The organism is Limnohabitans sp. INBF003 (assembly GCF_055396645.1).
Window position 1 is genome coordinate 2430831 of record NZ_AP029222.1, and the last position, 55663, is coordinate 2486493.

53 protein-coding genes and 1 tRNA gene (2 of these 54 only partly in view) are annotated in these 55663 nt (G+C 60.6%); 19 read left to right on the forward strand and 35 right to left on the reverse strand.

Annotation, left to right across the window (positions count from 1 at the left end; all coding sequences use genetic code 11):
- Nucleotides 1-1203 carry the 3' portion of an alkaline phosphatase family protein gene (locus tag ACZ5VE_RS11095; protein WP_464455226.1) on the forward strand. 495 nt of this gene lie to the left of the window's left edge, so 1203 of the gene's 1698 nt are visible here — the last part of the coding sequence; its start codon lies off the left edge, out of view; the stop codon is at nucleotides 1201-1203.
- Between the two features lie 82 nt (nucleotides 1204-1285).
- Here ACZ5VE_RS11095 and ACZ5VE_RS11100 read toward each other — a convergent pair whose 3' ends face one another.
- From ACZ5VE_RS11100 to ACZ5VE_RS11110, 3 genes are all read right to left on the reverse strand, one after another.
- Nucleotides 1286-1876 (reverse strand): DUF3501 family protein, encoded by a 591-nt coding sequence (locus ACZ5VE_RS11100; protein WP_464455227.1) that lies wholly within the window; start codon nucleotides 1874-1876, stop codon nucleotides 1286-1288.
- A gap of 11 nt (nucleotides 1877-1887) precedes the next feature.
- Nucleotides 1888-3237, reverse strand: a complete 1350-nt coding sequence (locus ACZ5VE_RS11105; RefSeq protein ID WP_464455228.1) for a (Fe-S)-binding protein — start codon at nucleotides 3235-3237, stop codon at nucleotides 1888-1890.
- Nucleotides 3238-3345: 108 nt separating this feature from the next.
- Nucleotides 3346-3768 (reverse strand): rubrerythrin family protein, encoded by a 423-nt coding sequence (locus ACZ5VE_RS11110; protein WP_464455229.1) that lies wholly within the window; start codon nucleotides 3766-3768, stop codon nucleotides 3346-3348.
- 315 nt (nucleotides 3769-4083) lie between these two features.
- Here ACZ5VE_RS11110 and ACZ5VE_RS11115 point away from each other — a divergent pair, with 315 nt between their 5' ends.
- Both ACZ5VE_RS11115 and galU read left to right on the forward strand, forming a co-directional pair.
- On the forward strand, nucleotides 4084-7083 hold the full coding sequence (locus tag ACZ5VE_RS11115) for a valine--tRNA ligase (RefSeq protein ID WP_464455230.1): 3000 nt from the start codon (nucleotides 4084-4086) through the stop codon (nucleotides 7081-7083).
- A gap of 25 nt (nucleotides 7084-7108) precedes the next feature.
- Entirely contained in the window at nucleotides 7109-7993 is an 885-nt protein-coding gene (gene galU, locus ACZ5VE_RS11120) for a UTP--glucose-1-phosphate uridylyltransferase GalU (RefSeq protein ID WP_464455231.1), read from the forward strand.
- A 197-nt stretch (nucleotides 7994-8190) separates the two neighbouring features.
- On the opposite strand, the gene ACZ5VE_RS11125 is transcribed toward galU, so the two are convergent.
- From ACZ5VE_RS11125 to upp, 4 genes are read right to left on the reverse strand one after another with little or no spacing between them, the layout of a single operon-like run.
- The gene (locus ACZ5VE_RS11125) at nucleotides 8191-8418 is read right to left on the reverse strand and encodes a sulfurtransferase TusA family protein (RefSeq protein ID WP_464455232.1); all 228 of its coding nucleotides are present in this window, start codon (nucleotides 8416-8418) and stop codon (nucleotides 8191-8193) included.
- A complete protein-coding gene (locus ACZ5VE_RS11130; RefSeq protein WP_464455233.1) occupies nucleotides 8418-8975 on the reverse strand; it encodes an NUDIX hydrolase in 558 nt (185 codons plus the stop codon). Before ACZ5VE_RS11130 ends, ACZ5VE_RS11125 begins: the two co-directional genes overlap by 1 nt.
- A 14-nt stretch (nucleotides 8976-8989) precedes the next feature.
- Nucleotides 8990-9892 carry a cysteine synthase CysM gene (gene cysM, locus ACZ5VE_RS11135; protein ID WP_464457486.1) on the reverse strand — a complete coding sequence of 301 codons (903 nt, stop codon included), beginning with the start codon at nucleotides 9890-9892 and terminating at the stop codon, nucleotides 8990-8992.
- Nucleotides 9893-9945: 53 nt separating this feature from the next.
- Complete coding sequence (gene upp, locus ACZ5VE_RS11140) at nucleotides 9946-10590, reverse strand: uracil phosphoribosyltransferase (RefSeq protein WP_464457487.1); 645 nt, start codon at nucleotides 10588-10590, stop codon at nucleotides 9946-9948.
- Between the two features lie 191 nt (nucleotides 10591-10781).
- On the opposite strand from upp, the gene ACZ5VE_RS11145 reads away from it, so the two are divergent.
- Both ACZ5VE_RS11145 and ACZ5VE_RS11150 read left to right on the forward strand, forming a co-directional pair.
- Nucleotides 10782-12068, forward strand: coding sequence for a solute carrier family 23 protein (locus ACZ5VE_RS11145; RefSeq protein ID WP_464455234.1), 1287 nt, complete (start codon nucleotides 10782-10784; stop codon nucleotides 12066-12068).
- 54 nt (nucleotides 12069-12122) lie between these two features.
- Nucleotides 12123-12207, forward strand: a tRNA-Leu gene (locus tag ACZ5VE_RS11150).
- 54 nt (nucleotides 12208-12261) lie between these two features.
- Here ACZ5VE_RS11150 and ACZ5VE_RS11155 read toward each other — a convergent pair.
- Nucleotides 12262-12663, reverse strand: coding sequence for an RNA-binding S4 domain-containing protein (locus ACZ5VE_RS11155; protein ID WP_464455235.1), 402 nt, complete (start codon nucleotides 12661-12663; stop codon nucleotides 12262-12264).
- The gene (locus tag ACZ5VE_RS11160; RefSeq protein WP_464455236.1) at nucleotides 12660-13622 is read right to left on the reverse strand and encodes an SDR family oxidoreductase; all 963 of its coding nucleotides are present in this window, start codon (nucleotides 13620-13622) and stop codon (nucleotides 12660-12662) included. The genes ACZ5VE_RS11155 and ACZ5VE_RS11160 overlap by 4 nt, the downstream gene beginning before the upstream one ends.
- A 47-nt stretch (nucleotides 13623-13669) precedes the next feature.
- On the opposite strand from ACZ5VE_RS11160, the gene ACZ5VE_RS11165 reads away from it, so the two are divergent.
- Nucleotides 13670-14710, forward strand: a complete 1041-nt coding sequence (locus tag ACZ5VE_RS11165) for a CDP-6-deoxy-delta-3,4-glucoseen reductase (protein WP_464455237.1) — start codon at nucleotides 13670-13672, stop codon at nucleotides 14708-14710.
- Between the two features lie 379 nt (nucleotides 14711-15089).
- Here the strand turns inward: ACZ5VE_RS11165 and ACZ5VE_RS11170 are convergent, their stop codons facing one another.
- Nucleotides 15090-16154: an IS110 family RNA-guided transposase gene (locus ACZ5VE_RS11170; protein ID WP_464457420.1), complete on the reverse strand. Its 1065-nt coding sequence runs from the start codon at nucleotides 16152-16154 to the stop codon at nucleotides 15090-15092.
- Nucleotides 16155-16398: 244 nt separating this feature from the next.
- Here ACZ5VE_RS11170 and ACZ5VE_RS11175 point away from each other — a divergent pair, with 244 nt between their 5' ends.
- Nucleotides 16399-17364: a Bug family tripartite tricarboxylate transporter substrate binding protein gene (locus ACZ5VE_RS11175; RefSeq protein WP_464455238.1), complete on the forward strand. Its 966-nt coding sequence runs from the start codon at nucleotides 16399-16401 to the stop codon at nucleotides 17362-17364.
- 87 nt (nucleotides 17365-17451) lie between these two features.
- Here ACZ5VE_RS11175 and ACZ5VE_RS11180 read toward each other — a convergent pair whose 3' ends face one another.
- The 7 genes from ACZ5VE_RS11180 to ACZ5VE_RS11210 all read right to left on the reverse strand — a co-directional run bounded on the left by ACZ5VE_RS11180 (nucleotide 17452) and on the right by ACZ5VE_RS11210 (nucleotide 25540).
- Nucleotides 17452-18168: an ABC transporter ATP-binding protein gene (locus ACZ5VE_RS11180; protein WP_464455239.1), complete on the reverse strand. Its 717-nt coding sequence runs from the start codon at nucleotides 18166-18168 to the stop codon at nucleotides 17452-17454.
- Nucleotide 18169: 1 nt separating this feature from the next.
- Nucleotides 18170-18955, reverse strand: coding sequence for an ABC transporter ATP-binding protein (locus ACZ5VE_RS11185; RefSeq protein WP_233253773.1), 786 nt, complete (start codon nucleotides 18953-18955; stop codon nucleotides 18170-18172).
- 11 nt (nucleotides 18956-18966) lie between these two features.
- On the reverse strand, nucleotides 18967-20043 hold the full coding sequence (locus tag ACZ5VE_RS11190) for a branched-chain amino acid ABC transporter permease (RefSeq protein ID WP_464455240.1): 1077 nt from the start codon (nucleotides 20041-20043) through the stop codon (nucleotides 18967-18969).
- Between the two features lie 11 nt (nucleotides 20044-20054).
- Nucleotides 20055-20984 carry a branched-chain amino acid ABC transporter permease gene (locus ACZ5VE_RS11195; protein ID WP_464455241.1) on the reverse strand — a complete coding sequence of 310 codons (930 nt, stop codon included), beginning with the start codon at nucleotides 20982-20984 and terminating at the stop codon, nucleotides 20055-20057.
- Nucleotides 20985-21171: 187 nt separating this feature from the next.
- Nucleotides 21172-22467, reverse strand: a complete 1296-nt coding sequence (locus tag ACZ5VE_RS11200) for a replication-associated recombination protein A (RefSeq protein WP_464455242.1) — start codon at nucleotides 22465-22467, stop codon at nucleotides 21172-21174.
- Complete coding sequence (lolA, locus tag ACZ5VE_RS11205) at nucleotides 22464-23105, reverse strand: outer membrane lipoprotein periplasmic chaperone LolA (RefSeq protein ID WP_464457488.1); 642 nt, start codon at nucleotides 23103-23105, stop codon at nucleotides 22464-22466. Before lolA ends, ACZ5VE_RS11200 begins: the two co-directional genes overlap by 4 nt.
- A gap of 35 nt (nucleotides 23106-23140) precedes the next feature.
- Nucleotides 23141-25540: a DNA translocase FtsK gene (locus ACZ5VE_RS11210; protein WP_464455243.1), complete on the reverse strand. Its 2400-nt coding sequence runs from the start codon at nucleotides 25538-25540 to the stop codon at nucleotides 23141-23143.
- Between the two features lie 163 nt (nucleotides 25541-25703).
- Between ACZ5VE_RS11210 and trxB the strand changes: the two genes are divergently transcribed.
- From trxB to rpmG, 3 genes are all read left to right on the forward strand, one after another.
- Nucleotides 25704-26663, forward strand: a complete 960-nt coding sequence (trxB, locus tag ACZ5VE_RS11215; RefSeq protein WP_464455244.1) for a thioredoxin-disulfide reductase — start codon at nucleotides 25704-25706, stop codon at nucleotides 26661-26663.
- Nucleotides 26664-26844: 181 nt separating this feature from the next.
- Nucleotides 26845-27078, forward strand: coding sequence for a 50S ribosomal protein L28 (rpmB, locus tag ACZ5VE_RS11220; RefSeq protein WP_019430503.1), 234 nt, complete (start codon nucleotides 26845-26847; stop codon nucleotides 27076-27078).
- 26 nt (nucleotides 27079-27104) lie between these two features.
- Nucleotides 27105-27275, forward strand: coding sequence for a 50S ribosomal protein L33 (rpmG, locus tag ACZ5VE_RS11225; RefSeq protein ID WP_006298735.1), 171 nt, complete (start codon nucleotides 27105-27107; stop codon nucleotides 27273-27275).
- A 310-nt stretch (nucleotides 27276-27585) separates the two neighbouring features.
- Here rpmG and ACZ5VE_RS11230 read toward each other — a convergent pair whose 3' ends face one another.
- Together ACZ5VE_RS11230 and ACZ5VE_RS11235 are read right to left on the reverse strand one after the other, a co-directional pair.
- On the reverse strand, nucleotides 27586-28797 hold the full coding sequence (locus ACZ5VE_RS11230; RefSeq protein ID WP_464455245.1) for a DesA family fatty acid desaturase: 1212 nt from the start codon (nucleotides 28795-28797) through the stop codon (nucleotides 27586-27588).
- Nucleotides 28798-28909: 112 nt separating this feature from the next.
- Nucleotides 28910-30208: an RsmB/NOP family class I SAM-dependent RNA methyltransferase gene (locus tag ACZ5VE_RS11235; RefSeq protein WP_464455246.1), complete on the reverse strand. Its 1299-nt coding sequence runs from the start codon at nucleotides 30206-30208 to the stop codon at nucleotides 28910-28912.
- A 57-nt stretch (nucleotides 30209-30265) separates the two neighbouring features.
- Between ACZ5VE_RS11235 and ACZ5VE_RS11240 the strand changes: the two genes are divergently transcribed.
- Nucleotides 30266-30502, forward strand: a complete 237-nt coding sequence (locus ACZ5VE_RS11240; protein ID WP_464455247.1) for a DUF1653 domain-containing protein — start codon at nucleotides 30266-30268, stop codon at nucleotides 30500-30502.
- Here the strand turns inward: ACZ5VE_RS11240 and purN are convergent.
- Nucleotides 30499-31074: a phosphoribosylglycinamide formyltransferase gene (gene purN, locus ACZ5VE_RS11245; protein WP_464455248.1), complete on the reverse strand. Its 576-nt coding sequence runs from the start codon at nucleotides 31072-31074 to the stop codon at nucleotides 30499-30501. The two genes, ACZ5VE_RS11240 and purN, sit on opposite strands and share 4 nt — an antisense overlap.
- Before the next feature lie 198 nt (nucleotides 31075-31272).
- On the opposite strand from purN, the gene ACZ5VE_RS11250 reads away from it, so the two are divergent.
- Complete coding sequence (locus ACZ5VE_RS11250) at nucleotides 31273-32454, forward strand: acyl-CoA dehydrogenase family protein (RefSeq protein WP_464455249.1); 1182 nt, start codon at nucleotides 31273-31275, stop codon at nucleotides 32452-32454.
- Nucleotides 32455-32471: 17 nt separating this feature from the next.
- Nucleotides 32472-33587: an acyl-CoA dehydrogenase family protein gene (locus ACZ5VE_RS11255; protein ID WP_464455250.1), complete on the forward strand. Its 1116-nt coding sequence runs from the start codon at nucleotides 32472-32474 to the stop codon at nucleotides 33585-33587.
- A gap of 201 nt (nucleotides 33588-33788) precedes the next feature.
- On the opposite strand, the gene ACZ5VE_RS11260 is transcribed toward ACZ5VE_RS11255, so the two are convergent.
- Nucleotides 33789-34703, reverse strand: a complete 915-nt coding sequence (locus tag ACZ5VE_RS11260; protein ID WP_464455251.1) for a DNA ligase — start codon at nucleotides 34701-34703, stop codon at nucleotides 33789-33791.
- Nucleotides 34704-34813: 110 nt separating this feature from the next.
- The gene (locus ACZ5VE_RS11265; RefSeq protein WP_464455252.1) at nucleotides 34814-35371 is read right to left on the reverse strand and encodes an HNH endonuclease; all 558 of its coding nucleotides are present in this window, start codon (nucleotides 35369-35371) and stop codon (nucleotides 34814-34816) included.
- Between the two features lie 176 nt (nucleotides 35372-35547).
- Here ACZ5VE_RS11265 and ACZ5VE_RS11270 point away from each other — a divergent pair, with 176 nt between their 5' ends.
- From ACZ5VE_RS11270 to lspA, 3 genes are all read left to right on the forward strand, one after another.
- A complete protein-coding gene (locus tag ACZ5VE_RS11270; protein ID WP_464455253.1) occupies nucleotides 35548-36585 on the forward strand; it encodes a bifunctional riboflavin kinase/FAD synthetase in 1038 nt (345 codons plus the stop codon).
- A 133-nt stretch (nucleotides 36586-36718) separates the two neighbouring features.
- Nucleotides 36719-39610 (forward strand): isoleucine--tRNA ligase, encoded by a 2892-nt coding sequence (ileS, locus tag ACZ5VE_RS11275; RefSeq protein WP_464455254.1) that lies wholly within the window; start codon nucleotides 36719-36721, stop codon nucleotides 39608-39610.
- A 31-nt stretch (nucleotides 39611-39641) separates the two neighbouring features.
- Nucleotides 39642-40157, forward strand: a complete 516-nt coding sequence (lspA, locus tag ACZ5VE_RS11280; RefSeq protein WP_464455255.1) for a signal peptidase II — start codon at nucleotides 39642-39644, stop codon at nucleotides 40155-40157.
- Between the two features lie 148 nt (nucleotides 40158-40305).
- Here lspA and ACZ5VE_RS11285 read toward each other — a convergent pair whose 3' ends face one another.
- Nucleotides 40306-41289 (reverse strand): quinone oxidoreductase family protein, encoded by a 984-nt coding sequence (locus ACZ5VE_RS11285; protein ID WP_464455256.1) that lies wholly within the window; start codon nucleotides 41287-41289, stop codon nucleotides 40306-40308.
- A 121-nt stretch (nucleotides 41290-41410) separates the two neighbouring features.
- Here ACZ5VE_RS11285 and ACZ5VE_RS11290 point away from each other — a divergent pair, with 121 nt between their 5' ends.
- Entirely contained in the window at nucleotides 41411-42310 is a 900-nt protein-coding gene (locus ACZ5VE_RS11290; RefSeq protein ID WP_464455257.1) for a DMT family transporter, read from the forward strand.
- 167 nt (nucleotides 42311-42477) lie between these two features.
- Here the strand turns inward: ACZ5VE_RS11290 and ACZ5VE_RS11295 are convergent, their stop codons facing one another.
- The 12 genes from ACZ5VE_RS11295 to ACZ5VE_RS11350 form a co-directional block, all read right to left on the reverse strand.
- Complete coding sequence (locus ACZ5VE_RS11295; RefSeq protein WP_464455258.1) at nucleotides 42478-43278, reverse strand: SDR family oxidoreductase; 801 nt, start codon at nucleotides 43276-43278, stop codon at nucleotides 42478-42480.
- A gap of 18 nt (nucleotides 43279-43296) precedes the next feature.
- The gene (locus ACZ5VE_RS11300) at nucleotides 43297-44172 is read right to left on the reverse strand and encodes a DMT family transporter (RefSeq protein ID WP_464455259.1); all 876 of its coding nucleotides are present in this window, start codon (nucleotides 44170-44172) and stop codon (nucleotides 43297-43299) included.
- Between the two features lie 27 nt (nucleotides 44173-44199).
- On the reverse strand, nucleotides 44200-44991 hold the full coding sequence (locus ACZ5VE_RS11305; RefSeq protein ID WP_464455260.1) for an alpha/beta hydrolase: 792 nt from the start codon (nucleotides 44989-44991) through the stop codon (nucleotides 44200-44202).
- Nucleotides 44991-46613, reverse strand: a complete 1623-nt coding sequence (locus tag ACZ5VE_RS11310; RefSeq protein ID WP_464455261.1) for a gamma-glutamyltransferase family protein — start codon at nucleotides 46611-46613, stop codon at nucleotides 44991-44993. The genes ACZ5VE_RS11305 and ACZ5VE_RS11310 overlap by 1 nt, the downstream gene beginning before the upstream one ends.
- A 1-nt stretch (nucleotide 46614) precedes the next feature.
- A complete protein-coding gene (locus tag ACZ5VE_RS11315) occupies nucleotides 46615-47589 on the reverse strand; it encodes a Bug family tripartite tricarboxylate transporter substrate binding protein (RefSeq protein WP_464455262.1) in 975 nt (324 codons plus the stop codon).
- Nucleotides 47590-47746: 157 nt separating this feature from the next.
- Complete coding sequence (locus ACZ5VE_RS11320) at nucleotides 47747-49258, reverse strand: tripartite tricarboxylate transporter permease (protein ID WP_464455263.1); 1512 nt, start codon at nucleotides 49256-49258, stop codon at nucleotides 47747-47749.
- A 12-nt stretch (nucleotides 49259-49270) separates the two neighbouring features.
- Nucleotides 49271-49759 carry a tripartite tricarboxylate transporter TctB family protein gene (locus ACZ5VE_RS11325; RefSeq protein WP_464455264.1) on the reverse strand — a complete coding sequence of 163 codons (489 nt, stop codon included), beginning with the start codon at nucleotides 49757-49759 and terminating at the stop codon, nucleotides 49271-49273.
- Between the two features lie 147 nt (nucleotides 49760-49906).
- Nucleotides 49907-50677 (reverse strand): class I SAM-dependent methyltransferase, encoded by a 771-nt coding sequence (locus ACZ5VE_RS11330; RefSeq protein WP_464455265.1) that lies wholly within the window; start codon nucleotides 50675-50677, stop codon nucleotides 49907-49909.
- Entirely contained in the window at nucleotides 50674-51228 is a 555-nt protein-coding gene (locus ACZ5VE_RS11335; RefSeq protein ID WP_464455266.1) for a DNA-deoxyinosine glycosylase, read from the reverse strand. The genes ACZ5VE_RS11330 and ACZ5VE_RS11335 overlap by 4 nt, the downstream gene beginning before the upstream one ends.
- Nucleotides 51225-52049, reverse strand: a complete 825-nt coding sequence (locus tag ACZ5VE_RS11340) for a TatD family hydrolase (RefSeq protein WP_464455267.1) — start codon at nucleotides 52047-52049, stop codon at nucleotides 51225-51227. The genes ACZ5VE_RS11335 and ACZ5VE_RS11340 overlap by 4 nt, the downstream gene beginning before the upstream one ends.
- An 8-nt stretch (nucleotides 52050-52057) precedes the next feature.
- Complete coding sequence (gene lolD / locus ACZ5VE_RS11345; protein ID WP_464457489.1) at nucleotides 52058-52747, reverse strand: lipoprotein-releasing ABC transporter ATP-binding protein LolD; 690 nt, start codon at nucleotides 52745-52747, stop codon at nucleotides 52058-52060.
- A 1-nt stretch (nucleotide 52748) separates the two neighbouring features.
- Nucleotides 52749-54017 (reverse strand): lipoprotein-releasing ABC transporter permease subunit, encoded by a 1269-nt coding sequence (locus ACZ5VE_RS11350; protein WP_464455268.1) that lies wholly within the window; start codon nucleotides 54015-54017, stop codon nucleotides 52749-52751.
- A 169-nt stretch (nucleotides 54018-54186) separates the two neighbouring features.
- On the opposite strand from ACZ5VE_RS11350, the gene ACZ5VE_RS11355 reads away from it, so the two are divergent.
- Together ACZ5VE_RS11355 and ACZ5VE_RS11360 are read left to right on the forward strand one after the other, a co-directional pair.
- Complete coding sequence (locus ACZ5VE_RS11355; protein WP_464455269.1) at nucleotides 54187-55029, forward strand: acid phosphatase; 843 nt, start codon at nucleotides 54187-54189, stop codon at nucleotides 55027-55029.
- A gap of 44 nt (nucleotides 55030-55073) precedes the next feature.
- On the forward strand, nucleotides 55074-55663 hold the 5' portion of the coding sequence (locus ACZ5VE_RS11360) for a hypothetical protein (RefSeq protein WP_464455270.1). The gene runs 361 nt beyond the window's last position; only the first 590 of its 951 coding nucleotides appear in the window; the start codon lies at nucleotides 55074-55076; its stop codon lies beyond the right edge, outside the window.

The following is a 55663-nucleotide window of genomic DNA, read 5'->3' on the forward strand; positions in this document are numbered from 1 at the left end:
GACCTGTTCTTGTGGGCCGGCCTGACGTCTGGCGAGGGCGCCAAAGACAAAAAAGACCCCTCGCGGGGCACTTACTACGGCAGTGAGACCATGGGCTTTTACAACATGGCTGCGGGCGATGTGTCTTACTTCAAACAACTGGCCCAGCAATACGCCATCTCTGACAACTACCACCAGGCCATCATGGGTGGCACCATGCCCAACTACTTCTTTCTGGCCTTTGGCGATCTCGCTCGCTACCAGGAAGACGGCAAGACAGCGACGCCACCTGAGCTTCAAATCGAGAACCCAGAACCCGTCGCAGGCACGGCCAACTGGTACACCAACAGCGGCTACAGCGCAGGCTCCCATGTGGCTTGTGCTGACGAAGCCCAACCTGGTGTGAGTGCCATCCGGCGGTATCTCAAGAATCTTCCATACAAAAGCTTCAACGATGGCAACTGTGAACCCGGTGCCTACTACCTGGTGAACAACTACGCATCTCCCTACACATTCAAGGGTGCCAAAAAGACACCGGTTGCCAATCAGTTGTTGGGCACCATTCAAACCATGCCCAACATGGCGACCCAACTGCAGGCAGCAGGCGTGAGCTGGAAGTGGTACCACGGTGGGCGTGATGGTGCAGGCGTCAAAAAAGGCGAATACGCCTCTGACACAGATCCACTGACGTTCTCCAAACAGATCATGGAGTCCGGGCTGTCCCGGCAATTGCAAGGCGATGCTGATTTCTTTGCCGATGTTGACAAAGGCCTTCCAGCCATTTCGTTCATCTCGCCACCACTGAGCCAGACGGGGCATCCACACTACGGCTCACCCGCCTATTTTGAAAATTACGTCAAATCCATCGTCGACAAAGTGCAAGCCAATCCCAAGGTCTGGGAACAAACAGCCATCCTGGTCACCTACGACGAGGGCGGTGGCTACTTTGACTCCGGCTACGTGCAAGCCGTCGATTTTTTTGGCGATGGCACACGGGTCCCCATGATTGCCGTATCCAAGTGGGCCAAGCCTGGGCATGTGGATCACACTTATTACGACCACGCCTCGATCCACAAATTCATCCAGCGCAACTGGGGGCTCAAAGCACTGTCCGCAAGAAGCCGCGACAACCTGCCCAACCCCATTCACAGCAAGGACGCTTATGTGCCGGATAACCGGCCTGCTGTCGGTGATTTGATGAACCTCTTCCAATTCAAACCTTGATGGACTGATCGCCCAACGTCAAAAAGCCGGAGGAAGCCCTGGGGCCTGCTCCGGCTTTTTTGCGTTCAGAGGCGCGTGCGGCTTACTTCAAATCACCCGCCAAACTGGCCAAAGTGTCGGCCGCGATCTCAATGTGCGAGGGGTAATGCGTGTGGTCACACCCCAGTTTGACGCCAGCACCCGCCTTGACCGCCGCGCACATGGTGGGCGTCAGCTCAAAGCGCACAAAGTGCACGGCCGAGGTTTTTTCGTCGGTCTCGCGGTCCAGGTCTTCGTCGGCAATCGCATACACCCGGCCATGGCCCTCGACCTCGACAAACAAGCGGTCCTCCACGCCGATCAGCTTGGCCAGCTCGCGCTTGCGTTCGTGGATGTCGGTGTACTCGATCATCATGGTGGCCTTCCAATTGCTGCCGTCCGGCACCAAAGGGGCATAGGCCTCGATCTCTTGCAGGATGCCTTCTTCTTCGAAGACTTTTTCGATGCGCAGCATCTCCTGAATTTGGTAGCGGATGGTGGTTTCGCTCTCAAACTGCACGTTGATGTGCTCACCCAATGGCACGCTGCGCAGCTTGCGGTGGGCGATGACGTCGGGCTTGTGGAGCTTGCGCCACTTGGTATAGGCCTCCAAAGACATCAGGGTCTCGGGCGTGATTTTTCCGGTCAATTGCATGGCGGGTTTCCTTATTTGAGGCCGTAGGCTTTGCGCACCAGGGTCAAGGGGTGGTTCAGTTCGGGGGCGCCCAGGCCATTGACCTCAAAGCCTTGGGCAATGTGGTGGCCGCCCAGCGGGCAATCCGAGCTGATGAAGTCGGGCTTGGAGCCGTCTTTCATGGTGGCCATGGCCTTGAACACCGGTTTGCCGATTTTCATGGCCATGTCGTGTGAGCCTTTTTTGACGCCGTAGGTGCCAGCGTGGCCCGAACAACGCTCGATGGTGTTGATCTCGGTATCCGGGATCATCTTGAGCATTTCCTCGGTCTTCTTGCCGATGTTTTGCACGCGGCCGTGGCATGGAATCTGGTAACTCACATTGCCCAGCTTTTGCGGAAATTCGGTCTTGAGCAAGCCGTCACGCTTGCGGGCCATGAAGTACTCAAACGGGTCCCACACCGCGCCTTTGACGAGCTGGGTGTCAGCGCAATCGGGGAACATCAGCGGAATCTCTTGCTTGAACATCAGGGCACAGCTGGGCACCGCCGCCAGGATGGCAAAGCCGTCTTTGGCATATTTGGCCAGCACCGGGATATTGGCTTCTTTGGATGCCTTGACCGAGTCCAGATCGCCCAGTTCCAGCTTGGGCATGCCGCAGCACTTTTCTTTCTCAACCAACACATACGGTATGTCGTTGTGGTCCAGGATTTTGAGCAAGTCGTGGCCAATGCCGGGCTCGTTGTAGTTGATGTAGCAAGTCGAATAGATCGCCACCTTGCCGGGTGTTTTCTCGCCGTCCACCACTTTGACCGACTGGGCATCCGGCGCGCTGGCGCGGAACTTTTGGGTGGCCAGCGAAGGCAGCCAGGCGTTTTTGTCCACACCCGCCACGCTTTCCATGATGCTACGGGCGGTTTCGGTTTTGTTGATGGCATTGATGGCCTGGACCACGATGGGAATACCGGCAAATGAGCCGTGCACATCGGTAGAGGCCAACAGCTTTTCGGCTGTACCCACTTCACCCTTTTGGAACTTGATGGCTTTGGCACGCAGCATGGTGTGCGGAAAGTCCAGGTTCCAGGCGTGCGGGGGGGTGTAGGGGCACTTGGTCATGTAGCACAGGTCGCACATGTAGCACTGGTCCACCACCTTCCAGTAATCTTTCTTGTCCACCCCGTCCACTTCCATGGTGCTGCTTTCATCGACCAGATCAAACAAGGTGGGGAAAGCGCCGCACAAGCTCACACAGCGGCGGCAGCCGTGGCAAATGTCAAAGATGCGCTCCAGTTCGTCCAGGCACTTGTCTTCGTTGTAAAAATCGGGGTTTTGCCAATCCAGAGCGTGCCGTGTGGGGGCTTCAAGGTTGCCTTCTTTGGCCATGGTGTGCTCCTGTTCAGGGACTTTTTGGGGGCTTATCTGAAAATTCGAGGCGACAAATCTTGAGATAAACCCGCTGCACGATGCAGCGGGAGCAGAGCGGACCCGGGATCAATCCACCAGTTCGTTCAAGGCTTTTTGATACCGGTTGGCGTGTGAGCGCTCGGCCTTGGCCAGCGTCTCAAACCAGTCGGCCACTTCGTCGAAGTCTTCTTCGCGGGCGGTCTTGGCCATGCCCGGGTACATGTCGGTGTACTCGTGGGTTTCGCCTGCCACGGCAGAAGCCAGGTTTTGGCGGGTCGAGCCAATCGGCAGGCCGGTGGCCGGGTCGCCCGATTGCTCCAGAAACTCCAGGTGGCCGTGGGCATGACCTGTCTCGCCTTCTGCGGTGGAGCGGAACAGCGCAGCGACATCGTTTTGACCTTCAATGTCAGCCTTGTTCGCGAAGTACAAATAGCGGCGGTTGGCCTGGGATTCGCCAGCGAAGGCGTCTTTCAGACATTGTTCCGTGCGCGAGCCTTTGAGTGCAGCCATGGATATCTCCTTGTGGGTGTGACGTGGATTGCCCTGACAAGATCGCCAGAGAGTCGCCACGTTAGCCCGAAATCCATCGATCGCCTAATCAATTGATGCAATCGGATTGATTAATCGCAGCTATTGCACGTAAAAATGGGCGCGCACCCTTGGACTGGGCATCTTTCGTGCACGGTGCACCCATGTTGTCCAGCTGGCAACCCATGCCAAGCCTCAAGAGGCCTGAATGGGCTAGGTAAAATCACCGGTTCAGGACTTTGAGCGTCCTGCACGGCATCTGTTGAGGTGTCGTTTCTATTTTGAAAAGACCCCGCCATGAGCAACGCACCCGCCACCCCGGTCCATCAGCCAGGCCTTGAAAGCCTGTCCAAATCGTTTGAACCCGCCGCCCTCGAAGCCCATTGGGGCCCCGAATGGGAAAAGCGCGGTTACGGCGTGGCAGGTTTCCGGGGCACGGGCACCCCGACGGCCGAGGCGCCCGCGTTTGCCATCCAACTGCCGCCGCCCAACGTGACCGGCACGCTACACATGGGCCACGCGTTCAACCAGACCATCATGGACTCGTTGACCCGCTACCACCGCATGATGGGCTTCAACACCGCCTGGATTCCGGGCACCGACCACGCGGGCATTGCCACGCAGATCGTGGTGGAGCGCCAGCTGCAGGCCAAAGGCATCAGCCGCCACGACATGGGCCCCACGCCTGCCGAAGCCCGCAAGAACTTCGTGAGCAAGGTCTGGGAATGGAAACAGGAGTCGGGCAGCACCATCACCAGCCAAATGCGCCGCATGGGCGACAGCGTGGACTGGAGCCGCGAATACTTCACGATGGACCCCAAGCTGTCCAAGACCGTGACCGAAACATTTGTTCAGTTGTACGAGCAAGGCCTGATTTACCGTGGCAAGCGCCTGGTGAACTGGGACCCGGTGCTGATGAGCGCGGTGTCTGACCTCGAAGTCGAGAGCGAAGAAGAAGACGGCTCGATGTGGCACATCCGCTATGACTTGGCCGATGGTTCTGGCAGCCTGACCGTGGCCACCACCCGCCCCGAAACCCTGCTGGGCGACGTGGCCGTGATGGTGCACCCCGAAGACGAGCGCTACAGCACCTTGATCGGCAAACAGGTCAACCTGCCTTTGTGCGGCCGCACCATCCCCGTGATCGCCGACGAGTACGTGGACAAGGCCTTCGGCACCGGCGTGGTCAAGGTCACGCCCGCGCACGACACCAACGACTACCAAGTCGGCCAGCGCCACAAGCTGGACATGATCTGCGTGCTGAATCTGGACGCCACCATCAACAGCAACGCCCCCGAGAAATACCGAGGCCTCGACCGCTTCGTGGCCCGCAAGGCTGTGGTGGCCGACCTCGAAGCCGCAGGCGCTTTGGTCGAGGTGAAAAAACACAAGCTCATGGTGCCCCGCTGCGCCCGCACCGGCCAGGTGATCGAGCCCATGCTGACCGACCAATGGTTTGTGGCCATGAACCAGGTCGGCCAAGGCGACGCCACCGGCAAGAGCATTGCGCAAAAAGCCATCGACGCTGTCCAATCGGGTGAAGTCAAGTTCGTGCCTGAAAACTGGATCAACACCTACAACCAGTGGATGAACAACATCACCGACTGGTGCATCAGCCGCCAACTGTGGTGGGGTCACCAGATCCCGGCTTGGTACGACGAAGACGGCAATGTGTATGTGGCCCGCAACGAAGCCGAAGCGCAAGCCAAGGCCCCCGGCAAGACGCTCAAGCGCGACGAAGACGTGCTGGACACTTGGTATTCCAGCGCACTGGTCCCCTTCTCAACAATGGGCTGGCCCAACGCCGCAGCTGACGAGCGTGCCGGAGCCGGACGCAGCGACTTTGCGAGCGAAGCGAGTATGAGCAAGGCCGTCTCCGGCACGCTCGCCAGCGGAACCGAAGGCCACACCAGCGACTACGACCTGTACCTCCCCTCCAGCGTACTGGTCACCGGCTACGACATCATCTTTTTCTGGGTCGCCCGGATGATCATGATGACCACCCACTTCACCGGCAAAGTCCCCTTCAAACACGTCTACATCCACGGCCTGGTGCTCGATGCCCAAGGCAAGAAGATGAGCAAATCCGAAGGCAACGTGCTCGACCCGGTCGACCTGATCGACGGCATCACCTTGGAGCCCCTGCTCGACAAACGCACCCAGGGCCTGCGCAAACCCGAGACCGCGCCCAAGGTGCGCAAGCAAACCGAAAAAGAATTCCCCGAAGGCATCCCGGCCTACGGCGCCGACGCCCTGCGCTTCACCTTTGCGGCGCTCGCCAGCCTGGGCCGCAGCATCAACTTTGACAGCAAGCGCTGCGAGGGCTACCGCAACTTCTGCAACAAGCTGTGGAACGCCACCCGCTTTGTGCTGATGAACTGCGAAGGCCAGGACTGCGGCCTGAAAGAACACACCAAGGCCGAATGCGAAGTCGGCGGCCCGGTGCACGGCTACTTGGCGTTCAGCCAAGCCGACCGCTGGATCAGCTCGCAGCTGCAACGCGTCGAAGCCGATGTGGCCAAAGGCTTTGCCGAATACCGCCTGGACAACGTGGCCAACACGATTTACGACTTTGTGTGGAACGAGTTCTGCGACTGGTATCTGGAAATCGCCAAGGTGCAGATCAACACCGGCACCGACGCCGAAAAACGCGCCACGCGCCGCACCCTGATCCGCACACTCGAAACCATCATGCGGCTGGCCCACCCCATCATCCCCTTCATCACCGAAGAACTCTGGCAAAAAGTGTCGGTGGTGGCGGGCCGTCCGGGCGAGTCGGTCAGCATCGCGGCCTACCCCGTGAGCCAGCCCGAGCGCATCGACGAAGCGGCCGAAGCACATGTGGCCAAACTCAAGACCCTGGTGGACGCGTGCCGCAACCTGCGCGGTGAGATGAACGTCTCGCCCGCCACCCGTTTGCCCATGTACGTGCTGGGTGACACCACCTTCATGCAGAGCGTGGCCCCCGTGTTGCAATCGCTGGCCAAACTGAGCGAAGTCAAGGTCTTCACCGACGAAGCCGAATGGGCTGCCGCAGCACAAGCAGCGCCCGTGGCCGTGGTGGGCGAGGCCCGCTTGTGCCTGTTCATGGAAGTGGACGTCGAAGCTGAAAAAATCCGCATGACCAAAGAAGCCGCACGCCTGGAAGGCGAAATCACCAAGGCCAACGCCAAGCTCGGCAATGAGGCTTTTGTGGCCAAGGCCCCACCTGCGGTGATCGACGAAGCCAAGAAACGTGTGGCCGACTTCAGTGCCACGCTCGACAAAATTCGCCAACAACTGCAACGCCTGGGCTGATCGCCTGCACACCAAGGACACCCCCATGAGCCACAACGTGATTCGCAAAGCCGTGTTCCCGGTGGCCGGCTTGGGCACACGCTTTTTGCCCGCGACCAAAGCCGCTCCCAAGGAAATGCTGCCGGTGGTCGACAAGCCACTGATCCAGTACGCGGTCGAGGAGGCTTACAGCGCAGGTGTGCGTCACATGATCTTTGTGACGGGCCGCAGCAAGCGGGCCATCGAAGACCACTTCGACACCGCTTACGAGCTGGAAAATGAACTCGAAGCCGCGCACAAAGACGAGCTGCTGGCCTTGGTGCGCTCGGTGCAACCCGACGACATGGTGTGCGCCTACGTGCGCCAGCCGCGCTCGCTGGGCTTGGGCCATGCAGTGCTGTGCGCCGAAGCCATGGTGGGCAACGAGCCCTTTGCCGTGCTGCTGGCCGATGACCTGATGGTCGGCTTGCAAGGTGGCCCTTCGGTGCTCAGCCAAATGGTGGCGGCATACACTCAGCAAGGCCGCTCGATTTTGGCCGTGCAAGAAGTGCCCCTCGAACACGTCAAACGCTACGGCATCGTGGCGGGCGAGTCGGCGGGCAAGCAGCTGATTCGTGTCGAAAAGATCGTGGAAAAACCCAGCCCGGACAAAGCCCCTTCGCGCATGGGCGTGGCGGGCCGCTACATCCTGACGCCAGGCATTTTTGAGGAAATCCGCAACCAGCCAACAGGCGTGGGCGGCGAGATCCAGCTGACCGATGCCATCGCCCGTTTGATGCAACGCGAAGCGGTCTATGCCTTCCAGTACGAAGGCAAACGCTACGACTGCGGCAGCAAAGAAGGTTTTCTGGAAGCGACAGTGGAACTGGCTTTGCAGCACCCCCAAGTGGGCGCATCCTTCCGCGAATATCTCAAGGGCCTGAGCCTCTGATCTGAATTCTGTGGGAGCGAGCCCCTGCTCGCGAATGACGGCCGAAGCCATGGCAAGCATTCGGCCGCAGGGGTGGCCTCCTACAAAGACAGTGCGTTTGTGGGAGCGAGCCCCTGCTCGCGAATGACCGCCGAAGCCATGGCAAGCATTCGGCCGCAGGGGCGGCCTCCCACAGAAGATGAGGGCGGGCCGTTTCTTCAACGCCGCTTGAGACCAAAAACAAAGCTGGTTTCGGTTTTCTCTTGCAAGACCAGCTCATTGCCGGTTTGCCGAGCAAAGGCTTCAAAGTCGCGCCAAGCCCCAGGATCGGTCGCGATCACCTTGAGCACCTGGCCGCTGCTCATGTCGTTCAAAGCCTTTTTGGCTTTCAAAATGGGCAAGGGGCAATTCAGGCCACTGGTGTCAATCTCTTTGTCGAACTGCATCATGTGTCCTGATTCGGTTCTTGGCTTTGTGCAGCACGCTCTTCCCATGACATGAACTTGGGCTCGATGCCGATGGTGCGCAACCAGTCACCCAAGGCGTAGCCTGTCCCCGCAGGCCAGCAGATCAAGTCCTTGAAGTCAAACATCTTGTACTCGGCCAACTCAGGCGACAAACGCACCTCGCCTTCGGCGATTGCGTGGTAAGCGATGATCACCTGGTTCATGCGCTGGAAGTCGTACACACCGATCAGCTTGAGCGACGAGACCGTCAAGTTGGTTTCTTCGGCAATCTCGCGGGTGATGCCTTCTTCCGGTGTTTCACCGGCCTCCATGAAGCCCGTGATCAACGCAAATCGACGCCCCGGCCAGGCCGCGTTGCGGGCCAGCAAAATCTGATCGCCCACCTGCACGATGCCTGCCAGCACCGGCGTGGGGTTGTTCCAGTGGGTGAAGTCGCAGGCCGTGCAGCGCAGTCGCAACACCTCGCCGCCATCTTCCATTTGGGAAAGCCAAGCCAACGGGGTGGCGCACTGCGGGCAAAAACGAAATTCAGCCATGGGGCATCCTGGGTTCAGGCGGGAAACACGCCTGTCGACAAATAGCGATCACCGCGATCGCACACGATGAACACGATGGTGGCGTTTTGCACCGTTTTCGCAATCTCCTGCGCGACCCAGCAGGCCCCTGCGGCCGAGATGCCCGCAAAAATGCCTTCGGTGCGCGCCATCTGGCGGCAAGTTTCTTCGGCATCGCTTTGGCTCACATACACCAGCTCGTCCACGCCCGAAGGGTCGTAAATCTTGGGCAAATATTCTTGCGGCCATTTGCGGATACCCGGGATGCGCGAGCCCTCACTGGGCTGCGCACCGATGATGCGGACCGCCGGGTTTTTTTCTTTCAGGTAGCGCGACACACCCGTGATGGTGCCGGTAGTGCCCATGGCGCTCACAAAGTGGGTGATCCGGCCACCGGTCTGCTCCCAGATTTCAGGGCCGGTGGTCTCGTAATGGATGCGCGGGTTGTCGGGGTTGGCAAACTGGTCGAGGATGCGGCCTTTGCCCTGCGCGGCCATGTTGTCGGCCAGGTCACGGGCGTACTCCATGCCGCCGCTCTTGGGCGTGAGGATCAGCTCGGCACCAAACGCCTTCATGGTCTGGGCGCGCTCGATCGACAAATCCTCGGGCATGATCAAAATCATGCGGTAACCCTTGATGGCGGCGGCCATGGCCAACGCAATGCCGGTGTTGCCCGACGTCGCCTCGATCAGCGTGTCACCCGGCTTGATCTCGCCACGCTCTTCAGCACGGCGAATCATCGACAAGGCGGGGCGGTCTTTCACCGACCCTGCGGGGTTGTTGCCCTCCAGCTTGCCCAAAATCACATTGCCACGAGCGGCGTTGTCAGCTTGCGCCATGCGCTGCAAGGCCACCAGCGGTGTCTTGCCAATGGCGTCTTCAATGGTCGGGTATTTCATGGCCGTAACTTTGCCACAGTTCAGGCCCATGCCTGCGCCCTCGGCATGGGCGCTCACAGGGTTCCAAAAATCCGGTCGCCTGCATCTCCCAGGCCCGGCAGGATATAGCCGTGATCGCTGAGTTCGCGGTCCACCGCAGCGGTGTACACAGGCACATCGGGGTGCGCACGGTGCATGGTGTTGACCCCTTCCGGGCAAGTCAGCAGGCACAGGAATTTGATCGATTTGGGCTGGCATTGCTTGAGTCGCGTCACGGCAGCCACCGCAGAATTGCCCGTGGCCAGCATCGGGTCCACCACCACCACGTCGCGTTCGTGCATGTCCTTGGGCATCTTGAAGTAGTACTCCACGGCCTGCAGGGTCTGAGGGTCGCGGTACAGCCCGATGTGCCCCACCCGGGCACTGGGCACGACCGACAGCACACCATCCAGGATGCCATTGCCCGCACGCAAGATGCTGACGAATACCAGCTTCTTGCCATCAATGTGCTTGCCGGTCATGGTCTCGAGCGGGGTCTGGATTTGCACGTCCTGCAAGGCCATGTCTCGGCACACTTCGTAAGCCATGAGGCTGCTGATTTCGTTGAGCAGCTGGCGAAAGCTGTTGGTGCTGGCTTCCCGGTCGCGCATCAGGGTCAGCTTGTGCTGCACCAGAGGGTGGTCAATCAGGTGCAGGTTGGCACGCGCGGCGGGGTCCATGGCGATGATGGGGGGCATGGTTTTTCCTTGAATGTGGTGTACCCCTGAATATTGCCGCATTTTTGCTGGCCCTGACGCGCGGAACTGTCCGGTAGTTGCCAGCACATGCTTTCCACCCCTGCACAAATGGCATACCATGCGCTGCGTTTAGATTTTTCACCTCCCCAATACTTCAACAAAGAGAGGCTTACATGGGCTTGTTCAACTGGACTGAAAAAGATGCAGCAGTGCTTGCGCAAGGTGGCGTGATCGCCCCTGACGAAAGACTGCCTTGGCCGCAGACCGCGGTGATGGGCGTGCAGCATGTGATTGCCATGTTTGGTGCCACCGTGTTGGCCCCCATCCTGATGGGATTTGACCCCAACACCGCCATCTTGATGAGCGGCATCGGCACCCTGATTTTCTTTCTGTTGACGGGCGGCAAGGTGCCCAGCTATCTGGGCTCCAGCTTCGCCTTCATCGGTGTGGTGATGGCCGCCACGGCCTATGCGGGAAAAGGTCCCAATGCCAACCTCGCCGTCGCGCTCGGCGGCATCATCGTCTGCGGTGCGCTCTATGTGCTGATCGGCCTGATCGTTCAGGCCGTGGGCACCGGTTGGATCGAGCGCTTCATGCCGCCAGTGGTCACCGGGGCCGTGGTGGCCGTGATCGGTCTGAACCTGGCCAGCGTGCCGGTCAAGAACATGGCCGCCAGCAATTTCGACGCCTGGATGCAGCTGGTCACCTTTGTCTGCGTGGGTCTGGTGGCTGTGCTCACCCGTGGCATGGTGCAACGCTTGCTGATTCTGGTCGGCCTGATTCTGGCCAGCCTGATCTATGCCCTGCTGACCAATGGCATGGGGCTGGGGAAACCCATGGATTTGTCCGGGCTGGCCAATGCCGCCTGGTTTGGTGTGCCCAGCATGACGTCTCCGGTGTTTGAGGCCAACGCCATCATGTTGATCGCCCCCGTGGTGCTGATCCTGGTGGCCGAGAATCTGGGCCACCTCAAGGCCGTGACGGCCATGACCGGGCGCAATCTGGACCCGTACATCGGCCGCGCCTTCATCGGTGATGGCTTGGCCACCATGGTCAGCGGCGCAGCCGGCGGCACTGGTGTGACCACCTATGCCGAGAACATCGGCGTCATGGCCGCCACCAAAATCTATTCCACCGCTTGCTTTTTGGTCGCAGCCCTGCTGGCCGTTTTGCTGGGGTTCAGCCCCAAGTTCGGGGCAGTCATCCAGGCCATTCCACTGCCCGTGATGGGCGGCGTCTCGATCGTGGTGTTTGGCCTGATCGCCGTGGCCGGAGCCAAAATCTGGGTCGACAACCGAGTGGACTTCTCTGACAACAAGAACCTGATCGTGGCAGCCGTGACCCTGATCATGGGCACGGGTGATTTCACACTCAAATTTGGCCAATTCGCCTTGGGGGGCATCGGCACCGCCACTTTTGGTGCCATCCTGTTGTACGCCTTGCTCAACCGCCAGCGTTGATCGCTACCAAATCGGCCTGAAACTGTGTCATAATATGTAGCTTCACGAATACCTGCCCGGGTGGTGAAATTGGTAGACTCAGGGGACTCAAAATCCCCCGCCGCAAGGCGTGCCGGTTCGAGTCCGGCCCCGGGCACCACGACAAAAGCCGCAAGTTCTCGCAACTTGCGGCTTTTTTCTTGAGGTTTTCAGATCAATCGATCCCCGCACTCCAACGGTTGTCCCAGGTCTTTTCGATTTGCCTGCGGTCACGTTTGGTGGGGCGCCCCTGTTCGATGCTCAGGGCAGGCTCGCGGGCCAGCCGATGTTGATCAGCAGCTTTTTGGCGGGCCTCGAGGCTTTCCGGCGTTTCTGTATACAGCAGCTGCGCCACCGAGGCCGGGCCGCGCACACCGCTCAAGCCTTGCACCACAACCGTGCGCTCGACAGCGCCTTGGCGCAGACACACCGTGTCGCCGGGTTTGACCTCTTTGGACGGCTTGGCATCCTGGCCATTGACTTGCACGCGGTTCTTGCCAATCTCATCGCTGGCTAGGCTCCGGGTTTTGTAAAAACGGGCCGCCCACAGCCATTTGTCGATGCGCAATGAATTCATCGCGTCACCGAAAACAAGGCACCCTGCGGGCTCAAGCCATCGCGCACATGCGGGTAATGCAAGCGGATTTTCAACTCGCGTTTCATACGGGCGTTGTCCAGACGCCGGGATTCGCTCATGAAGCTCAGCAGCATCAGGGGCAGCGCGGTGTTGGCATCGTTGCGGGATATGCGGGGTGGTTTGGGCAAGCCATAAAGGCTGGCGGCCAGGTCAAAGTAGTCACCCATTTTCAAGTCGGTGTCGTCGGTCACATTGACCACGCGCTGGGGTTTGCCCCGCCACAAAGCGGCGGCACAAGCACGCGCCAAATCGTTGGCATGAATGTGGTTGGTGTAGACATCTTCTTTGGACACCAGCACCGGCGTGCCTTTGAGCAAGCGCTCACGGGGCGTGCCCCCCTCGCGGTCGGGTGCATAGATGCCGGGAATGCGCAACACGCTCACCCTCACCCCGCTGCGCCCCAAAAACCGCATCAGGCTTTCAGCATCCACCCGGCGCTGGGCACGGGGGGTGTGCGGTTTGACACGCCGAGTTTCATCAACACGCTGACCAGCGCAGTCGCCATAAACGCCTGTGGTCGAACCATAGACCAACGCTTGTGGTGGCGTGCGCAAACGCAAGGCGCGCACCAAGGCCAGGCTGCGCGGATCGCGTTCGGACTCCCCCCGGCGATCGCTGGGCGGGGGTGCCAAATGGATGACGCGGTGGGCAATGCCTGCCAAGCGCTTCAAACTGCCCCCATCGTCCAGATTGCCCTGCAAAGGGGTGATGCCGCAGGCCCGCAGCAAACGCACACGCTCGGGCGATGAGGTCAGCGCCAACAGCCGCACGCGCTGGCTTTGCGGGGCCCCCAACTGACCGGCCGTGCGCAAGCCCACATCGCCACAGCCCACGATCAGGACACGCTGGCGACGGAAGCGGGCAGGCAGTGCGCCCAAGGGGGTTTGGTTTGAAGGCAAAATCAGGGGTTCCGGGTCGAATACAACCCCTCAAGGATACCCAAAAGATGAGCTTTCAAATTTCCGTGCAGCCCAGCGGCCGCAGCTTCACCGCCGACGACAACGAAACCCTGCTGACCGCGGGCATCCGCCAGGGCATCGGCCTGCCCTATGGCTGCAAGGACGGCGCTTGCGGTTCGTGCAAGTGCAAAAAAATCTCGGGCACCGTGGTGCACGGCCCGCACCAGGCCAAAGCCTTGAGCGACGAGGAAGAAGCCCAGGGCCTGATCCTGACCTGCTGCGCCACCGCCCAAAGCGACGTGGTGCTCGAATCCAAACAAGTGACGGCCGAAGGCGGCCTGCCCGTCAAGAAGATGCCGGTGCGCGTGGTCAGCCTGGCGAAAAAGTCACACGATGTGATTGAACTCAAACTGCAACTGCCCGCCAACGACGTGATGAAGTTCCACGCCGGTCAGTACATCGAATTTTTGCTGCGCGATGGCTCACGCCGCAGCTACAGCATGGCCAACGCCCCACATACCCTGGAAGTGGCACCGCCCACGGTGGAGCTGCACATCCGCCACATGCCCGGTGGCAAGTTCACCGATGTGGTGTTCACGACGATGAAGGAAAAAGACATCCTGCGTGCCGAAGGCCCATATGGCAGCTTTTACCTGCGTGAAGACACCGACAAGCCCATCGTGCTGTTGGCCTCGGGCACCGGCTTTGCGCCCATCAAGGCGCTGATCGAGCACATGCAGCACCGTGGCATCACCCGCCCGGCTACTTTGTATTGGGGTGGCCGCCGCCCGGCCGACCTGTACATGGCCGACTGGGTTGAAGCCCGCCTGGCCGAGATGCCCAACTTGCGCTACGTGCCTGTGGTCTCGAACGCCGAAGCCGAAGACCAGTGGACCGGTCGCACCGGCTTTGTGCACCAGGCCGTGCTGCAAGACTTCCCCGATCTGTCGGGCCACCAGGTCTATGCCTGCGGCGCGCCCATCGTGGTGGACTCGGCCAAGCGCGACTACGTGGCACAGGGCGGCCTGCCAGAAGAAGAGTTTTATGCCGACTCGTTCACGTCCGAGGCGGACAAAGCCAAGGCCTGATCGACAGCTTGGGGCAACCCCAAAAAATTGATCGTGGGAGGCTGCCCCTGCAGCCGAATGACCGCACCCGCCACAGCAGGCATCGCGAGCAGGGGCTCGCTTATATGGATGCCTCCCGGTTGACAAGCACCTTTGCATGATTTCTGTAAAGAAGTCGGCTGCATCCTTATATTCGGCCTTGTTTCGAACATTCGTCCGTGGCCCTCATGGATATCCGCTGGCAAGCGCCTTAATCTCCCACCCGGACTTTTCTCGTCCCGCGAGCCTCTCAGGTTTGGCCTGCCCCGGTCTGACCTGTTTCACATGATCTTGCTTTGCTGCCCGTCAGCCTTTCAAGGCTGTATCGCTTTGTTTGCTTCGATTTTTAGGCTTCAGGTTCTCAGCTCTGCGCCATCGCACTCTCCTGTTCAGCCTGCTTTTGCTCTGGCCTGCTGCTTTGATGCCCCCCTTGGTACGCCTGTCCTTTGGCCGTCACCGCCCAAATGATCCGCGCCGTCTTGGCCGCCTGCGCCACGATCACCACGTTCTTGTGCCTGCGCTCTAGCAATTCGCTTTGCCACGCACTGGGTGTCTTGCCTCGGCACACCAGCGAACGCGCCCCGTGCACCAGCAGCGTGCGCAGGTAACTGTCTCCCCGTTTGCTGATGCCCAGCAGTCGCACCTTGCCTCCCGTGCCCTCTTGCCTTGGCACCAACCCCAGCCAGGCGCAAAACTCCCGCCCCGACTTGAACTGGCTGGCCTGGCCCATCGTGGCAATGGCCGCCGTCGCGGTCAGCAACCCCACCCCGGGGATACTTACCAACCGCTGCATTTGCTCGTCTGCAGCCAGTTGTTGCTTCAGGCGGATTTCCGTGGCCGCAATGGCCTCGCTGCAGCAGCGGATGCGCTGGACTTGCTCGCTCAGGCTGTCTCGCACCGCTTGGGGCAGCACATCGTGCAACTTGTCCAGCGCCTGCTGCACCTCCCCCAGCAACGCATCACGTCTCTTGGGAAACACCGCCCCGAACTCGTAGAGCATGCCCCGCAGCGCGTTGAGCTCCATCGTGCGCATCTTCACCAGCAACTGGCGCTGGCGGTGCAGCACCAGCGTGGCTTGCTGTTCGGTGGTCTTGACGGCCACAAAGCGCATGCCCGATTGCTGCGCCGCCAGCCAGATCGCCCGGGCGTCCGTCACATCGGTCTTGTTGCCCAGCACAAAGGGGCGCACCGCTTTGGCGTGCACTAGCCTGACTTGGTGCCCCATTTGCTGGAGCTTGCGCCCCCAGTGGTGGGCCCCGCCGCATGCCTCCATGGCCACCACACAGGGCTGGCGGTTGCTGAAGAACGCCAGCACCTTGTCGCGCGACAGACGCTTGTCCTGCAGTTCGCCCGTGTGCATGTCCACCGTGTGCAGCTGGAACACGCTTTTGGCGATGTCCATGCCCACGACTTGGAGTCCACCCATCCAGCCAATGACTTGGCCTGCGTACATACCTGTATTACGATTCATGTCGGATCCTCTGCGGTGTTAGTGAAGACTCTGGTCTATCACGATTTGGGCACTTTGATGCCGTATCCGCCAGAGGGTCCACCCCATCTGGTTGCCGTCATCTGCCCCAATCCACTGCCCCTTCCCGAAGGAGGGAGGCATCCATACCATCTCCCACAAGATGCCTCTGTACTGCCCCTCATTTTGCAAGGAGCCTGAAATGACTTTGATCACCCGACGCCAATTTGCTGCCGCGTCACTCGCACTCAGTGCCCCGGCATGGGCGCAAGGCAAGCCTATCCGCATCATCGTGCCTTATGCCCCGGGCGGTCCGATCGACGTCACAGCACGGGCATTGGCCGAGCGCGTGAAAGACAGCTTGGGCACGGTGATCATTGAAAACCGTCCCGGCGCAGGTGGCAACCTGGGTGCCGACCTGGTGGCCAAAGCGGCCCCAGATGGCCTGACGATTGGCATTGCGGCCACGGCCACGCACGCCATCAACCCCTGGCTGTTCGCCAAGATGCCCTACGACGCCAGCCGCGACTTTGCGCCCATCACGCAAATGCTGCGCGTGCCCAATGTGCTGGTGATGAACGCCGAGACCGCGCAACGCCTGAAGATCAACACCTTGGCTGATTTGGTGGCTTACGCCAAAGCCAACCCCGCCAAACTGAACTTTGGCTCGGGTGGCAACGGCAGTGCGGGCCACTTGGCCGGAGAGATGTTCAAACGCGCAGCGGGCATTTATGCCGTGCACATCCCCTACAGCGGCGGCAACCCGGCGCAGCTGGCTTTGTTGTCGGGCCAAGTCGATTTCAACTTCGACAATCTGGCCACGGCTGCGGCCAACATCAAGGCGGGCAAACTCAAAGCCCTGGCCGTGACCACCTCGCAACGCAGCAGCACCCTGCCTGACATCCCGGCCATGCGCGAAACCTTGAAGGATTTCGAGATCGACACTTGGTGGGGCTTGGTGGCACCCGCCGCCACACCGCACGATGTGGTGGAGAAACTGAACAAGGCCTTTGTGGCGGCGCTGCAATCCCCCGAAACCAAAACACGCTTCGCCCAACTGCTGGCCGAGCCTGTGGGCAACACGCCCGAACAGTTTGGCGCCTTCATGAAGAAAGAGCTGACGCGCTATGAAAGCGTGGTCAAGGCCAGCGGCGCACGGGTGGACTGAAGAAGGCCCGCTCGGGCTTCAAACAAAAAAACAGCCCGGCATGCCGGGCTGTTTTTTTGAGTTGCTGCAATCACAAAAAGTGAATGATCACTCGCCCAAGTAGGCTGCACGCACCTTGGGGTCTTCCAGCATGTCCTTGCCCACACCGGTCATGGTGATGAGGCCGGAGTCCATCACATAGCCGCGATCGGCAATGGCCAAAGCACGGCTGGCGTTTTGCTCCACCAGCAAGACTGTGACGCCCTGGGCATACACATCGCGCACCACCTCGAAGATCTTGTCGACCATGATGGGCGACAAGCCCATGGAAGGCTCATCCAGCAGCAAGACCTTGGGGCGGCTCATCAGGGCGCGGCCCATGGCCAGCATCTGCTGCTCGCCGCCGGACATGGTGCCTGCCAACTGGTCTTTGCGTTCACGCAAACGCGGGAAGATGGTGAACATCTTCTCGATGTCGTCGGCAATACCCGCAGCGTCCGAGCGGATGTAAGCGCCCATTTGCAGGTTTTCGGTGATGGTCATGCGGGTGAACACGCCACGGCCTTCCGGCACCATGGCCAGGCCTTGCTTGACCAAGTCCCAAGGGCCTTGGCCCTTGATGCTTTGGCCCAGATACTCGATGTCGCCAGCCTGCAAAGGCAACGTGCCGGTGATGGCTTTCATGGTGGTGGTTTTGCCCGCGCCGTTGGAGCCGATCAAAGAGACCAGCTCGCCTTCGCGCACTTCCAGGCTCACGCCCTTGACTGCCTGAATGCCGCCGTAGCCGACTTGCAGGTCTTTGACTTTCAAAAGAACATTGGCCATCTCAGTGCCCTCCCGTGCCCAGATAGGCTTCAATCACTTTTTCATTCTTCTGCACATCGGCAGGCGTGCCTTCGGCAATTTGTTTGCCGTAGTCGAGCACCGTGACGCGGTCACACAGGCCCATGACCAGCTTCACATCGTGCTCGATCAGCAAGATGGTGCGGTTGTCCTTGCGGATCTGGTCGATCAACTCGCGCAGCTGCACTTTTTCGGTGGCGTTCATGCCAGCCGCTGGCTCGTCCAACGCGATCAATTGCGGGTCGGTAGCCAAAGCACGGGCAATCTCCAGGCGACGTTGATCACCATAAGACAAGGTGCGGGCCTTGTAGTCGGCGTATTTGCCAATGCCCACATAGTCGAGCAGCTCTTGCGCACGCTGGGCAATGGCAGCCTCTTCGGCTTTGAAGCTGGGCGTGCGGAAAATCGCGCCCAGCAAGCCCGAATGGGTGCGCACATGGCGGCCCACCATCACGTTTTCGAGCGCCGTCATTTCGGCGAACAAACGGATGTTCTGGAAAGTGCGGGCAATGCCGGCCTTGGCCACTTCGTGCACGGCCGTTGGCTGGTAAGGCTTGCCTGCCAGCTCGAAAGTGCCGCTGTCGGGCGTGTACAGGCCGGTGATCACGTTGAAGAACGTGGTCTTGCCTGCGCCGTTGGGGCCGATCAGGCCATAGACCTGACCGCGTTGAATGGTCATGCCCACATCGGTGAGCGCCTGCAGGCCGCCAAATCGCTTGGAAATGCCAGAGACGTTGAGGACGGTGTCTTTGTTGGCTGTTGGATTCATGTTCTGCTCCTTCATTTCGTCTTGAGCGATTTGCCATGCTCAGGCGAAGGCCACAGCCCCCGAGGACGCATCAACATGATCACGATCATGGCCAAAGCCACCAGCAACTGGCGCATGATGGACGCGTCCAGACGGCCACCCGTCATCTCTTGCAGCGGTCCGGCCACATAGCGCAGCACCTCGGGCAAGGCCGACAACAAAATGGCGCCCAAAATCACACCCGGCAAATAACCCAGGCCGCCCAACACCACCATGGCGACGATCATCACCGACTCCATCAAACTGAAGGACTCGGGCGAGATGAAGCCCTGGAAACCGGCAAACATGGCTCCGGACACACCACCGAAAGTGGCACCCATGCCAAAAGCCAAAAGCTTGAGGTTGCGGGTGTTCAGGCCCATGGCCTTGGCGGCGATTTCGTCTTCACGAATGGCCATCCAGGCACGGCCGATGCGGGACACCTCCAAGCGGTGCGAGATCAAAATGGTCACCAGCACCAGGCTCAGGAACAGGTAGTAGTAAAGCGAAACCGAGGCGATTTCAAAGTCACCAATCATCAATTTTTTGCCCAGATTCAGGCCAAAAATAGAGATTGGATCGATCTGGTCCAAGCCTTTGGGGCCGTTGGTGATGTTGACGGGGTGGTCCAGGTTGTTCATGAACACGCGGATGATCTCGCCAAAGCCCAAAGTCACGATGGCCAGGTAGTCACCGCGCAGCTTGAGCGTGGGCGCGCCCAGCAACATGCCAAACAGGCCCGCCAAACCCGCGCCCACAGGCACGATGAGCCAGATCGGCATGTGCATACCGGCTGGAAATGCGGCAGCGATCCACTCGAAAGTGTTGGTCAGGTGGGGCGATGACAGCAGGCCATACATGTAGGCCCCCACCGCAAAGAAGGCCACATAACCAAGGTCCAGCAAACCGGCATAGCCCACCACGATGTTCAGGCCAATGGCCAGAAGGATGTAGAGCAAGGCCATGTCGGCGATGCGCACCCAGGCGTTGCCAAAGTTCTGGAGAACTAAGGGCAAGGCCATCAGCACCAAGCCCGTCAAAAGGAATTGAAGTGTTTTGTTGTTTTTCATGTTCGCCTCCATCAAGCGCGGTCAGCCACGCGTTCACCCATCAGGCCCGAGGGGCGCAGGGTCAACACAATGATCAACACAATGAATGCAAAAATGTCGGTGTAGTGGCTGCCCAAAACACCGCCCGTGAGGTGGCCGATGTAGCCCGAGCCAATGGCTTCGATCAGGCCCAGCAAAATGCCGCCAATCACCGCACCAGACAGGTTCCCAATACCGCCAAACACGGCTGCCGTGAAGGCCTTCAGGCCGGGCAAGAAGCCCATGGCGTGTTGCGCCGTGCCGTAGTTGGACGCGTACATGACGCCTGCGATGGCCGCCAAAATGGCACCAATCACGAAAGTAGCCGAAATGACCATATCGGGCTTGACGCCCATCAGGCCCGCCACACGCGGATTCTCGGCCGTGGCGCGCATGGCGCGGCCCAGACGGGTGTAATTGACCAGCCACATCAGCACAGCCAAGGAGACAGCCGTCACACCCAAAATCATGATCTGCGTCGGCGTGATCACCACGCCCCCCATGTTGATCGGGGTGCTCGACAGCAATGTGGGGTAAGCCTTGTAGTTGGGCTTCCAGATGATCATGGCCAGCGTCTGCAGCAAGATGCTCATGCCAATCGCCGTGATCAGGGGGGCCAGCTTGGGGCTGTTGCGCAGCGGCCGGTAAGCGATTTTCTCGATCGAGAAGTTCAAGGCCACGGCCACCACACAGGCGATCAGCGTCGCCAGAATCAGGATGACCCAACCGGGTGCGCCCGGCATGGCTTCTTGCATCATGCCGATGGCGGTCCAGCTCGTCAGAGCCCCCACCATCAGCACTTCACCGTGCGCAAAATTGATCAAGTTGATGATGCCGTACACCATGGTGTAGCCCAAGGCCACCAAGGCGTACATGCTGCCCATGACCAGGCCGTTGATGACCTGCTGGAAGAAGACGTCCATATTTTTCTCCGTGTTTTGACCCGCGCTTAGCGGGTCTTAGCTTCGGTTGTTATTCTCAAATCAAGCATCACTTTTTGGGTGAACCCTGACAACTAGCAAAAACCCCGCCAGATCTGCTCAGCATCTGGCGGGGTGGCGGGATTGTAGTGAAAGAAAGTATCCAGTCAGTATTCAATTTGCTCAGGACTTACCCTGTGGCTGAATTTCTCTTTCTCAGTTCTTCCAATTTGTCCGCAATTTTGATTTCCAAACCCCTACGAACCGGCCTGTAAAAACCAGGCTCCGCCATGCCATCGGGCAAATAGCGCTCGCCCGCCGCAAAGCCCCCCTCCTCGTCGTGGGCATAGCGGTAGCCCTTGCCGTAGTCCAGGTCCTTCATCAGCTTGGTGGGAGCATTGCGCAAGTGCATGGGCACCGGCCGGGTGCCGTCTTTTTTGACAAACGCCTTGGCCTCGTTGAATGCTTTGTAGGCCGCATTGGATTTGGGGGCCATGGCCAGATAAATCACGCACTGCGCCAAAGTCAACTCACCCTCCGGGCTGCCCAGACGTTCGTACACGTCGGCGGCATCCAAGGCCATGCGCAGCGCGCGCGGATCGGCCAGACCAATGTCTTCACTGGCCATGCGAATCAATCTGCGCGCCATGTAGCGCGGGTCTGCACCACCATCGAGCATGCGAACGAACCAATACAGTGCAGCGTCGGGGTCAGAGCCCCGCACAGACTTGTGCAAGGCACTGATGGTGTCGTAGAACTGCTCCCCGCCTTTGTCATAGCGGCGCATGCGTTCACCCAGCACCCGCATCAGCCAGGCGTCTGTGACCGGGTCAATGGCCTCTTGTTTGGCCGCCATGGCCAAGGTTTCCAGCGTGTTGAGCAAGCGCCGGGCATCGCCATCGGCATAGGCCAACAAGCGGGCCAGCGCCTCGGGCTCGAGGTCGGGAATGGCCTTGATGGCCTGCGCCCGCACGACAATGCGCTGCAAGTCGTCCTCTGACAAAGGCTGCAACACGTAGACCGCCGCCCGCGAGAGCAAGGCCGAGTTCACCTCGAAAGACGGGTTTTCCGTGGTGGCCCCAATGAAGGTGAACAAGCCACTTTCCACATGCGGCAAGAAAGCGTCTTGCTGGCTTTTGTTGAAGCGGTGCACCTCGTCCACAAACATGATGGTGCGCTGCGGGTGCAGACCGGTGCGGGCCGCCTCGGCCTTTTCAACCGCTTCACGGATGTCCTTGACGCCACCCAACACCGCGCTGATGCTCAAGAATTGCGCATCAAAGGCATCGGCCATCAAGCGGGCAATGGTGGTTTTGCCCACCCCCGGCGGGCCCCACAAAATGCAGCTGTGCGGCTGGCCCGACTCGAAGGCCAAGCGCAGCGCCATGCCTTCGCCCAGCAAGTGTTGCTGACCGATCACCTCACCCAAGTGCCGGGGACGCAGGCGCTCGGCCAAAGGGGCATGGGGCGACAGCGGCTGGGTCATGGACGGATCACGTCCACCCCGGGCGGCGCGCGAAAAACAAAAGCCTGAGCGGCCAAAACAGGGTTGAGCTCAAAAGCAGTGAAGGTCAGCACAGAGCGTTGGCCCAAACTGTCCTGCACATCCATCACGGCCAGTTCGAGGCCTTTTTCAGCCGCACGCAAACCGACCATGACGGTGCGGATCTGGCCTTCAGCGGCTTTGGGTGTGGCGCTGACCCATTGCAAGCCATCACGCTCGGGCTCGGCTTTGAACACGAAATCGGCTTTCAAGGCCTCCAGGTCAGATGCAGCGGTCAGCAAGGCGGCAGGGGTGGAACCCAGCACCTGCGCCTGCTTGCGTGCTGTGACCTGGTTCAGGTCCACATCGTGCAGCCACAGGGTTTGACCATCGGCCACCAAAGTTTGCACAAAGGGTTTGCGGTAGTCGAAGCGGAATTTACCCGGCCGCTGGAACTCAAAACTCCCACTCGATGTCTTGACGCGAGGCGGCTGACCGGCTTTGGAAGGCGATGTGACCACTTGGCTGAATTGCGCCCGTCCGCTGCGGGCTTGTTTCATGAACTGGGTCAATGAATCCAAACCATCGGCCAGCGCAGGCATGGCCACACACAGCCCTGCAGCCAAAAACCCCACCACCATCTGCCTACGGGCACGGTCCGAACGGTTCATGTTCATCACTCGGCCCGGGCGGGCACCAAAATTTCACGCTGACCGCTGCCGCTCATGCTGCTGACCAGTCCGGCTTTTTCCATGTCTTCCACCAAACGGGCTGCACGGTTGTAGCCAATCTTGAGATGGCGCTGCACCAGCGAAATGCTGGCCTTGCGGTTCTTCAAAACCACCTCGACGGCCTGGTCGTACATCGGGTCTTTTTCGGCGTTGTCGCCCTCGCCCAGCATGCCGCCGTCGTCGTCCACCGTGCCGCCTTCGAGCACGCCTTCGATGTAATCGGGCTCGCCCTGACTCTTGAGGTAGCTGACCACGCGGTGCACTTCTTCGTCACTCACAAAAGCGCCATGCACCCGGATCGGAAAGCCCGTGCCACTGGCCATGTACAACATGTCGCCCATGCCCAACAAGGCCTCAGCGCCCATTTGGTCCAGGATGGTTCGGCTGTCAATTTTGGAGCCCACAGAAAAGGCGATGCGGGTCGGGATGTTGGCCTTGATCAAACCCGTGATCACATCCACGCTGGGGCGCTGGGTGGCCAAAATCAGGTGGATACCGGCGGCGCGGGCCTTCTGGGCCAAACGCGCAATCAACTCTTCGATCTTCTTGCCCACCACCATCATCAGGTCGGCCAGCTCGTCGATCACCACCACGATGTGCGGCAAGCGCTTGAGCGGTTCCGGATCGTCCGGCGTCAGGCTGAAGGGGTTGTAGATGAACTCTTCGCGGGCCGTGGCCTCGTCGATCTTGACGTTGTAACCGGCCAGGTTCCGCACGCCCATCTTGCTCATCAGCTTGTAGCGTTTTTCCATCTCGGCCACACACCAGTTCAGGCCGTGGGCGGCCTGGCGCATGTCGGTGACCACCGGAGCGAGCAAATGCGGAATGCCCTCGTAAACCGACATCTCCAGCATCTTGGGGTCGATCATCAAGAGGCGCACATCGCGCGCTTCGGCCTTGTACAGCAACGACAAAATCATCGCATTGATACCGACCGACTTGCCTGAACCGGTGGTACCGGCCACCAGCACGTGGGGCATCTTGGCCAAATCGGCCACCACCGGGTTGCCGATGATGTCCTTGCCCAAACCCATGGTCAGCATGGACTTGGCTTCGTTGTAGACCTGCGAGCCCAAAATTTCGCTGAGCTTGATCGACTGGCGCTTGGCGTTGGGCAACTCCAGCGCCATGAAGTTTTTACCGGGAATGGTCTCGATCACCCGGATGGACACCAGGCTGAGCGAGCGCGCCAGGTCTTTGGCCAGGTTCACCACCTGCGAGCCTTTGACACCGGTGGCCGGTTCGATCTCGTAACGCGTGATCACTGGGCCAGGGGCCGCAGCCACCACGCGCACCTCGACACCGAAATCCTTGAGCTTTTTCTCGATCAGGCGGCTGGTCATCTCCAGCGTTTCGTGCGACACCGTCTCCTGGCGCGAAGTGATGGCATCGAGCAAGTCAACCTGAGGCAGCTTGCTGTCGGGCAATTCATTAAAAAGTGGTTTTTGCTTTTCCTTGACCACCCGATCGCTGCGCGGCACATCGATCACCGCAGGCTCAATGACCATGGGCACCGGTGGGGGCGCGGGAACAGGCACGGGTTCCAGATCCAATTGCCCCTCGGGCGCCGTCAAATGATCGATGTCCCACTGTGGCTCGATGGCCTGCATGGGCGCAGACTGCTCACGTTCACGCAAAGCCTGCTGGCCCAAAGCCAGGTCTTCCTGAATTTCACGCTTGACATGGCGCGACTGAATCAAGGCATCCATGCGCGCACCGACCTGCTCAGCCAACTGCCCCCAAGAAAAGCGAAAGACCATCGCGACACCGGCCACAACCAGCGCAATGCCCATCAGTGCTGCACCGGTAAAGCCTAACCAGCGGACGCTGGTTGTGCCCACCAAATAGCCGACCACACCGCCACTGTGCCCCGGCAGATGGGACTCCAGCCTGTAAAGACGCGCCCACTCCATGCTGGCACTGGCCGCGACCAGCACCAGCAAACCGATCCAGAAAGTCCAACGGCTGCGTCGCCAATGAGCGGGCAAAGCCTGCATGTCTTCGCCCGATGGGCCACGCATCCAGCGGGCCAAGCCAACCAACCAGGCACGACCAGCAGCCGCCAAGCACCACCAAGCCGAATAGCCCAAGCCAAAATACGCCAGATCAGCCAACCAGGCCCCTGCTCGCCCCACCCAATTGCGCACAACCGGGCCACTGCCGGAAGTGGACCAAGCGGGATCAGAAGGTTGGTAGCTCAAAAAAGCCAGCAGACACAGCAAAAGCGAAACGCCCCCCAGCAACAGGACGATTTCTTGCGCAAACCGCGACCAAAAAGTCTGGGGCGCTTCAACCTCCGGGGCTCGGGCCGTGGGGTTGGTCAATGTGTGCAGTGAATAGGTCATAAATTAAGCCTCAAGCTTACCCGATCAGGCTGCCCATCGGCGGCACGAGAGCCCTTCGGAAACCCTCTCGGCGCGCTGCCTTTGGTGGTTTCTTACAATCACACCATTCGATGCACCGCATCCACTTTGTCTTTCAACCGACCGATTCACCCGATTGCACACCATGTCTGCCACATCCAAACACGCCCAAGTCCTGATCCTCGGCTCCGGCCCTGCCGGTTACACCGCTGCTGTTTATGCGGCCCGCGCCAACCTGAAACCCTTGTTGATCACCGGCATGGCCCAGGGCGGCCAGCTCATGACCACCACCGAAGTCGACAACTGGCCCGCTGACGTGCACGGCGTGCAAGGCCCCGAGCTGATGCAGCGCTTTCAGGAGCATGCCGAGCGCTTCAACACCGAAATCGTGTTTGACCATATCCACACCGTGAAACTCGACCAGCGCCCATTCACCCTGATCGGGGACAGCGGCACTTACACCTGCGACAGCCTGATCATTGCCACCGGCGCTTCGGCCAAATACCTGGGCCTGCCGTCCGAGACCGACTTCATGGGCCGCGGCGTGAGCGGTTGCGCCACCTGTGATGGTTTTTTCTACCGTGAGCAGCTGTGCTGCGTGGTCGGTGGTGGCAACACCGCCGTCGAAGAAGCCCTGTACCTGTCCAACATCGCCAGCAAGGTCTATTTGATCCACCGCCGCGACAAATTCAAGGCCGAGCCGATCCTGGTCGACAAGCTGATGGAAAAGGTCGCTGCAGGCAAGATCGTGCTCAAAACCTTCCAGACGCTGGAAGAAGTGCTGGGTGACGCCACCGGTGTGACCGGCGTGCGCCTGAAAAGCACGGTGGACGGCAGCCTGGAAGACATCGAACTCAAAGGCTGCTTCATTGCCATTGGCCACGCCCCGAATACTGAAATTTTCCAGGGCCAGCTCGAACTGGAAAACGGCTACATCGTGACCCAGGGCGGCCTCAAAGGCTTTGCCACCCAAACATCCGTGCCCGGCGTGTTTGCCGCTGGCGACGTGCAAGACCACGTTTACCGCCAGGCCATCACCAGCGCCGGTACAGGCTGCATGGCCGCACTGGATGCCCAACGCTTCCTAGAACAGCATAACGGCTGAGTTTCTGGTTATAATTCAAGGCTTTGCTGCTTCTGCCCGGGCTTTTCGTCTGGGGCTACAGGCACAGTGATCTGGGATACCGCCACCCATCTTGGCGAGGTGAGGCTGGAGCGCCAGGCCCCATGCAAGTCTGCATGAGACCCATCGGCACCGGCTGTTTTAAAAGTATCGGAGTGTCCACATGGCACGCGTTTGCGACGTAACGGGCAAAGGCCCAATGACGGGAAACAACGTTTCCCACGCCAACAACAAAACCAAGCGCCGGTTCCTGCCGAACCTGCAATACCGTCGTTTCTGGGTTGAAACAGAAAACCGTTGGGTGCGTCTGCGCGTTTCCAGCGCTGCTCTGCGCCTGATCGACAAAAATGGCATTGATGCCGTTCTCGCAGACCTGCGCGAACGCGGTCAAGCCTAAACCCAGAACATTAGGAGTCATACACCATGGCAACCAAAGGCGGACGCGAAAAAATCAAGCTGGAATCCACAGCTGGCACTGGCCACTTCTACACGACCAGCAAAAACAAGAAAACAATGCCCGAGAAAATGTCGATCATGAAGTTCGACCCCAAAGCTCGCAAGCACGTTGAATACAAGGAAATCAAGCTGAAGTAATTCGGCCTGAGCCTTGCAACAAAAAACCCGCTGTTTCAGCGGGTTTTTTTGTGCTCACAGATGCAAGCACATGGGGTTTGAAGCGTTGATCTGAGCAGGAATGCGAGGCGGCTGGATTCTGTGGGAGCTTGCCTGCAAGCGATGGCTTGTGGCCCGCCAAAGCTTGTATCGCCAGCCGGCGAGCGCCTGAAGCGCACACCAGTTCTTGCCCATGGCGAACAGCCACCGCTGCGATCCATCCATCGCTTGGTGCCAAGCGCCAAAAGCGACAGGGCCCGAAGGCCCTGTTTACATGACGTAGAGAAGACGCTCAGGCGGTCTGGCGCACAGCGCGCAGCTTCACCGAGAAATCACGCAAAGCAGCGATGCCGCTTTCTTCGGCACGGCGGCACCAGGATTGCAAATCGGCTGCCAATTGCTCGCGTGAATGCGATGTGTTGAGCCAGATTTGGCTCAGCTCTTCACGCATCTGAACCATCTTGTCGAGCACCGGGCTCGCGGCACGGGCTTGCTTGAGTTGCGCCTGTGCAGCTGCGGGCACTTTGGAGGTGTCGCGGTGCAACCAGCGCTGGGCTGTTTGCAATGCATGAGCATCTAGCTTGAGCTTGCTGGCCTCTTGCTGCATCACCGTGCGCACATTGCGAGCATAGCCCGCCATCACTTCGTAACGGTTGGCAATCAGGGCTTCGAGGGTCTTCTCGTCTGCGACGGGACGAATATCACCATAAGCCAAACGAGGCGCTGTCTTTTTGACGGTGGCCATGCCCAAAGTTTCCAGCACCCGGATGTACAACCAACCGATGTCGAACTCGTAAGGCTTGACCGACAACTTGGCCGATGTCGGGTAAGTGTGGTGGTTGTTGTGCAACTCTTCGCCACCGATCAGGATGCCCCAAGGCGAAATGTTGGTGCTAGCGTCGTGCGCCTCAAAGTTGCGGTAACCCCAGTAATGCGCTGCACCATTGATGATGCCGGCTGCAGTGATCGGAATCCAGGCCATTTGAACCGCCCAGACCGTCAGGCCCAGAAAACCAAACAAGGCCACGTCGATGATCAACATCAGCGCCACGCCTTGCCATGAGAAACGGGTGTACAGGTTGCGCTCAATCCAGTCGTCGGGCGTGCCATGGCCGTAGCGCTTCATGGTTTCCAGGTTCTTGGATTCCTTGCGGTACAGCTCGGCACCTGTGAACAACACGGTCTTGATGCCGTGCACATGGGGGCTGTGCGGGTCTTCGGCTTGTTCGCACTTGGCGTGGTGCTTGCGGTGAATGGCCGCCCACTCCTTGGTCACCTGGCCGGTGGTCAACCACAGCCAGAAACGGAAGAAATGCGAGGGAATGGCGTGCAAGTCCAAAGCGCGGTGCGCTTGGTGACGGTGCAGGAAAATCGTGACGCTGGCGATGGTGATGTGGGTCAGCCCCAAGGTGATCAGCACCATCTGCCACCACGAAAAATCGAACTGGCCGTGACCCATCCACTGAATCACCGAATCCAAAAAGCCCCAATCAGGCAACAACATGAGTTTGTCTTTCTACTGACGCCTGATTTCAGGCAATTTGTCGATTTTAAGTTTTCCATCCTCGAAAGGACAGCTATTTCGACCGAATTCACAAATAAGGAATCAGAAAAAATTACTTTCTGACCCAGGCTGCGGCAAAAAACCCATCCGTGGCATGGCGATGGGGCCACAAACGCAGAAATGTGCCGCCAGGCAGGGCATCGGGATTGGCATCGCCCGATGGCGCCGGAGAACACAAGCTGGCTGCGTCTGGCACCTTGAGCCGTTCCAGCTCTTGGGCCACATTCAAGGGGACAAAGTCCGGATTGGCGGCGCTGAAAGCTTGCGCGATCATCTCGTTTTCTTCTGGCAAGACACTGCAAGTGGCATAAACCAGACGTCCGCCCGACTTGACCATGCGTGAGGCGCTTTGCAAAATAGCCTGCTGCTTTTCGGTCAACTCCTGGACAGCTTGGGGCTTCTGACGCCATTTCAAGTCAGGGTTGCGGCGCAAGGTGCCCAAACCCGAGCAAGGCGCATCGACCAGCACGCGGTCGATCTTGCCGGCCAAGCGTTTGACCCGGTCGTCGCGCTCATGCGCAATGGCTGCAGGATGCACGTTGGACAAGCCACTGCGGGCCATGCGCGGCTTGAGCGCATCCAGCCGGTGGCCCGACACATCAAAGGCATACAAACGGCCCGTGCTGCGCATGGACGCACCCAGCGCCAGCGTTTTACCGCCCGCACCGGCACAAAAATCCACCACCATCTCACCGCGGTGTGCGTCCACCAGCAAGGCCAACAACTGCGAGCCTTCGTCCTGCACCTCGATCGCGCCACGGGTAAAGGCATCGGTCTTTTGCAAGGCAGGCTTGCCTTCCAGACGCAAGCCCCATGGGGAGTAAGGCGTAGGCGTGGATGGAATGCCCGCTTGCGCCAACTCTTTTTGAATATCGCTGCGTTTGGCTTGAAACATGTTGACCCGCAAATCGAGCGTGCCGGGTTGCTGCAGGTTCTCGGCCAAGGCCCAGAAATCCTCGCCCAATTGGGCCTGCAATGCTTGCGCCATCCATTCGGGCAGGTTGTGGCGATGCGGGGCCATCAGGGCGTCAGCGGGAATGGCGTCGCAAGTGGCCAGCCACTGTTTTTCAGTGTCGTTCAGGGCCGCGGCCAAAAAGTCACGCGGACCGAAGAAGCCCAAAATAGCGAGCTTGCGTTCTTTGGCCCCCGAGCCGGAGCGGGCCAATTGCTCAAACAGCAGTTTCTTGCGCAAAACAGCAAAGGCCGTTTCGGCCAAGGTGGCCCGCTCACGCGGACCGAGCGAGCGGTGCTCACGGAAATAACGTGAAACGACGGCGTCGGCGGGATGTTCAAATTGGAGAACCAGCCTGACCAGATCGGCACAGGCGTCTAAAAGGGCTTTTGGATGCATGGGGCGTATTGTCCCATCCCCGCTCCGTCAAATTGAACGCTCTGCCAGAAAGCACCCATGTCCGAACCACTGCCACCATTGATCGAAACCCCTAAGGGCCTGTACCAACACTACAAAGGCGGCATGTACCGGGTGCTGGGCACCGTGCGACACAGTGAAGACCTGCAACCCATGACGCTCTACCAAGCCCTTTATGGCGAGCAGGGTTTGTGGGTGAGGCCTGCCGCGATGTTTGCGGATGTGGCCGAGTTCAACGGGAAAGTCCAGCCCCGCTTCACCCGGATTGGCGATTAAGCCAAAAACCGGGCCACGGCCCGCGGATAGATCAAATGCTCCTGCGTGAGCACGCGTGCAGCCAAGGTGTCCGCCGTGTCATCGGCCAAAACAGGCACCACCGCCTGAGCCAGAATGCCGCCATGGTCCAGCTCGGCCGTGACCTGGTGCACCGTGGCTCCCGCAAACTGGCAGCCGGCGTCAATGGCGCGCTGGTGTGTGTTGAGCCCGGGGAAAGCGGGCAACAAAGACGGGTGAATGTTGAGCAAGCGCCCAGCGTAATGCGCCACAAAACCGGGCGTGAGGATGCGCATGAAGCCCGCCAAAACCACCAAGGCGGGAGAAAATTGGTCGATCTCCGCCATCAAAGCCGAGTCAAAGTCTTCACGGCTGGCAAATGCCTTGTGGTCCAGCACCACGGTGGCAATGCCGTGGTCTTGGGCAAAGGCCAGCCCTTGCGCATCGGCCCGGTTGCTCACAACGGCAGCCACACGGGCGTTCAAGCGCTCGTCCCAGTGGCCTTGCTTTGCAGCACGCACGATGGCCGCCATGTTGGAGCCTGAGCCGGAAATCAAAATGACAATATTTTTCATGGTTTGCGTCCAATTATCCCCGCAGCGCTGTGCCCCCAAAAACAGATGCCCCCCGCATCTGCGGCTCGCAACCGGGTTCATTTTTGTCGCAACCAGGACAGGCCTGAGCAGGCTGGGCGTGATAAAAAGCACGACCGTTTGATTTTGATTGCGCTGCGCATCGGAGCAGCCCCACCACCCCACCGGAGAAAGTCCCCCATGGATTTGGCATTCACCCCCGAAGAGCTCGCATTCCGCGACGAAATTCGCACCTGGGTCAAGGACAACTTGCCCGCCGACATTTCGCACAAAGTGCACAACGCCATGCGCCTGACACGCGACGACATGCAGCGCTGGGCCAAGATTTTGGGCAAAAAAGGCTGGCTGGGTTGGGGCTGGCCCACACAGTTTGGCGGCCCGGGTTGGGGCGCAGTTCAAAAACACCTGTTTGAAGAAGAATGTGCCCTCGCAGGCGCCCCCCGAGTTGTGCCTTTTGGCCCCGTGATGGTCGCCCCCGTGATCATGGCTTTTGGCAATGCCGAGCAGCACAAGCGCTTTTTGCCCGGCATCGCCAGCGGCGAAGTCTGGTGGAGCCAGGGCTACAGCGAACCCGGTGCAGGCTCCGACCTGGCCTCGTTGAAAACCCGCGCCGAGCGCAAGGGTGACAAATACATCGTGAATGGCCAGAAAACCTGGACCACCCTCGGCCAATACGGCGAGTGGATCTTCTGCCTGGTGCGCACCAGCACCGAAGGCAAGCCACAGACCGGCATCTCCTTCTTGTTGATCGACATGAAGTCGCCCGGCATCACTGTGCGCCCCATCAAGCTGCTCGACGGCGAGTGCGAAGTCAACGAAGTCTGGTTTGACAACGTCGAAGTGCCCGCCGAAAACCTGATCGGCGAAGAAAACAAGGGCTGGAACTACGCCAAGCACCTGCTGGCCCACGAGCGCACCAACATCGCCGACGTGAACCGTGCCAAGCGCGAGCTGGAGCGCTTGAAGCGCATCGCCAAAGCCGAAGGCGTGTACGACGACCTGCGCTTCCGCGACGAGATCGCCAAGCTCGAAGTCGACGTGGTCGCCCTCGAAATGCTGGTGCTGCGCGTCCTGTCGGCCGAGAAGTCCGGCAAAAACTCGCTCGACATCGCCGGCCTCTTGAAGATCAAGGGCAGCGAAATCCAGCAGCGCTACACCGAGCTCATGATGCAAGCCGCAGGCCCATTTGCCCTGCCCTTCATCTTTGAAGCCATGGATGCAGGCTGGCAAGGCAACTTCCCGGGTGGTGTGGTGGCCAATGCGCCCCTGGCTGCCAACTACTTCAACATGCGCAAGACCACCATTTATGGCGGCAGCAACGAAGTGCAACGCAACATCGTCGCGCAAACCGTGCTCGGCTGACCCGAAAGGATTTCAAAATGGATTTCGATTTTTCTGACGACCAGGAACAACTGCGCGACGCGGTGCGCAAATGGGTGGACAAGGGCTACGACTTCGAGCGTCGCCGCGCCACCGTGGCCGCTGGCGGTTTTGACCGTGCGGCTTATGGCGAGATGGCCGAACTGGGCCTGACCGGCCTGTACGTGAGCGAAGACCACGGTGGCATGGGCATGGGCCCGACCGAAGCCATGGTCACCATGGAGGAACTCGGTCGCGGCATCGTGCTCGAACCGCTGACGCAGACCCTGATCACCAGCGCCACACTGCAAACCCACGCCCCTGCAGCACTGCAAGCCGCCTGGCTGCCTCGCATGGCCGCAGGCGAAGCGATCGTGGTGCTGGCACACCAAGAGCGCGGTGCCCGCTACCAACTGAACCGTTGTGCCGCACAGGCCAGCGAATCAGGCGGCGCTTGGTCCGTGAGCGGCACCAAGAGCGTGGTGGCTGTGGGCGACCAGGCTGACGCCTTTGTGGTGCCTGCCACCGTGAACGGCCAGATGGCGCTGTTTTTGGTCGAGCGCAGCGCCAGCGGTGTGAACACCCAGGGCTACATCACGCAAGACGGCTCACGCGCTGCCGAAGTGGTGTTGAACAAAGCCCCCGCGCAACTGATCACCCTGAAGGGCCTGACCGCCCTCGAAGAAGCGGTAGACATTGGCATTGCCTGCGTTTGCGCCGAAGCCGTGGGCGTGATGGACAAGACTTTGGCCATCACCGTGGAGTACATGAACACGCGCAAGCAATTCGGCGTGAACATCGCCAGCTTTCAGGCCCTGCGCCACCGCGTGGCCGACATGAAAATGCAGCTGGAGCTGGGACGCTCCATGAGCTACTACGCCAGCCTGAAGTTGCACGCCCCCGCCGAAGAACGTCGCCGCGCCATGGCCCGTGCCAAGTACCAGCTGGGCGTGTCCATGCGCTTAATTGGTCAGCAAGCGGTGCAACTGCACGGCGGCATTGCCGTGACGGACGAATACATCGTGAGCCACTACTTCAAGAAATTGACGCAGCTGGACATGACATTTGGTGACACGCTGCACCAACTGGGTGAAGTGTCGGCACGCATGCAAGACACGGCAGGCGTGTTCGCCTGAGGCGAACCCCAGGCCTTTGGTTCTCTGTGGGAAGAGGACCTCAGGCCCTGGGTTTTATGTGGGAGGCTGCCCCTGCGGCCGAATGCATTCGGTATCGATTGCGCGCATTCGCGAGCAGGGGCTCGCTCCCACAGGAACAGACAGACCGACCGTCCAACCGTCCAACCAAAAATGGGCTCCGCAAGGAGCCCATTTTCATGCTCACTCCGCCTCACGCACCCGCAAGAAGCTGGCAAAACGCGGCAAGCCTGAGGGCGTGCGGTCACGGTAGCGGTAAGTCACCCAAGCGCCCACCGGCGGTGGCTCGCGGCGCAGTGCATCGCTCAAGCCTGTCCCCAAGGCAAAACGCTGACCCGAGGGCATCTGCACCAGCAAAGCCCCAGTCTGTCCTTGCAAGCGCCCCTTGCCCGGCTGGTGCCCCACCACCTGGCCTTCTTCGTCGGGTTCGGGCTTGAACTTGTACAGCGCATCGGTGCGGCCGGGGCGCCAGAGGGCATCGGCATGGTGCAGCACCAAACCTTCACCACCTTCGCGCACGGTTTCTTGCAAGCGCGCCTGCAAAGCCGTGGCATCTTTCACCGCCTCTTGCGCTACAGACACCAACCAGGGCACACGCGCTGCCGCCACGACAGATTGAACAAAGCGCACCCGGTCTTTGAACGGGGCGGCATGTCCAGGGGCGTCAAACACCAGGTATTTGACGGCACGCCAAGCCTGGTCGTCGGGCACCCATTGGCGCACCACGCCGGACAGCATGTCAAATTGCCCTCGCCCCATCCAGAGTTCGCCATCCAACGGGGTGGCGGGCAAAGCCGATACAAACCAAGTCGGAGCAGCCAGCAAACGCCCGCTGCGAAAACGCAAAACCCGACCGTCCCAGACTGCCCGCACGCCGTCGAATTTTTCACTCACCAGAAAACCGTGGGGGGATCGTGCTGCCTGCCAAGGCGTGGCCAATTGCACCTGTGTCTTGAATGGCACCGGCTCATCGCGGGCCCAGGCACGCGTCAACAGCCATGGACTGACCAGCAAGGCCCTCAAGGTCTGACGCCGGGTCTGCTCTGTTGGTACCGCCCAAGATGCGCGCTGCGCATGGAAGAATGCCTGTGCCTGCATGCTGTGTCTCCCTGATGGCATCAAGCCTGATGGCCTGCACCTTTTGTTTTCAGAAAGTCATGATGCAGCGCTTTATCCGCCAGCGCAAGCGAAAAAGCCGGTCGGCCAGGTCACGCCATCAAACGCGAATTCTTGGGCACGTGCGCCATCAAGAAGGCCATCTGGTCCGACAAGATGCGGCGGTTGCGCAAAATAAAGTCTTCCCACAGGCTGGGAACGTAAGGGGCATACAGCAGCGGCATGTGGGCCTGCTCGGGGGTGCGGCTGCTTTTTCGGTGGTTGCAGGATCGGCAAGCCGTGACCACATTCATCCAGTGGTCGGGGCCGTTTTGGCACAGGGGAACAATGTGCTCGCGGGTCAGCACCGACTCGTGGAAATGCCCACCGCAATAAGCGCACACATTGCGGTCACGCACAAACAGTTTGGGGTTGGTCAGCCCCGAACGCATGTCAAACGGGTTGATGCGGGGCACGCCCTGCGTGCCAATGATGCTGTTGACCGTGATGATGGATTGCTGCCCCGTGAGCGCGTTGTGCCCGCCATGGAACACGGCGACTTGCTGCCCCGCTTCCCAGCGCACCTCGTCGGCGGCATAGTGAGTGACTGCCTGCTCCAGTGAAATCCACGATTGCGGCAGCCCTTGGGCCGAGAGTTTCAAAACCTTCACAGACGCCTCCATCCAACAGTTCAAAGACCACTGACACGAAAAGTTCCGTCTCGATCCTGCGCCACCGGCATGGGGCCACGCTGGGAGGATCGGGCTCAGTCACAATATACCCTCTTACATTGACAATCCCGTGAATACTGGCGCTTGGCCAGCCAGACGGGGAACACCCAAGCGACATGAAGGTTTTCCGCGGCTTCCATCACCCTGACCTGGCCCCCGCCTGCGCCCTGACCATCGGCAATTTCGATGGCGTGCACCGCGGGCACCAAGCCATGCTGGCCCTGCTGCGCAGCGAAGCCGCCCACCGGGGCGTGCCCAGCTGCGTGATGACCTTTGAGCCCCACCCCCGTGACTACTTTGCCAAGGCCCTGAACAAGCCCGAACTGGCCCCTGCCCGCATCGCTACCCTGCGCGACAAGCTGCAAGAGCTGGAGCGCTGCGGGGTGGACCAGGTGGTGGTCTTGCCCTTTGACGCCGAACTGGCCAGCCAGTCGCCCGAAGACTTCATCCAGCAAGTGCTGATCCAGGGCTTGGGCGTGCGCTATGTGCAGGTCGGCGATGACTTCCGATTTGGTGCCCAGCGGGCGGGCGACTACGCCATGCTCGACGCCGCAGGTCAACGCCTGGGCTTTGACGTGGCCCGCATGAACAGCTACGAAGTGCATGGCCTGCGCGTGTCCAGCTCGGCCGTGCGCGACGCGCTGGGCCAAGGCCGACTGCAGGATGTACAAGCCCTGCTCGGGCGCCCTTACAGCATCAGCGGCCACGTGGTGCACGGGCGCAAGCTCGGGCGCGAACTGGCCGCCACCGCCGAGGGCGCAGGCGATGGCTTTCGGACCTTGAATTTGCGTTTTTCGCACTGGAAACCGGCGGCCAGCGGCATCTTTGTGGTGCAGGTGCATGGGCTGGCCGATCAGCCCTTGCGCGGCGTGGCCAATCTGGGCATCCGCCCCTCGCTGGACCCCACCGATGTGAATGGCGGACGCGTGCTGCTGGAGACCCATGCCTTTGACTGGCCCGCCCATCTGGGAGCCGAGGGGGGCTACGGTAAAATCATCCGCGTGGATCTGCTGCACAAACTACACGACGAGCTCAAATACGACGGTCTGGACGCCCTGACGAAGGGCATCGCCAAAGACTGCGATGACGCACAGGCGTGGTTTGCCTCCCGCCACGGCGAAACCAGCCGCCAAACCACCCGCGACCGAATTTGACGCTCTGGCCCTCGTTTGCTGCCCTTCGACAGGCTCAGGGCGAACGAAAAAACGGCCCACCCCTTGCCCCCTTCTCTCCGAACGGCCCGCCGCTCGGGCTGAGCTTGTCGAAGCCCTCTCGACTTGAAGCACCATGACCGACAAAAACCCAAACCCCGACACCCGCATCAACATGATGGACACCCCCTTCCCGATGCGCGGCGACCTGCCCAAGCGCGAGCCGGGCTGGGTGAACGACTGGAACGACGGTGGCCTCTACAAAAAACTGCGCGCTGCCCGCCAGGGTGCCCCGCTGTTCGTGCTGCACGACGGCCCGCCCTACGCCAACGGCAAGCTGCACATCGGCCACGCACTCAACAAAGTGCTCAAAGACATGATCGTCAAGTCCAAGCAGCTCGCTGGCTTTGACGCGCAGTACATCCCAGGTTGGGACTGCCACGGCCTGCCGATCGAAAACGCCATCGAAAAACTGCACGGCCGCAACCTGAGCCGCGACGACATGCAGGCCAAAAGCCGCGCCTTTGCCACCGAGCAGATCAACCAGCAGCGCGAAGACTTCAAGCGCCTGGGCGTGCTGGGCGACTGGGAGCGCCCCTACCGCACCATGGACTTTGCCAACGAAGCCGGTGAAATCCGCGCCTTCAAACGCGTGATCGAACGCGGCTTTGTGTACCGAGGCCTCAAGCCCGTTTACTGGTGCTTCGACTGCGGCTCGTCGCTGGCCGAGTTCGAGATCGAATACGCCGACAAAAAGAGCGACACGCTGGATGTGGCCTTTGAATCTGACGACACCGCCGCCCTGGCCGCCGCCTTTGGTCTGCCCAAGTTGCCTGGCGAAGGCAGCAAAAAAGCCTTTGCCGTCATCTGGACCACCACCGCCTGGACGATCCCTGCCAACCAGGCGCTCAACGCCCACCCCGAGCTGGAATACGCCCTGGTCGACACGCCCCGTGGCGTGCTGCTGCTGGCCGCCAGCCTGGTCGAGAAATGCCTGGAGCGCTACCAACTGCAAGGCACCGTGATCGCCACCGCCGTGGGTGAGAAGCTGCGCGGCCTGGTGTTCCGCCACCCGCTGCACGACACCGTGACGGCTGAAGAAGGCGGCGAATACAGCTACCGCCGCAAATCGCCGCTGTACCTGGCCGACTACGTGACCGCCACCGACGGCACTGGCATCGTGCACTCGTCGCCCGCCTACGGTGTGGACGACTTCAACTCCTGCGTGGCCAACGGCCTGAAATACGACGACATCCTCAACCCGGTGCAGGGCAATGGCGTGTACGCGCCCGAGTTGCCCTTCTTCGGCGGCCAGCACATCTGGAAAGCCTGTGCCCGAGTGATCGAGGTGCTGGGCCAAAGCGACCGCCTGATGGCCACGGTGGAAATCACCCACAGCTACCCGCACTGCTGGCGTCACAAAACCCCCGTCATCTATCGCGCCGCCGCCCAATGGTTTGTGCGCATGGACGAGGGTGAAGGTGTTTTCACGAAAGACAAAGCGCCCAAGACTTTGCGCCAGTTGGCGCTCGATGCGATCGAGCACACCCAGTTCTACCCCGAGAACGGCAAAACCCGCCTGCGCGACATGATCGCCAACCGCCCCGACTGGTGCATCTCGCGTCAGCGCAGCTGGGGCGTGCCGGTGCCGTTTTTCCTGCACAAGGACAGTGGCGAGCTGCACCCCAACACCATGGCCATCCTGGACCAGGCCGCTGAGATTGTGGAAAAAGGCGGCATCGAAGCCTGGAGCCGGGTCACGGTGGAAGAGATTTTGGGCGCAGCCGATGCACCCAGCTACACCAAGAGCACCGACATACTGGAAGTCTGGTTCGACTCTGGCAGCACCTTCCAGCATGTGCTGCGCGGCAGCCACAAAGACGCTTACGGCGTGCCGCCTTTCCACAGCTCACCGGACAATTCCAGCCCGGAAGCCGACCTGTACCTTGAAGGCCACGACCAGCACCGAGGCTGGTTCCACAGCTCGCTTCTGCTGGGCTGCGCCTTGTATGACCGTGCGCCCTACAAAGGCCTGTTGACCCACGGCTTTGCCACCGACGGCCAAGGCCGCAAGATGAGCAAATCGCTGGGTAACACCGTCGAGCCGCAAACCATCAACTCCAAGATGGGCGCCGAAATCGTGCGCCTGTGGGTGGCCAGCACCGACTACTCGGGTGACCTGAACATCGACGACAAAATCCTGGCCCGCGTGGTCGATGCGTACCGCCGCATCCGCAACACCCTGCGTTTCTTGCTGGCCAACGTGAGCGACTTTGACCCGGCGCAAGATGCCGTGCCCGACGACCAGTTGCTGGAGATCGACCGCTTTGCCCTGGCCCGCGCCGCCGAGCTGCAAGCCGACATCCGCGCCCACTTCGACGCGTATGAATTCCACCCCGTGGTCTCCAAGCTGCAAATCTATTGCTCGGAAGACCTGGGCGCGTTTTATCTGGACGTGCTGAAAGACCGCCTGTACACCTCCGCACCCAAGAGCCTGGCGCGCCGCAGTGCGCAAACCGCGCTCTACCGCATCACCCACGGCATGCTGCGTTGGATGGCCCCGTTCCTGTCCTTCACCGCAGAGGAAGCCTGGAGCACCTTCGGAAAATCGGAATCCATCTTCCTGGAAACCTTCAGCGACTTCGGCGCGGTCGATACACAACTGCTGGCCAAGTGGGCCCGCATCCGCGAAATCCGCGATCTGGTCAACAAGGACATCGAAAACCTGCGCACCGCAGGCCAGGTGGGCGCATCGCTGCAAGCCGAGATCACGCTGACCGCGCCTGCCGCTGACCACGCCCTGCTGGCCAGCTTGGGCGAGGACATCAAGTTTGTCTTCATCACCTCCAAGGTGACTTTGCAGGCAGGCGAACAACTGGCGGTGCAAGTGACCGCCAGCCAAGCGGTGAAATGCGAGCGTTGCTGGCACTACGCCGACGACGTGGGCCAAGATGCAGCCCACCCCACCATTTGTGGCCGCTGCGTCAGCAACCTGCACGGCGAGGGCGAAACACGCCTGGTCGCCTGAACTTCACACACCCAAAAGACAAGGCAAGCCCATGGCCAGCTCCAAAAAATTCGGCAAAGGCGGCTCCAGCAAAAACCAAAGCATGGTGCTCTGGCTGGGCATTGCCCTCTTGGTGCTGCTGATCGACCAGTTCACCAAAGTGCTGGTGCTGGGCGCTTTTCAGCTGGGCGACAGCACGCCGATCACCTCGTTCTTCAACCTGGTGCGGGCACACAACCACGGGGCGGCCTTCTCGTTTCTGGCGGGTGCAGGCGGCTGGCAGCGCTGGTTCTTCACCGGCATTGGCGTGGTGGCCGCGCTGTTCATGCTGTGGATGCTGCGTTCCCATGCAGGACAAAAACTCTTCAGCCTCGCCATTGCGCTCATTTTGGGTGGTGCCATCGGCAACGTGGTGGACCGCTTGCTGCACGGCTACGTGGTCGACTTTCTGGACTTTTACTGGGGCGCCTGGCACTTCCCGGCCTTCAACGTGGCCGACAGCGCCATCAGCCTGGGCGCGGCGCTGCTGATCCTGGATGAAATCTTGCGGGTGCGGCGCGGTCGCTGACCACGCCTCACAGACATTCGGCCGCAGGGGCGGCCTCCCACAAATACCACCAAGCCACCGCTGATCCTGCTGGCCTTGGCCTTGGCCTTGGCCAATGGCCCTTGGCTGCTTGACTTTTGTGGGAGCGAGCCCCTGCTCGCGAAGGTATTTACAAAGTGATGATGGTGCAACCCGTTGTCTTGCGGGCTTCCAGGGCGATGTGAGCGTCCTGGATATTGGCCAACGGGAAAGTCTGGTCAATGTGGATTTTGACCTGGCCACTGGTCACTGCCTCAAACAAATCGTCGGCCATCTCTTGCGTGCTTTCGCGAGTGGTGATGTGGCTGAACAGCGTCTGGCGCGTCACATAGATCGAGCCTTTTGGGCCCAAAATGCCCGGCGAGAATGGCGCTACAGCGCCCGAAGCATTGCCAAAGCTGGCCATCAAGCCAAACGGTGCCAAGCAGTCGAGTGATTTGTCCCAGGTGTCTTTGCCCACCGAGTCGTACACCACCTTCACGCCCTTGCCACCCGTGATGTCCTTGACCTTGGCCTGGAAATCTTCTGTTGAATAGTTGATGCAAAACTCAGCGCCGTTGGCCTTGGCCAATGCGCACTTGGCATCGCTGCCTGCGGTGCCAATCAGGCGCAAGCCCAAGGCCTTGGCCCACTGGCAGGCAATCAGGCCCACGCCACCGGCTGCGGCATGGAACAGCACAAAGTCACCTGCCTTCAGGCCACCTTGCGGCAAGGTGCGCTTGAGCAAATATTGCGCCGTCAGGCCCTTGAGCATCATGGCCGCGCCCGTCTCGAACGAGATCGCATCGGGCAGCTTGCACACGCACTTGGCGGGCATCACGCGCACTTCGCAATAGCTGCCGGGTGGCTGGCTGGCATAGGCAGCACGGTCACCCACCTTGAGGTGCGTCACGCCCTCGCCCACAGCCTCGACCACGCCCGAGGCTTCCATGCCCAGTTTGAGCGGCATGGGCAGCGTGTACAGGCCGCTGCGCTGGTACACGTCGATGAAGTTCAGGCCGATGGCCTTGTGGCGGATGCGGATCTCACCGGGGCCGGGCTCGCCCACGGTCACATCGACCAGTTTCATGACTTCGGGACCACCGTTATGGTCAATCTGGACTGCAAGGCTCATGGGATTCTCCTGAATGGGTGAAAGCAAACGATGCGTGACTTTGCCACGGATCGCATGCCCCGGCAGCGCACGGGGACAGTTGCGCGACAGAGGGGAAACCCGAACCCCGCTACAGTGCCGCATGTCTCAAAAACTCTCTCCGGCCACCGCATTGATGTTGACCGTGCCCCCGCTGCTGTGGGCTGGCAACGCGGTGGTGGGCCGCATGGTCAACACCTTGGTGCCCCCCATCACGCTCAACTTTTTGCGCTGGGCAGTGGCCTTGGTCATCTTGTTGCCACTCGCCTCTTGGGTGCTGCGCCCCGACAGCGGCTTGTGGACACACTGGCGGCGCTTTGGCTTGCTCAGCCTGCTGGGCGTGGGCTGCTACAACGCGCTGCAATACCTGGCGCTGCAAACTTCAACACCGCTGAACGTGACCCTGGTGGCCGCCAGTGGACCGGTGTGGATGCTGGCCATCGGTGCCCTGTTTTTCAAAGCTCCTGTGCGCCGTGCACAAATTTATGGCGCGACGCTCTCCATCCTCGGCGTGTTGGTGGTGATGTCGCGGGGCGATTGGGCGCAACTCATGGCTGTGCGGCTGGTGGCGGGCGACCTGTTCATTTTGCTGGCCGTGGCGTGCTGGTCCTGGTACAGCTGGCTGCTCAGCCGCAAAGACGAGCCCGAAGCCATCCGCAACGACTGGGCAGCATTTTTGCTGGCGCAGGTGGTTTTTGGACTGGCCTGGTCGGGCCTGTTCGCGGGCATGGAATGGGGTTTTACCGACGCGCACATCACCTGGGGTTGGCCACTGATCAGCGCATTGGCGTTTGTGGCTGTCGGCCCTGCCGTATTGGCCTACCGCTGCTGGGGCTTGGGCATTCAGCAAGCAGGCCCGGCGGTGGCAGGGTTCTTCGCCAACCTCACGCCCTTGTTCGCGGCCTTCTTTTCTGCCGCCTTTTTGGGCGAGTTGCCGCACCTATACCACGTGGCCGCGTTCGCGCTGATCGTGGGCGGAATCTGGGTGTCCTCCAGACACTGAGCGCTGCGGCTCAAGCGGACATTCGCGAGCAGGGGCTCGCTCCCACAAACACCAGCGACTGGACAGAATGCGAATCCTCAAGCGCAGTGGTGGTTTTCGTGGGAGGCCGCCCCTGCGGCCGAATGCAGGTGCTGCGCTGCCGCTCGAAGCACCCAACCCGTGACGGCTTAAAACGTCCCCGGATAAGCCCCACCATCGGCCAACACGTTCTGCCCCGTCATGTAGGCCGCGTGCTGGCTGCACAAAAACGCGCAGATCGCGCCGAACTCTTGCGGGTTGCCATAGCGTCCGGCCGGAATTTGCGCTTGCTGGATGGCGCGCATTTCTTCCACCGTCTTGCCTTGCTTTTGCGCCATCGCAGGCAACGTGGCGCGGATGCGGTCGGTATCGAATTTGCCGGGCAGCAGGTTGTTGATGGTCACGCCCTGGCCTGCGATCTTGCTGCGCGATGCGCCAGCCACAAAACCCGTCAGGCCGCTGCGTGCGCCATTGGACAGGCCCAGCACGTCGATGGGCGCTTTCACAGCACTCGATGTGATGTTGACGATGCGGCCAAAGCCGCGTGCGGCCATGCGGTCCACCGTGGCCTTGATGAGTTCAATGGGCGTGAGCATGTTGCCGTCGATGGCCTTGATCCAAGCTTCGCGGTCCCAGTCGCGGAAGTCGCCGGGCGGCGGGCCACCCGCGTTGGTGACCACGATGTCGTAGTCTTTGCCGGGGCCACCGGCCACGTTCCAGATGGCTTCGCGCCCGGCTTCGGTGGTGATGTCTTGCGCCACAGCGATCAGTTGGACTTTGCCACCGGTCTCGGCACGCAAGTCATCCACCGCCTTGTTCAGCACTTCGGCCCCACGCGCCACCATGACCACGTTCACGCCTTCCAGCGCCAAGGCCCGAGCGCAACCCCAGCCCAAGCCTTTGCTCGCGCCGCCCACCAAAGCCCACTTGCCTGCAATGCCCAAATCCATTTTGATCTCCTGTTGGTTTCAAACTTTGGGTGCGCGTGTCACCCAGAAAACACCCGACAACACCAGCACGGTGCCGCCCACAATCCACATGTTGAACGGCTCGCCCAGCAAGAACACGCCCATGAGCAGCGTGGACATGGGGCCAATCATGCCGGTCTGCGCCGTGAGGCCTGCGCCGATGCGCTCAATCGCCATCATGACCAAGACCACGGGCACCGCTGTGCAAGCGGTGGCGTTGAGCAGTGACAACCAAAGCACGGGCTCGGCCACCTGCGCCGCACTCAGCGGGCGCAGCAGCACAAACTGGCTAATGCAAAACACGCAAGCCACCGAAGTGGCCCAGCCTGCCAGCCTGAGCGAACCCAAGCGCTGCACCATCTGGCCGCTGTAGCTCAGGTACAGCGCATAACTGATGGCACTGGCCAGCACCAAGGCCGCGCCCAAAGCGGCGTTCTTGCCGTCCAGCGCCGCCTCATGCCCGAACACCAGCAGCACACCGGCATAGCTGATGGCCATGCCCATGCCTTGGCGGTGGTTGATCTTGCGGCCATACAAAAACCAGCCCAGCACCAGCACCAGCGTGGGGTTGAGGTAAAGGATCAGCCGCTCCAGCGAAGCGCTGATGTACTCGAGCCCCCAGAAGTCCAGAAACGAAGCCAGGTAATAACCGCTGAAGCCCAGCCCCAAAATGCCCAGCCAGTCACGCCCGGCGATGCGGGGCTTGCCGCGCCCGGCCCACAAAGCCATGAGCAAGAACATGGGCAAGGCAAACAGCATGCGGTACATGACCAGCGTGACGGCGTCCACACCATGGCGGTAAGCCAGCTTGACGATGATGGCCTTGCCACTGAAGGCGATGGAACCGGCAACGGCCAACAACAGGCCGGATGTCATCTGTGAAGATTTGAAAGATGACATGAGTCAACGCCCCGTGCGGGCTTTGACCCAGACCCACAAGGCTTCGGAAGCGGCCTCGGGTGTCGTGGCGTGGTTGGCTTGCACCACCAGATATTGGCTGTCGGGGTGGATGGGCAATTTCTGAAAAATGTCGGCCGAACCCGAAGCATGCAAGGGGTCTTGCGTGCCAATGGCCCAGAACACCGGCACCGGCTTGCGAAACGCTGCGGCGCTCAAGCGCATATTCCCCCAGCCCTGGGGGTTGAAATAACTCCACAGCGCATTGGCAGAGGTCTTGACCGGACGGCGCTGCCCCTGGTTGATGTCGGTCATCTCCACCTGGGTGTCGCCCTGAGCGGACTCGATCAGCTGGCGGGCGGCATCGACACTGCGGCGCACATCGGGCATTTGGTAAAAAGCTTCGGGCACATGGCCCGGTGCCAAGGGCAGAACCGCATCGGCATCACCGATCTGGGCCATGTAGGCCAACGACGCGTTGGCACCAAAGCTTTGCCCGCCCACGGCCACCCACTGCACGCCCGACTGCCGCAACGCTGCAACCGCGTCATGAACCTGTGCCAAAGCATCGGCATAAGGCCGGTCATACAAACGGTTGCGCGACCAAGGCATCTCCAGCTGCTTGACTTGGCAATGGGGCTCCAGTTTTTGCACCACGGGTCTGAGGTAAGGCGACTGCGGCATGCCCCACTTGCCATGCAACAGCACCACCCCGCAAGACAAGGGCTGTGCCACTGCGGCGGCGCAGGCCCATGCGCCCACACACGCCATCACGCAACGCAGCAGCCAGCGGCGCATCAAAAGCCCACCGCCTGCCCGTCACGGCGCGGGTCGCTGGCGGCCATGTAGCCCTCCACGCCCGGATCGCCCATGCGCCAGATGAACTGGCCTGCGCCAAAGTCCTGGTACGAATCGTTGATGATGTCCAGCTCGTGGCCACGGGCGATCAGGCCTTGCACGGTCTGGCCATTCATGGCGGCCTCGACGTTGATGTTCATGCCGGTGTTGTAGCGCCAGCGCGGTGCATCGCACGCAGCTTGCGGGTTCTGCTTGTAGTCGAGCATGCGCACCAGGGTCTGCATGTGGCCTTGGGGCTGCATGTTGCCGCCCATCACGCCGTAGCTCATGACGGGTTGGCCGTCTTTGGTGAGGAATGCCGGGATGATGGTCTGGAAGGGCCGCTTGCCCGGCGCGACCAGGTTGGCGGTGTTGGCGCCCTTCGGGTTGGTGCTGAAACCATGACCCCGGTTTTGCAGGCTGATGCCATACGTTGGCTCCACCACGCCCGAGCCAAAGCCCATGTAGTTGCTCTGGATGAAGCTGACCATCATGCCGTTTTCATCGGCCGCCGTGAGGTAAATCGTGCCGCCCTTGACCGGGTTGCCGGCCTGGAAGTTTTGCGCTTTTTTCAGGTCAATGAGCTTGGCGCGGCTGGCCAGGTAGGCCGGGTCGAGCATCTGCTCGGGTGTGACTTCCATGTAGCGCGGATCGGCCACATAGCGGTACACATCGGCAAAGGCCAGCTTCATGGCTTCGATCTGCAGGTGCTGCGAGTCCACGCCGTCCACCGCGTGGCTGGCCAGGTCAAAGTTCGACAAGATGCCCAAGGCGATCAGCGCGGCGATGCCCTGCCCGTTGGGCGGGATCTCGTGCAGGGTGTAGCCCCGGTAGTCTTGCGCAATGGGTTTGACCCATTCGGGCTTGAAGTCGGCCAGGTCTTTGGCGGTGATGCTGCCGCCGTTTTCTTTGGCAAACTTTTCAATCGCTTCGGCGATCTCACCGCCATACAGGGCCTGCCCCTTGGTGGCCGCAATGGCTTTGAGGCCCAGCGCCGCGTTCTTGAACTGGAACAGCTCGCCCACCTCGGGCGCACGGCCCCAAGGCAAAAAGCTTTGGGCAAAGCCAGGCAGCGACTGCAACTCGGGTGTGGCGGCCGCCCACTTTTGCTGCACCACCACAGGCATCAAATACCCGCGCTCGGCCACGTCGATGGCAGGCTCCAGCAGATCGGCAAAAGGCAGCTTGCCAAAGCGTTCACTCAGGGCCACCCAGCCCGCCACAGCGCCGGGCACGGTGACCGAGTCAAAGCCGCGCTTGGGGGGTGTGAGGGCATCGGCGCCGTATTTGCGGTGAAAGTAATCGGGCGTCCAGGTTGCAGGGGCCGGGCCGGACGAGTTGAGACCGTGCAGCGCTTTGCCGTCCCACAAAATGGCAAAGGCGTCCGAGCCCAAGCCGCAGCTCACGGGCTCTGTCAGGGTGATGACGGCTGCAGCGGCAATGGCCGCATCGACCGCGTTGCCGCCCTTGAGCATCATGCGCAGGCCCGCTTGCGCGGCCAATGGGTGCGAGGTGGACACGATGTTGCGCGCAAACAGCGGCAAGCGAGTGCTGGTGTAGGGGTATTGGTTTTGGAAGTGCATGTCAGTCCAGCGTGATCTTGCGTTCGGTGATGGTTTTCTTCCATTTGGCCGACTCTTTGGCCAACATGGTGGTGAACTGGGTGGGTGTGCCGCCCACAGGCTCGATGCCAAAGCGTTGCAGCTTGTCGATGACCTCAGGGTCTTGCAGCACTTGGTTGGCAACGGTGTTGACGCGGTTGACCACATCGGCAGGCAAGCCTTTGGGGCCGAACAGGCCAAACCAGGTGGTGGATTCGTAACCCGGCAACACATCGGCAATCGGCGGCACGCCGGGGGCCAGCGGCGTGGCTTTGAGCGAGGTCACGCCCAGCGCACGCAAACGGCCATCGCGCACATGCGGCAAGCCGGTGGGCAAGCTGTCAAACAGCACATCGACCTTGCCGCTGACCAGATCGGGAATGGCCAAGGCCGTGCCTTTGTAGGGAATGTGCACCACAAACAGATCGGCCTGCGCCTTGAACAACTCGGCCGTCAACTGCACGATGGTGCCGTTGCCGCTGGACGCGTAATTCAAGCGGCCCGGGTTCTTTTTGGCGTGCTCAATCCATTCCTTGACGGTCTTGGCAGGCGAGCTGTTGGGCACCAGCATGATGCTGGGCGCATTGCCCACCTGGCTGATGGGGGTGAAGTCTTTGACCGCGTCATAGGGCATGCGCGGGTTCAGGTTCGGGCCAATCGAGTGGGTGCTGGAGGTGGCCAGCAGCAAGGTGTAACCATCGGGCGTGGCCTTGGCCACCAGATCAGACCCCAAAGTGCCGCCCGCGCCGGGGCGGTTTTCGACCACCAGCGTTGTGCCCATTTTTTCACTGAGTTTTTGCGACAGCGTGCGCGCAAACAAATCGGTAGCACCACCGGCCGGGAACGGCACGATCAGTCGGACGGGCTTGGTCGGATAGGACTGGGCTTGCGCAGTCGCAAAACAAACAAGGCCGACGAACGCGGCCAGCCCTGCACGGATCAGATCTTGTCTTTTCATGGCGTTTCCTCAAAAGCAACAGCAGGGCTCAAGCCCGGCAAAAAGTGATTTTGGCAGAGCCGAGGCTGGTGCCACGCGCTCTGGTGACATGCCCCTTGGACGCACCAAAGAAAACGGCCTCCGAGGAGGCCGTTTCAGCATGTCAACCCTCAGTCGATCATTCTTCGACAAAGGCCTCTTCACGCTTGGACTTGATGGATGGCAAGGTGACGATGACCAAGAGGACCAAAGCCGCGGCCAACAAGCTGGCAGACAAGGGGCGCGTCACAAACACGCTCCAGTCACCACGCGACAGCAACATGGCACGGCGCAGGTTTTCTTCCATCATCGGTCCGAGAATGAAACCCAGCAGCAAAGGTGCGGGTTCCATGCCGAGCTTGATGAAGCTGTAACCCACCACACCAAACAAAGCCACCAGCCAGATGTCAAAGGTGTTGTTGTTGGTCGAGTAAACACCGATCGCGCAGAACAACACGATGGCGGGGAACAGCCAGCGGTAAGGCACCGACAGCAACTTGATCCAGATGCCGATCAAAGGCAGGTTCAGGATCACCAACATGGCGTTGCCGATCCACATCGAGGCAATCAGGCCCCAGAACAACTCGGGGTTGCTGGTCATGACCTGAGGGCCAGGCTGGATGTTGTGGATCGTCATGGCGCCCACCATCAAAGCCATCACGGCGTTGGGTGGAATGCCCAAGGTCAGCAAAGGAATGAACGAGGTTTGCGAAGCCGAGTTGTTGGCCGACTCAGGTGCAGCCACACCGCGGATGTTGCCTTGACCAAAAGGCACTTCGCCTGGTTTGAGCTTGGTTTTCTTCTCGATCGTGTAGGAGGCAAAAGAGGCCAACAAGGCACCGCCACCGGGCAAGATGCCCAAAGCAGCGCCCAGGAACGTACCGCGCAACACGGCCGGGACCATGTTCTTGAAATCTTCAGCCGTGGGCATCAAACCCGTCACCTTGGCGGTGAAAACTTCGCGGTCTGCCTCTTTCTGGGACAGGTTGGAGATGATCTCGCCGTAACCAAAAACACCCATGGCGATGGTGATGAAGCCCACACCGTCGGTCAGCTCAGGAATATCGAAGCTGAAACGTGCCACGCCGGAGTTGACGTCGGTACCGATCAGGCCCATCAACAAACCCAACACGATCATGCCCACAGCCTTGACCAGTGAGCCCGAAGCCAGCACCACAGCACCGATCAAGCCCAGAACCATCAGCGAGAAATATTCGGCAGGGCCGAACTTGAACGCCACTTCGGTCAAGGGACCGGCAAAGGCCGCCAACACCAAGGTGCCCACGCAACCGGCAAAGAAAGAGCCCAAACCGGCTGCTGCCAAAGCAGGGCCTGCACGGCCTTTGCGGGCCATCTGGTAGCCGTCGATCATGGTCACCACCGAGGACGCTTCGCCGGGCAAGTTCACCAAGATGGCGGTGGTGGAACCACCATATTGAGCGCCGTAATAGATACCGGCCAACATGATCAACGCAGCCACTGGGGGCAATGCATAAGTAGCAGGCAGCAGCATGGCGATGGTGGCCACTGGGCCAATGCCAGGCAACACACCGATCAGGGTGCCCAAAAGGCAACCGATCAGCGCGTAAAGCAGGTTTTGAAAGGTGAACGCGACCCCAAAACCGAGTGCAAGGTTGTCAAACAATTCCATGAATTTTTCTCCTCAACCGGTGATGAATGTGGGCCAAACTGGGAACTGTAGTTTGAGCAACAGCACGAAAGCGCCGTAACTGCAGATGGACAGGACCGTGGCCAGAACCAGAACTTCTTTGAGCTTGAACGTCTCACCGGCCAGGCTGACCACCAAGGTGGTGCCAAAAATCGCCGCGATCAGACCCATGGCAGGCAGACCCACGCTGGGCAGGCCACCCAGCAAGATGCCAAACAACACGTTGCCGGCGATGATGAAGAACAAGGGCTTCCAGGCCCATGAACCGATCTTGTCACCGTCCTGGGTCTCGACCGTCAAGGACTTGAACATGACGAAGGCACCAATCAGCGCCAACAAAATGCCCAATAGCAACGGAAAGTAGCCAGGCCCCATGCGGGCGCCACTGCCAACCGTGTAGTTGGTGGCACCGTAGGCGAAGGCTGCACCAGTGACTGTGTAGAACAGTCCGGAAAAAAAGTCTTTTTGACTCTTGATGTTCACGAGATATCTCCTCTGATTTGAGTTGACGAGATTCTGCGTGAACAATCCAGTTTTAACGATGTGGGTTACACCTATGTTTCCAAGGTGACAAACACATGGTTTACCCTGATGCGCGCCCGTTGCGCGCAGCCCCTTGAACCCACGGACTCACTTGACCAAAGGCTTGAACACCTTGAGCCATTTGAGTGCAGGCAAGCCCCACTTGTCTTCAATATGGGCCGCTGCGGCGATCAACTCTTCGCGTTGGGGGCGGCTGGCCGTGCGCTGCGCCAGCACAATGGCGTTGCCTTCTCGGGTGGGTTTGAAGGCCCACACGGCGTCTTCGCCAAAGGCGGCGCAAATCTTCTCCACGCTCTCGGCATAGCTGGACGAACGGCCAAACAGGTTCACCGTCATGCAGCCTTGCTGGCTGAGCAGTTCGCGGCAATGGCGGTAAAAGTCGGGCGTGTCCAGCACCGGGGCAGCGGCTTCTTCGTCGTACAGATCGACCTGCAAGGCATCAACCGTGCCGCGCCATTCGTCTTTTTGAATCTCAAGAGCCGCATCGGCCAGCACCACACGCAAGCGCTCGTCGTCGGGCGGCAAACGAAACCAGCCTCGGCAAGCGTGCAACACACCCGGGTTCAGCTCGATCGCCGTACTGGTCATCTTGAGTTTTTTGTAGCAAAACTTGGTGATGGTGCCTGCGCCCAAACCCAACTGCATGGCGTGCGCGCCCTTGACTTCGTCATGCGGGAAAAACAGCAACCAGCCGAACATGCGTTGCACGTACTCCAGCTCGATGTCGTAGGGCTTGTCCAAAAACATCGAGCCCTGAATCCACTCCGTGCCCAGATGCAGGTAGCGGATTTTTCCATCTTCCGAGAAATTGACTTCGGGCAGTTCGAGGCTGGGATTGGAGGATTTTTTTCGGGTCATGGGATCAGCACCGCACGCCAGGCGGTGAGTTTTTGTTCAAAGGTCCAGGACGCATTCGCTGGACTGGTCGATGGTAGGCGATGGACGGTGACTTGCCCGGCCAAACCGGCTTGCGCCAGTGATTTTTCGACCACTTTGGCGTGGCGAAAGCTTTCGCCGCCGTTGTGGACAATCGTGTTCAGCCGCGTGCACCGCTGCAGCAAGGCCGGAAAATCGTTCAGCTGCGCCGCGCGGATCGCGCTGTCCAAACTGCCCTCGCGCTCGCATTGCGCGTACACATCCCACACGCCGACGCCCTGCGCCAGCAAACACTGGCAGCGCAGGGCATAGTTTTTGTCCTCAGGCCATGGGGCTTGCGGCCCCAAGGCTTGCATGATGCGCCAAAAATGGTTTTGCGGATGGGCGTAGTACTGCTGCAGCTGCAAAGACTTGACGCTCGGGAAACTGCCCAACACCAGCACGCGGGTATTCGGCCCCACCAAGGGTGGCAAACCTTGCAATCGGGCGGACACACTCGCCGTCGGGGACACCCCAGGTACAAGCGCCGTCATAGAACCGCCAGCTTGGGCAAGACCCGCTGCGCATTGCGCGTGGTGGCGGCCGCCAGATCGGCCAGCGACACACCACGCACATCGGCCAGCACTTGCGCGATGCGGGGCAGCTCGGCCGGGCTGTTGCGCCCCTGCGGCGCGCCCTGCGCACGCTGTTCGGCCGTCTGATACAGCCAATGCGGCGGGATGTCAGGTGCATCGGTTTCCAGCACGATGGCGCTCAGCGGCAGTTCGCTGGCCAGACGCCGCAACTGCAAAGCGCGTTCATAGGTCAGCGTGCCACCAAAACCCAGCGCAAAGCCCCGGTCCACAAAGGCCTGCGCCTGCTGGCGGCTGCCATTGAAGGCGTGCGCGATGCCACCGGTCACCGCCGCACCGCGCAAACCTTTGAACAAAAGATCGGCGGAGCGCCGCACATGCAGGATCACGGGCAGGCCGTGCTTTTGGGCCAGGTTCAATTGGGCGGTGTAAAAAACCCATTGGCGTTCGCGCATGTCGGGCGTGCACAGTTCGGGCACAAAAAAGTCCAGCCCGATCTCGCCCACCGCCACCAGACGCGGGTCATCGCGGTGCGCGGTCAAGGCCTCGTCCAACGCCAACAGATCGTCAGGCCCGGCTTGCGGTACATACAGCGGGTGGATGCCCAGCGCGTAGACGTCGCCATGCCGCTCGGCCAATTGCGCCACATCGGTCCAATGCTGACGGTGGACGGCTGGAATCACGCAGCGCGTCACGCCCGCTTGGCGGGCCGCTTCGCGCACCGCGTCGCGGTCGGCGTCAAACTCGGCCGCGTCCAGGTGGCAATGGGTGTCGATCCACATTCAAAAATTCAAACAGGCGCTTGCAGCACGCCCTTGACCAGGTGCAGCTGACGGTCACAACGCGCGGCCAAGGCCTGGTCGTGAGTGACCACCACAAAGGCGGTGCCACGCTCCCGGGCCAGTTGCAGCATCAGGGCAAACACACCGTCGGCTGTTTCGCGGTCCAGGTTGCCGGTCGGCTCGTCGGCCAGTACACAGGCCGGGTCGTTCACCAAGGCCCGGGCCAGTGCCACGCGCTGACGCTCGCCACCCGACAGCTCGGCCGGACGGTGGTGCAGGCGCTCACCCAGCCCCACGCGCTGCAGCCACTGCGTGGCCACAGCCGCAGCTTCGGCGCGGTCCTGCCTGCGAATCCACAGCGGCATGGCCACGTTGTCCAGCGCGCTGAACTCGGGCAGCAAATGGTGAAACTGGTAAACAAAGCCCAAATAACGGTTGCGCCACTGGCCTTGCTCGGCCGCACTCAGGGCCGACAAAAGCTGCCCCTTCAGTTGCACCGCCCCTTGCGTGGGGGCATCCAGCCCGCCCAGCAAATGCAGCAAGGTGCTTTTGCCCGAGCCTGAAGCGCCCACAATGGCCAGCGTCTCCCCGGCATGCACTTCCAGATCAACGCCTTGCAGCACGGTCACATCCAGACGCCCTTCGGTGAAGCGCTTGGTCAGGCCTTGGGCTTTCAGCACCGTGCCCGTGTTCTTCATGTCATTCATAGCGCAGCGCCTCCGCCGGGTTGACCTGGCTGGCACGCCAGCTGGGGTAGAGCGTGGCGACAAAAGCCAGCACCAGGGAAATGATGGCCACCGGCAAAATGTCGCTGGCCAGCGGCTCGCTGGGCATGCGGCTGATCAGGTAAATGTCACGCGGCAAAAAGCTGGCGTTGAACAGCTTTTCCAGCGCGGGCACGATCACGTCGATGTTGAAGGCCACCAACAAGCCCAGAGCCAGGCCGCTGAAGGTGCCGATCACGCCGACCGTGGCCCCCTGCACCACAAAAATGCCCATGATGCTGCGCGGGCTGGCGCCCAGTGTGCGCAAGATCGCGATGTCGGCGCGTTTGTCGGTCACCGTCATCACCAAGGTGCTGACCAGATTGAAAGCTGCCACCGCCACGATGAGCGTGAGGATGATGAACATCATGCGTTTTTCGACCTGCACGGCGGCAAACCAGGTGCGGTTTTGCTGCGTCCAGTCGCGCACAAAGAACTGCGGCCCCAACACCAGTTGCAAGTCACGCGCCACTTCACGCGCCAGATGCAAATCGCGCAGCTTCAGGCGCACGCCGCTCGGGCCTTCCAGCCGGAACATGCGGGCAGCGTCGTCCACATGCATCAGCGCCAGCGCCGAGTCGTATTCATAGTGCCCCGAAGAAAACGTGCCCACCACACCCATTTGTTTCATGCGCGGCACCACGCCTGCTGGGGTGACTTGGCCGGACGGTGACACCAAGGTCACCGGGTCACCGGTCTGCACGCCCAGGTTGTTGGCCAAATCGCGGCCCAGCACCAAGCCGAACTCGCCCGATTGCAAACGCGACAAGACCCCGGCCTGCGTGTCCGACGACAAATCACTGACCTCGGGCTCCAACTCCGGGTCGATGCCACGCACCAAAACGCCTTTCATGTCATCGCCCCGCGCCAGCAGGGCCTGGGCGGTGATGAAAGGTGCAGCCCCCACCACCTGCGGATGCGCTTTGAGGCGGGCCAGCAAAGCAGGCAAGTCGGCCACGGCCGCACCATCGGCGGCATAGACCTCGATGTGCGAGACCACACCCAACATGCGGTCACGCACTTCTTTTTGAAAGCCGTTCATCACACTCAGCACGATGATCAGCGCCGCCACCCCGAGGCCAATGCCCATCATGGACACTCCTGAAATGAAAGAAATAAAACCATTGCGCCGGGTAGCACGGCCTGCACGCGTGTAGCGCCAGCCGAGCACCAGCTCATAGGGGATGTTTTTGAAAAAAGACATAAGCCGCTATTGTGACCAATCGGTCAATGCCTTCATGACAATGCAGAAACTTTCGACCCACATGGTGTTTCCACCGAGAAAGTCACTGCAGTGACCGTATGGGAGCGGCTTTGAATCAAAATTTGGAGTCCAAAGTTGAACCGCACCACCTGCCCAAAGGAGACAACCCATGAGCCATCCATACGCCAGTTTGTGCGTCCTGGCTGCAGCCGCACTGTTGAGCGCCTGCCAGACCGCCCCTGTCCAGCCCGCTGCACCACCCACTTCTGCCGAGGTGGTGGGGGAATTCCGCAAAGGCTCGGGTTACCTGAACGGCTACCTGGATCGGAAAGCCTTGCCCGACAGCCTGGCCTTGGTGCCACCACCGCCCGCACCGGGCTCGGCGCGCCAAGCGGCCGATCTGGCCATGCACCAGCAAACCCGGGCCCTGCGCAACACGCCACGCTGGGACCTGGCCGCCAAGGATGTGAACCTCAAGTTCCCGGAAGCGGCGGGGGTGTTTTCATGCGCACTGGACATGCCGATTTCGCCAGAAGCCACGCCACACCTGAACATGCTGCTGCGGCGCACCCTGATCGATGCCGGTTTGGCCACCTACAAGGCCAAAGACCACTACAGCCGCCAGCGCCCGTTTGCACAGTTGGGTGAAAGCACCTGCGCGCCCAAAGAAGAAGCGCAACTGGCCAAAGATGGCTCCTACCCTTCGGGCCATGCGGCCTTGGGTTGGGCATGGGGCTTGATCTTGTCGGGTGCGGCACCTGACAAAACAGATGCCTTGCTGCAACGCGCCTACGCTTTTGGCGACAGCCGCATGGTCTGTGGCGTGCACTGGCAAAGCGACCTGGAAGCCGGGCGCGTGGTCGGCGCTGCTGCCGTGGCCCGCCTGCAGGCCGATCCGGTGTTTCAAGCACAAGCGCAACTGGCCAAAGCCGAAATTGCCGCCGCCCGTGCCAAAGGTGTCAAGTCCGATCGGCCCGACTGCGCCGCAGAGGCTGCCGCCCTCCAACGCTGAACGCGCGGCCTTGGCCCGCATGGGGCCTGCGACAATCAGACCCCATGCACCTGATCATTCCCTACGCAGCCAGCCACGCCTTTTCCGGCCAAGAGGCCTTGTCGTGCTTGCAGCTGCCGAACTTGCAGCAGCTTCTGGCTCTTTTGCAACGCCAGCAGGTGCGGCAAGACCCCGAGCCCACGCCGCTGCACCTGCCGCACGAACGCCTGCAAGCCCAGGCCCTGGGCTGGGCACCTGAGGCCGCCAAGCTGCCCTGGGCTGCCTGGCATCAGGCGCAACAGGGCCAGGCCAGCGCTGAGCCGCAAGCCTGGATGACGCCCTGCCACTGGCAAATCGGCATGGACCAAGTGGTGATGGCCGACCCGGCGCATTTGCACCTGTCTGACGACGAATCACAACAATTACTGCAGGCCATGCAGCCGTTTTTGCAGGAAGACGGCCTGCACGTCACCTGGCACAGCGCCCTGCTGTGGCACGCCAAGGGAACCATGCTGGCCGAGCTGGCCACCGCCTCACTCGACCGAGTGATCGGCCAGAACGTGAAACACTGGATGCCAGACAACCCGGCGGCCCGGCCTGTGCAGCGCCTGCAAAGCGAGATGCAGATGCTGCTCTACAACCACCCGGTCAACGA

What these genes read in the sequence shown, in the direction of transcription:
- ACZ5VE_RS11100 (WP_464455227.1), bottom strand. Translation starts at nt 1,876, where the DNA reads ATGCAATTGACCGGAAAAATCACGCCCGAGACCCTGATGTCTTTGGAG.
- ACZ5VE_RS11105 (WP_464455228.1), bottom strand. Translation starts at nt 3,237, where the DNA reads ATGGCCAAAGAAGGCAACCTTGAAGCCCCCACACGGCACGCTCTGGAT.
- ACZ5VE_RS11110 (WP_464455229.1), bottom strand. Translation starts at nt 3,768, where the DNA reads ATGGCTGCACTCAAAGGCTCGCGCACGGAACAATGTCTGAAAGACGCC.
- ACZ5VE_RS11115 (WP_464455230.1), top strand. Translation starts at nt 4,084, where the DNA reads ATGAGCAACGCACCCGCCACCCCGGTCCATCAGCCAGGCCTTGAAAGC.
- galU (WP_464455231.1), top strand. Translation starts at nt 7,109, where the DNA reads ATGAGCCACAACGTGATTCGCAAAGCCGTGTTCCCGGTGGCCGGCTTG.
- ACZ5VE_RS11125 (WP_464455232.1), bottom strand. Translation starts at nt 8,418, where the DNA reads ATGCAGTTCGACAAAGAGATTGACACCAGTGGCCTGAATTGCCCCTTG.
- ACZ5VE_RS11130 (WP_464455233.1), bottom strand. Translation starts at nt 8,975, where the DNA reads ATGGCTGAATTTCGTTTTTGCCCGCAGTGCGCCACCCCGTTGGCTTGG.
- cysM (WP_464457486.1), bottom strand. Translation starts at nt 9,892, where the DNA reads ATGAAATACCCGACCATTGAAGACGCCATTGGCAAGACACCGCTGGTG.
- upp (WP_464457487.1), bottom strand. Translation starts at nt 10,590, where the DNA reads ATGGACCCCGCCGCGCGTGCCAACCTGCACCTGATTGACCACCCTCTG.
- ACZ5VE_RS11145 (WP_464455234.1), top strand. Translation starts at nt 10,782, where the DNA reads ATGGGCTTGTTCAACTGGACTGAAAAAGATGCAGCAGTGCTTGCGCAA.
- ACZ5VE_RS11155 (WP_464455235.1), bottom strand. Translation starts at nt 12,663, where the DNA reads ATGAATTCATTGCGCATCGACAAATGGCTGTGGGCGGCCCGTTTTTAC.
- ACZ5VE_RS11165 (WP_464455237.1), top strand. Translation starts at nt 13,670, where the DNA reads ATGAGCTTTCAAATTTCCGTGCAGCCCAGCGGCCGCAGCTTCACCGCC.
- ACZ5VE_RS11170 (WP_464457420.1), bottom strand. Translation starts at nt 16,154, where the DNA reads ATGGGTGGACTCCAAGTCGTGGGCATGGACATCGCCAAAAGCGTGTTC.
- ACZ5VE_RS11175 (WP_464455238.1), top strand. Translation starts at nt 16,399, where the DNA reads ATGACTTTGATCACCCGACGCCAATTTGCTGCCGCGTCACTCGCACTC.
- ACZ5VE_RS11180 (WP_464455239.1), bottom strand. Translation starts at nt 18,168, where the DNA reads ATGGCCAATGTTCTTTTGAAAGTCAAAGACCTGCAAGTCGGCTACGGC.
- ACZ5VE_RS11185 (WP_233253773.1), bottom strand. Translation starts at nt 18,955, where the DNA reads ATGAATCCAACAGCCAACAAAGACACCGTCCTCAACGTCTCTGGCATT.
- ACZ5VE_RS11190 (WP_464455240.1), bottom strand. Translation starts at nt 20,043, where the DNA reads ATGAAAAACAACAAAACACTTCAATTCCTTTTGACGGGCTTGGTGCTG.
- ACZ5VE_RS11195 (WP_464455241.1), bottom strand. Translation starts at nt 20,984, where the DNA reads ATGGACGTCTTCTTCCAGCAGGTCATCAACGGCCTGGTCATGGGCAGC.
- ACZ5VE_RS11200 (WP_464455242.1), bottom strand. Translation starts at nt 22,467, where the DNA reads ATGACCCAGCCGCTGTCGCCCCATGCCCCTTTGGCCGAGCGCCTGCGT.
- lolA (WP_464457488.1), bottom strand. Translation starts at nt 23,105, where the DNA reads ATGGTGGTGGGGTTTTTGGCTGCAGGGCTGTGTGTGGCCATGCCTGCG.
- ACZ5VE_RS11210 (WP_464455243.1), bottom strand. Translation starts at nt 25,540, where the DNA reads ATGACCTATTCACTGCACACATTGACCAACCCCACGGCCCGAGCCCCG.
- trxB (WP_464455244.1), top strand. Translation starts at nt 25,704, where the DNA reads ATGTCTGCCACATCCAAACACGCCCAAGTCCTGATCCTCGGCTCCGGC.
- rpmB (WP_019430503.1), top strand. Translation starts at nt 26,845, where the DNA reads ATGGCACGCGTTTGCGACGTAACGGGCAAAGGCCCAATGACGGGAAAC.
- rpmG (WP_006298735.1), top strand. Translation starts at nt 27,105, where the DNA reads ATGGCAACCAAAGGCGGACGCGAAAAAATCAAGCTGGAATCCACAGCT.
- ACZ5VE_RS11230 (WP_464455245.1), bottom strand. Translation starts at nt 28,797, where the DNA reads ATGTTGTTGCCTGATTGGGGCTTTTTGGATTCGGTGATTCAGTGGATG.
- ACZ5VE_RS11235 (WP_464455246.1), bottom strand. Translation starts at nt 30,208, where the DNA reads ATGCATCCAAAAGCCCTTTTAGACGCCTGTGCCGATCTGGTCAGGCTG.
- ACZ5VE_RS11240 (WP_464455247.1), top strand. Translation starts at nt 30,266, where the DNA reads ATGTCCGAACCACTGCCACCATTGATCGAAACCCCTAAGGGCCTGTAC.
- purN (WP_464455248.1), bottom strand. Translation starts at nt 31,074, where the DNA reads ATGAAAAATATTGTCATTTTGATTTCCGGCTCAGGCTCCAACATGGCG.
- ACZ5VE_RS11250 (WP_464455249.1), top strand. Translation starts at nt 31,273, where the DNA reads ATGGATTTGGCATTCACCCCCGAAGAGCTCGCATTCCGCGACGAAATT.
- ACZ5VE_RS11255 (WP_464455250.1), top strand. Translation starts at nt 32,472, where the DNA reads ATGGATTTCGATTTTTCTGACGACCAGGAACAACTGCGCGACGCGGTG.
- ACZ5VE_RS11260 (WP_464455251.1), bottom strand. Translation starts at nt 34,703, where the DNA reads ATGCAGGCACAGGCATTCTTCCATGCGCAGCGCGCATCTTGGGCGGTA.
- ACZ5VE_RS11270 (WP_464455253.1), top strand. Translation starts at nt 35,548, where the DNA reads ATGAAGGTTTTCCGCGGCTTCCATCACCCTGACCTGGCCCCCGCCTGC.
- ileS (WP_464455254.1), top strand. Translation starts at nt 36,719, where the DNA reads ATGACCGACAAAAACCCAAACCCCGACACCCGCATCAACATGATGGAC.
- lspA (WP_464455255.1), top strand. Translation starts at nt 39,642, where the DNA reads ATGGCCAGCTCCAAAAAATTCGGCAAAGGCGGCTCCAGCAAAAACCAA.
- ACZ5VE_RS11285 (WP_464455256.1), bottom strand. Translation starts at nt 41,289, where the DNA reads ATGAGCCTTGCAGTCCAGATTGACCATAACGGTGGTCCCGAAGTCATG.
- ACZ5VE_RS11290 (WP_464455257.1), top strand. Translation starts at nt 41,411, where the DNA reads ATGTCTCAAAAACTCTCTCCGGCCACCGCATTGATGTTGACCGTGCCC.
- ACZ5VE_RS11295 (WP_464455258.1), bottom strand. Translation starts at nt 43,278, where the DNA reads ATGGATTTGGGCATTGCAGGCAAGTGGGCTTTGGTGGGCGGCGCGAGC.
- ACZ5VE_RS11300 (WP_464455259.1), bottom strand. Translation starts at nt 44,172, where the DNA reads ATGACATCCGGCCTGTTGTTGGCCGTTGCCGGTTCCATCGCCTTCAGT.
- ACZ5VE_RS11305 (WP_464455260.1), bottom strand. Translation starts at nt 44,991, where the DNA reads ATGCGCCGCTGGCTGCTGCGTTGCGTGATGGCGTGTGTGGGCGCATGG.
- ACZ5VE_RS11310 (WP_464455261.1), bottom strand. Translation starts at nt 46,613, where the DNA reads ATGCACTTCCAAAACCAATACCCCTACACCAGCACTCGCTTGCCGCTG.
- ACZ5VE_RS11315 (WP_464455262.1), bottom strand. Translation starts at nt 47,589, where the DNA reads ATGAAAAGACAAGATCTGATCCGTGCAGGGCTGGCCGCGTTCGTCGGC.
- ACZ5VE_RS11320 (WP_464455263.1), bottom strand. Translation starts at nt 49,258, where the DNA reads ATGGAATTGTTTGACAACCTTGCACTCGGTTTTGGGGTCGCGTTCACC.
- ACZ5VE_RS11330 (WP_464455265.1), bottom strand. Translation starts at nt 50,677, where the DNA reads ATGACCCGAAAAAAATCCTCCAATCCCAGCCTCGAACTGCCCGAAGTC.
- ACZ5VE_RS11335 (WP_464455266.1), bottom strand. Translation starts at nt 51,228, where the DNA reads ATGACGGCGCTTGTACCTGGGGTGTCCCCGACGGCGAGTGTGTCCGCC.
- ACZ5VE_RS11340 (WP_464455267.1), bottom strand. Translation starts at nt 52,049, where the DNA reads ATGTGGATCGACACCCATTGCCACCTGGACGCGGCCGAGTTTGACGCC.
- lolD (WP_464457489.1), bottom strand. Translation starts at nt 52,747, where the DNA reads ATGAAGAACACGGGCACGGTGCTGAAAGCCCAAGGCCTGACCAAGCGC.
- ACZ5VE_RS11350 (WP_464455268.1), bottom strand. Translation starts at nt 54,017, where the DNA reads ATGTCTTTTTTCAAAAACATCCCCTATGAGCTGGTGCTCGGCTGGCGC.
- ACZ5VE_RS11355 (WP_464455269.1), top strand. Translation starts at nt 54,187, where the DNA reads ATGAGCCATCCATACGCCAGTTTGTGCGTCCTGGCTGCAGCCGCACTG.